This is a genomic window from Lichenicoccus roseus, assembly GCF_005844085.1.
In the GTDB taxonomy this organism is placed as follows: domain Bacteria; phylum Pseudomonadota; class Alphaproteobacteria; order Acetobacterales; family Acetobacteraceae; genus Lichenicoccus; species Lichenicoccus roseus.
The window spans coordinates 226,426-282,997 of the sequence record NZ_VCDI01000005.1; the positions used below are offsets into that span (position 1 = coordinate 226,426).

Consider the following 56,572-nt stretch of genomic DNA (forward strand, 5'->3'; position numbering starts at 1 on the left):
GTGGACTGGTCGTGACGGACCAGATGCCGCCGCTGACGATGGCACTACCGACGCTGGTATTGCCGTCACGCAGCGTGACCACGTCGCCGCTGATGCCGGTGCCGGTGATGACCGGCGTGGTGACGCTGGTGACGTTGTCGCCCTGGACGCCGGTGTCGCTGAGTGACGACAGGGTCAGGGCCAGGGGAGCCGGGGGGATCGTGGTGTCGATGGTCAGCGTCTGGGTTGCCGCGCTCGGCGCCGGGTTGCCGGCGGGATCGGTGGCGCTGACGGAGACGGTGTTGGTGCCGTTGGTGTTCAGCGCCAGGTGGCCGCTGGTCGGCGCGGCGCTGGCTAGGTCGACGCTCCAGCCGCTGCTGGTGGCAATGGTGCTGTAGGTGGCGCCGGCGACGGTGACGCTGACGGTGTCGCCGGTCTCGGCGGTGCCGGCGAGCAGCGGCGCGGCCACGTTGGTCAGCGCGGCCGAGGTGATCGCCGGGACCACCGGCGCCGTGGTGTCGATGGTCAGCGTCTGGATTGCGACCGGCGAGTGGTTGCCGGCGGGATCGGTGCTGGTGACGGAGACGGTGTTGGCGCCGTTGATGTTCAGCAACAGGGTGCCGCTGGCAGGCAGGGTGGCAAGGTCGACGCTCCAGATGCCACCACTGTTGATGGCGCTGTAGGTGGCGCCGGCGATGGTGACGCTGACGGTGTCGCCGGCCTCGGCGGTGCCGGTGAGCACCGGAGCAGGCGCGTTGGTCAGCGCATGCGAGGTGATCGTCGGCACCACCGGCGCCGTGGTGTCGATGGTCAGGATCTGGGTTGCCCCGGCCGATGCGGGGTTGCCGGCGGGATCGGTGGCGCTGACCGAGACCGCGTTGGTGCCGTTGACGTTCAGCGCCAGGGTGCCGCTGGCCGGCAAGGCGCTGGCGAGATTGACGCTCCAGGTGCCGCTGGCGGCGATGGTGCTGTAGATGGCGCCGCCGACGGTGACGCTCACGGTGTCGCCGGTCTCGGCGGTGCCGGTGAGCGTCGGCGCGGCCACTTTGGCCAGGATGGCCGAGGTGATCGCCGGAACCACCGGCGCCGTGGTGTCGATGGTCAGGATCTGGGTTGCCCCGGCCGCTGCGGGGTTGCCGGCGGGATCGGTGGCGCTGACCGAGACCGCGTTGGTGCCGTTGACGTTCAACGCCAGGGGTCCGCTGGCCGGCAAGGCGTTGGCGAGATTGACGCTCCAGGCGCCGCTGGTGGCGATGGTGCTGTAGGTGGCGCCGGCGATGGTGACGGTGACGGTGTCGCCGGTCTCGGCGGTGCCGGTGAGCACCGGCGCGGGCGCGTCGGTCAGCGCGGCCGAGGTGATCGTCGGGACCACCGGCGCCGTGGTGTCGATGACCAGCGTCTGCGTCGCGATCGACGAGAGATTGCCGGCGGGATCGGTGCTGGTGACGGAGACCAGGTTGGTGCCGTTGGCGACCAGCGCCAGGGTGCCGCTGGTCGGCACCGCACTGGCGAGGTTGACGCTCCAGGTATTGGTGCTGGTGATAAAGCTGTAGGTGGCGCCTGCAACGATGACGCTGACGGTGTCGCCGACCTCGGCGGTGCCGGTGAGCACCGGCGCGGGCGCGTCGGTCAGCGCGGCCGAGGTGATCGTCGGGATGACCGGCGCGGTGGTGTCGATGGTCAGCGTCTGCGTCGCAATCGACGAGAGATTGCCGGCGGGATCGGTGCTGGTGACGGAGACCAGGTTGGTGCCGTTGCCGACCAGCGCCAGGGTGCCGCTGGTCGGCACCGCACTGGCGAGGTTGACGCTCCAGGTATTGGTGCTGGTGATAAAGCTGTAGGTGGCGCCGGCAACGATGACGCTGACGGTGTCGCCGGCCTCGGCGGTGCCGGTGAGCACCGGTGCGGGCGCGTCGCTCAGCGCGGCCGAGGTGATCGTCGGGACCACCGGCGCGGTGGTGTCGATCACCAGCGTCTGGGTCGCGATCGGCGAGATGTTGCCGGCGGTATCGGAGCTGATGACGGAGACGCTGTTGGCGCCGTTCTCGGCAAGCGCCAGGGTGCCGCTGGCCACGTGGGCGCTGCCGAGGTCAATGCTCCAGCTGCCGCTCGTGGCGGTGGTGCTGTAGGTGGCGCCGGCAACGACGACGGTGACGGTGTCGCCGGCCTCGGCGGTGCCGGTGAGCACCGGCGCAGGCGCGTCGGTCAGCGCGGCCGAGGTGATCGTCGGGATGACCGGCGCGGTGGTGTCGATAACCAGCGTCTGGGTCGCGATCGACGAGAGATTGCCGGCGGGATCGGTGCTGGTGACGGAGACCAGGTTGGTGCCGTTGGCGACCAGCGCCAGGGTGCCGCTGGTCGGCACCGCACTGGCGAGGTTGACGCTCCAGGTATTGGTGCTGGTGATAAAGCTGTAGGTGGCGCCTGCGACGACGACGCTGACGGTGTCGCCGGCCTCGGCGGTGCCGGCGAGCAGCGGCGCGGCCACGTTGGTCAGCGCGGCCGAGGTGATCGTCGGGATGACCGGCGCGGTGGTGTCGATGACCAGCGTCTGCGTTGCATTTGGCGAATGGTTGCCGGCGGGATCGGTGCTGGTGACGGAGACGCTGTTGGCGCCGTTGATGTTCAGCAACAAGGTGCCGCTGGCAGGCGGGGTGGCGAGGTCGACGCTCCACAGGCCGCCATTGGTGATGGCGCTGTAGGTCGCGCCGGCGACGATGACGGTGACGGTGTCGCCGGCCTCGGCGGTGCCGGTGAGCACCGGCGCGGGCACGTCGGTCAGCGCGGCCGAGGTGATCGCCGGGACCACCGGCGCCGTGGTGTCGATCACAAGCGTCTGGGTTGCCGCGGTCGCCGAGGGGTTGCCGGCGGGATCGATGGCGCTGACGGAGACGGTGTTGGCGCCGTTCTCGGCAAGCACCAGGGTGCCGCTGACCGGGTGGGCGCTGCCGAGGTCAATGCTCCAGCTGCCGTTCGTGGCGGTGGTGCTGTAGGTGGCACCGGCGACGGTGACGCTGACGGTGTCGCCGGTCTCGGCGGTGCCGGTGAGCACCGGCGCGACGACGTTGGTCAGCGCATGCGAGGTTATCACCGGGACCGCCGGTGCCGTGGTGTCGATCACCAGCGTCTGGGTCGCCGCGGTCAGCGAGGGGTTGCCGGCGGGATCGGTGGCGCTGACGGAGACGGTGTTGGCGCCGTTGGTGTTCAGTATCACCGGGAGGCCGCTGACCGGCGTGACGGTGGCGAGGTCGACGCTCCAGAGGCCGCCGGTGGCGACGGCGCTGTAGGTAACGCCGTCGACGGTGACGCTGACGGTATCGTCGGTCTCGGCGGTACCGGTGAGCACCGGCGCGGCGATGTGGGTCAGCCCGGCCGAGGTGATCGCCGGGACCGCCGGCGCCGTGGTGTCGATAACCAGCGTCTGGGTTGCCGCGGTCGCAGAGGGGTTGCCGGCGGGATCGTTGGCGCTGACAGAGACGGTGTTGGCGCCGTTGGTGTTCAGTATCACCGGGAGGCCGCTGACCGGCGTGGCGGTGGCGAGGTCGACGCTCCAGAAGCCGCCGGTGGCTACGGCGCTGTAGGTGACGCCGTCGACGGTGACGCTGACGGTGTCGTCGGTCTCGGCGGTGCCGGTGAGCACCGGCGCGGGCGCGTTGGTCAGCGCATGCGAGGTGATCACCGGGACCGCCGGTGCCGTGGTGTCGACGGTCACCGTCAGCGCTGCGGATGCGGGCGACACATTGCCGGCATAGTCGGTCTGGATCGTTGTCAGGCTGTGCAGGCCTTCCGCAAGGAGGCTGCTCGTGATCGACCACGTGTTGTCCGAAGCAACCGCGATGCTGCCGACGCCGACGCTTCCGTCAAGCAGCGTGACCACGTCGCCATAAAGGCCGGTTCCGGTGATGGTCGGGCGCGTGACGTTGGTGATGTTGTCGCTGCTCGAGACGCCGCTGTCGCTGCCCACGCTCAGCACCGGCGCCGATGCGGCCACCGGGATGGTGGTGTCGACGACCAGCGTCAGCGCTCCGGAAGCCACCGAGACATTGCCGGCGATCTCGGTCTGGGTGTCGGTTAGCGTGTGCGTGCCGGGGGTCAGGACGCTGCTGGTGATCGCCCAGGCGCTGTTCACCACCGTGGCGGTGCCGAGGACGGCACTACCTTCATAAAGCGTGACCAGGTCGCCGCTGACACCGCTGCCGCCGATGACCGGCGTGGTGAGGTTGGTGGTGCTGTCACCGGTCACGCCGGTGTCGCTGGCAACCGCCAGCACCGGTGTCGACGCGGCCACCGGGATCGTGGTGTCGATGGTCAGGTTCAGCGCAGGCGAAGCCGTGGAAATATTGCCGGCGACGTCCTTCTCGGTCGCGGTCAGGACGTGAGGGCCGGCCCCGAGGGTGGAGGTAATGGCGGACCAGGTGCCGCCGGCGCCCACCAAGGCAAGCCCCACCGTCGTCGCGCCGTCGCGCAGCGTCACGGTGTCGCCCGCAAGACCGGTGCCGGTGATGAGCGGTCTGGTGACGTTGGTGATGCCGTCGATGTTCGAGAAGCCGCTGTCGCTGGCGGGGCTCAGGGTCGGGGCGCGCGGCGCCAGGGTCGAGGTCACGATGGTCAAAGCGAGCGATGGCGAGGCCTGCGAGACATTGCCGGCAACGTCGGTCTCGGTCGCGGACAGCGTGTTCACGCCGGCGGCCAGGGTGCTGGTGGTGATCGACCACGTGCCGCCGCCGCTGACCGTGGCGGAGCCGACGCTGTTGCCAAGGTCATGCAGCGTGACGACGTCGCCGATGACACCGGTGCCGGTGATGACCGGCGTGGTGATCCTGGTGATGTGGTCGAGCTTGGTTCCGCTGTCGCTGTTCGGCGCCAGGGTCAGGAGGCCGGGGGCCGCGGTGGATGTGACGATGTCCAGGACCAGCGGGGTCGTCGAGGCGGTGGAGACGTTGCCGGCGGCATCCGTCTCGGTGGCTGTCAGCGTGTGCAAGCCGGCGGCCAGGGTGGTGGTCATGATCGACCACGCACCGGCGGTGACCAGGCCGGAGCCGACGGCGTTGCTGCCGCCGTCATACAGCGTGACTACGTCGCCGGTGTCGCCGGTGCCGTTGATGACTGGGGTGGCGACGTTGGTGATGCGGTCGGTGCTGGAGATGCCGCTGTCGCTCAAAGGATCCAGCGCCAGGCCAGCCGGCGGCAGGGCAACGCTCTCGATGGTCACCACCAGAGGTGCGGACGCCACCGAGACATTGGTGGCGGGGTCGGTCTGGGTGGCGGTCAGCGTGTGCGCGCCTACCCCCAGCGCGGCGCTGGTAATCGACCAGGCGCCGCCCACCACGGTTGCGTTGCCGAGATTGTTGATGCCGTCGAGCAGCGTGACCACGTCGCCGGTGACGCCGGTTCCGGTGATGACCGGCGTGGTGACGTTGGTGATGTCGTCGCTGTCCGAGATGCCGCTGTCGCTTGTGGCTGCCAGCGTCAGGCCGGCCGGCGGTGGGGCCAGGGTCTCGACGGTCAATGCGAAAGGTGCCGATGCGGCCGAGACATTGCCGGCGACATCGGTCTGGGTGGCGGTCAGCGAGTATACGCCAGCCAGCAGGGCGGTGCTGGTGACCGACCAATGGCCGGGGCCGTCGACCGTGGCGCTGCCGACCGCGGTGCCCGCATCATACAGCGTGACCAGATCGCCGAAGATACCGTTGCCGTCGATGCGCGGCGTGGTGACGTTGGTGATGCCGTCGCCATGCGCGCCGCTATCGTCCGTGACAAACAACGACAGGCCGGAGGGAGCCGCCGGGGCCACAGTGTCGATGGTCACCACGAGCGGTGTGGCGGACGCGAGCGAGAGATTGCCGGCGACGTCGGTCTCGTTGGCGATCAGTGTATGCGGGCCGTCTCCCAGCGCCGTGGTCATGATCGTCCAGGCGCCGTTGGCCACCGTGGCGGAGCCGATGGAGGCGCCGAGCCCGTCATGCAGCGTGACCACGTCGCCCGTGACACCGGTGCCGGTGATGACCGGCGTGGTGATGTTGGTGATGTCGTCGCTGCTCGAGAAGCCGCTGTCGCTCGTGGAGGCCAGCGTCAGGCCTGCTGGCGGCGCCTGGATCGCGGTGTCGATGGTCAGCGAGAGCGCCCCGGACGCGAGCGAGACATCGCCGGCGGTGCTGGTCTCGGTGCTGGTCAGGGAGTGCACGCCGTCTGTCAGGTGCGCGCTGGTGATCGCCCAGGTGCCGAGGTTGGTGACGGTGGAGCTGCCAAGCAGGGTGCTGGTCGCGTCGTACAGCCTGACCACGTCGCCGGACACACCGGTGCCGGTGATCAGCGGGGTGGCCACCTTGGTGATGTTGTCGCTGTTCGAGCTGCCGCTGTCGCTGCCCGCATCCAGGACCGGGGTCGACGTGGTCGCCGGGATGTCGGTGTCGATGGTCAACCCGAGTGCCGTGGACACCACCGAGGTGTTGCCGGCGGCGTCGGTCTCGGTGGCGGTCAGGGTGTGCGGGCCGGGCGCCAGAGTGCTGGTCATGATCGACCACGCGCCACCGGTGACCGCGCCGGACCCGACGATGCCGGCAACGGCGTCATAGAGCGTGACCACGTCGCCGGTGGCGCCGCTGCCGTTGATGAACGGCGTGGTGTTGTCGGTGATGTCGTCTCCGGCCGCGCCGGTGTCGCTCCCGGGGGCCAGGATCAGGCCGGTCGGTGCCGTGGTCGAGGTCTCGATGATCAGCGCGAACGCTGCGGACACCGGCGAGATATTGCCTGCGACGTCGGTCTCGGTGGTGGTCAGGGAGTACGTGCCGGCTGCGAGCGGCGTACCGGGCGTGATTCCCCAGGTGCCGCCGGCGGTGACCGTGCCGCTGCCGACAAGAACGTTGCCCGTGTCGTACAGCCTGACCACGTCGCCGACGACACCGGTGCCGGTGATGAGCGGTTGCGTGACGCTGGTGATGCCGTCGCCGTGCGAGGTGCCGGTGTCGCTGTGCGAGTCCAGGAGCGGCGTCGAGGTGGGCAGCGGGAGCGTGTTCTCGATGTTCACCGTGAGTGTTGTGGACACCGCTGAGGAGTTGCCGGCGGCGTCGGTCTCGGTGGCGGTCAGGGTGTGCGCGCCGGGCGTCAGGGTACTGCTCGTGATCGACCACGCGCCGGCGGTGACCAGGGCGCTGCCGAGACTGGTGCTTCCCTCGTACAGCGTGACCACGTCGCCGTTGGCGCCGGTGCCGGTGATGACCGGGATGGTGACGTTGGTGATGTCGTCGAGTTTGGTGCCGCTGTCGCTGTCGGGGTACAGCGTCAGGCCATCCGGCGCCGTGGTCGAGGTCTCGATGGTCACTACCAGCGGTGTGACGGACACCGGCGAGATGTTGTTGGCGGCGTCGGTCTCGGTTGCGGTCAGGGTGTGCTGGCCGTCTGCTAGGCTGGCGCTGGTGATCGACCACGCGCCGGCAGTGACCAGGGCGCTGCCGAGACTTGTGGTTCCCTCGAACAGCGTGACCACGTCGCCATTGGCGCCGGTGCCGGTGATGACCGGGGTGGTGATGTTGGTGATGCGGTCGCTGTGCGAGGTGCCGCTGTCGCTCGCGGTCGCCAGCGTCAGGCCGGCGGGCGGCGGGGTCGAGGTCTCGATGGTCAGTGCGAGCGGCCCGGACGCGACCGAGACATTGCCGGCGATTTCGGTCTCGGTGCTGGTCAGCGTGTGCAAGCCGATCCCGAGGGGCGTGCCGGGCGTGATCCCCCAGGTGCCGCCGGCGGTGACCGTGGCGCTGCCAAGAACGGTGCCGCCGTCATTCAGCGTAACCAGGTCGCCTATGATGCCGGTGCCGGTGATCAGCGGGCTGGCATGATTGGTGGTGTTGGCACCTGGCGCGCCACTGTCGCTGGCATGGTCCAGGACCGGCGTCGACGTTGCCGCCGGCATGGTGGAGTCGATGGTCAGGGTAAGGCCCGTGGACACGACCGAGACATTGCCGGCGACGTCGGTCTCGGTGCTGGTCAGCGTATGCGTGGCCGCCGCCAGGCTGGTGGTCGTGATCGCCCAGGCGCCGGCCGCCACGGTGGCGCTGCCGACGATGGTGGCGCCGTCACGCAGCGTGACCACGTCGCCGTCGACACCGGTGCCGCTGATGGTTGGCGTGGTGACCTTGGTGATGTCGTCGCTGTTCGAGAAGCCGGTGTCGCTCGCCTGCGCCAGGGCCAGTGCGCCGGGAGCCGCGGTCGAGGTGACGATGTGCAGGTTCAGCGCGGGCGAGGTGGCGGAGGCGTCGCCGGCGACATCGGTATCGACGGCGGTCAGCACGTGCAGGCCATCGCTGAGGCCGCTCAGCGGCAGCGCCCACGTGCCGCTCTGATCCACCAGGGCGACGCCCACCACGTTGCCGTCGTCCGACAACGCGATGCTGTCGCCGATGCCACCGGTGCCGGTGATGACCGGGTCGGTGACGTTGGTGATGCTGTCGAGCTTGACGCCGCTGTCGCTCGCCGGCGCCAGCACCAGGACGCCCGGCGTCGGCGCCACGGTCTCGATGGTCACCGCGAGGGGCGTCGAGAGTGCCGAGACGCTATAGGCGGCATCTGTCTGGGTGGCGGTGAGGTTGTACGCCGCGTCGGCCAGGGGAAGCGCGGGCCTCACCGACCAGGTGCCATCGCCGAGGACGGTCGTGCTGCCGAGCACGGTCGAGCCGTTGTACAGCGTGATGGTGTCGCCGACATCGCCGGTCCCGGTCACCAGCGGCCGGTTCAGGTCGGTGATATCGCTGCCGCCGGAACTGTCGCTATCCGGGTCCAGGATCACCGAGCCGGGTGCTGCCGGAATGATGCTGGTGCTGATCGTCTCGGTGGCGGTGCCGCCGAAGCCATCGGTCACCGCGACCACGAAGCTGTCGGCGGCGGTCTGGCCGGCAATCGCGGTGTAGCCCACCAGTCCGGTCGCGGACACCGTGGCGGTCCCGTGGGCTGCCTGCGTCGCGATGCTCCAGGTGGCGGGGTCGCTATCGGAGTCGCTCGAATAGAGCTGCTGGTTCAGCGTCGTGCGGGTACCCTCGGTCCACTGGATCGTTTCGGTGTTCGCGACCAGTTGCTGGGACAGGCCGGGCAAATTACCGACGGTTGGCGGCGCATCCACGACCAGCGTGGTCGTCGGGCCAGGGAGAGAGACATTGCCGGCGAGATCGGTCGCGGCAAGGGTCACGCTGTGCGGGCCGTGCGACAGCGCCGTCGGCTCGATGAAACTCCAGACGCCGCCGGTGACGGTTGCGGCGTGGCTGACGCCATCGGTGGTGACCACGACCGTCATGCCGGCGGGCGAGAAGTCACTCACGGTGCCGCTGATCGTGGGCGTCGTGCCGGACGTGCCACCAGCGGCGTCGCCGACCGTGATGGGCCCGATTGCGCCGATCGCCACCGTGGGATCCGTGGTGTCGATGGTCACGTTCGTCGCGGCAGACGCGCTTGAGGTCACGCCACCAAACGTTGCTTTCGCTGTAACGACGTAGGCGCCCTGGACAAGAGAGGTCACAATGGACCAGGCACCCCCGCTATCGGCGGAGCCGCTGGCGAGCACGGTGCTGCCAACATACAGGGTCACCAGAGCATTGGCGGTCGCGGTTCCGGTGAAGGTCGCCGTCGTGTTTCTGGTGACGCCGTCGCTGCTGGAACTGCCGCTATCCGAGGCGGCCGCCAGCAGGGGTTGCGACACCGTGACCGCTGTCACATCGACCGTCGCGTTTGCCGTGAAATTCAGGGTGGGATCGGTCGGCATTCCGCCGAACTCGACGACGTAACCGGGTAGATTCGCGCCGTCGGGAAGGTCGTTCCATGAGCCGTCCTGGTAGTACTCTGCATAGGACTCCCCGGTGCTGTCGTTCGGCTCCCCGGGGTTGAAGCTCTCGTAATTGCCGTTCACATCTACGCCCCCACCGCCTGCGCTGGGCCACGGCCTGTCGGAGCCTGCACCCGCTGTCTCCTGGAAGAAGTAACTGCCGGGCAGGCCGTCGGTCCCTACCGTCAGGCCTTCTGGCCCCGTGACCCAGTGCCAGTGGCCGATCGCCAGGCTGCTCGTGTCTGTGCTGTTGGTGGGGGACAGGGGTGCGTCGGAAGCGCCCATCCAGCCCGTGCTGGTCAATTTCATCTGGATGAAGCTGTTCTCGCTGGCCGAGGTCACGGTGGCGAGATAGCCCTGCATGCCGTACAGGGTCTGCTGCGACGCCGCCACTTCCGCATCGTCCCAGGTCAGTCCAGCGCTCGGAATGTACTCGTAGAAATGGCCGTTGGCGCTATCGTACAGGCCGCTGCCCGCCACGAAGCTGATCGAGCGGGGCGTGGTCACCGCGCTGGTCGTCCCGAAGGTCACGCCTTGAAGGAACGACTGGTATTGGGCCGTCGTACCGTTGCCGGTGACGGTCAGAACACCAGTGCTGGTGCTGAAACTGCCGGTCAGGCTGCCTGCGTTGGTGTAGCCCAGCACGTCGCCCGCCTGGAAATTCTGCACCACCACCGACGCCGCGGTCATGGTGCCCCCTGCCAGGGTAAGTCCCGGATCGACCACCTGTGCCGATCCGGCGATGACAATATCCGTAGCACTAGCCGGTGCATTCAGAGTGAGCGTCGGGGCGGCGTCGGCGCCATTGCTGTTGCTGAACGTAATATGCGTACTCAACGAAGTCGTGACGCCCCCGGTCTCGGTCGCCGTGATGGTCACGGCATCGGTGCCACCAGGCGTGGGGCCGGCGCCGCCGATGCCGTCGCTGTAGGTGACCATGCGGGCCAGGCCCTGCACCGCCGCGTCAGTGACAAGCGCGCTGGTGAAGCTGATCAGGAAGTCGTCGGTGCCCGCGCCGCTGACAGAGCCGATCGGGTCGGCGGTGGTGCCGTTGCCTAGAGAGACCGTGCCCCCGGAAGATACCGACAAGGCGCCCGCGACAACGGAAGCCGTTCCCGTCCGGGCAATGTCGAGGGCGTCGCTGGCGGTGTTGTCGGTGGTACGGAACTCCAGCGAGCCCCCGGTGTAGTTGCCGCTCTCGGTGTAGACGCCAGCCTCGGTCACGGCGATGATGGTGTCGACAGCTACCGGGCTACCGGAAATATCGTAGTTGACCGTGTAGTTGACGGCGTAGTTGCCGCCGGCGGGCTCCGGGGTGATGGTGACCGGCGACAGCAGCACGCCGTCATACGCGGTGACCGCGATGGCGGAGGTGGCGACCGGCGCGGTGGAGGCTTCGAGGTTCCAGTTGCCGCCCAGCGACGCGCTTCCGGTGAGGTCGGTCGAGGCGGCCACCACGTCGCCGGTGATGGCGGACAAACCGTTGATGAAGTGTTGCCCGGTGCTGCCCTGTGCGGTGTCGCAGCCGTACAGCAGGATGTCGCCCTGCGGCTTCAACGCGGCGCTTATTTCGGCGAGACTGGCGCTCTGCGAGGCGAGCGTCGCGTCATCCAGGGTTTCGGTGCCGAGCGTCACCGCGCCGGTCGTGCCGTGGCTCATGATGTGGACCGCATCGAGGCCGGTGATGTTGTTCGCGGCGAGAAAACTGGCGATTTCCTGCACGCCGTTGCCGTGGCCGTTGAACAGCACCACTTCCGCGCCCGGACGCTGCGCTGCCGCTTCGAGTGCGAGAGTGGCTGCATCCGCGACACTCGAGTCGACGAAGACGATTTCCCTCTTGCCGCCATCCTTCGCCGGGTCGAGCGGTGCGACCATCGTGGCATCGGAGTAGGCGTTCAGGTCGGTGTCGATCGCAGTCATCGGAAGATCTCCGTCAGGGCGTTAGGCGGAAGGGCGGATTATCGTGTGACAGAACGTTCCCTGACCGGATCGGCGACGTTCAGCAGCATGCCGACGGTTCTGGGTGAGCCCCGATGACGTTTCCTGCCGCGCACGGGCAGGAAGATCGGGTCTGGCGGCAAGGCACGGCGTCCCGGACCGGGCACGGTCTCCCCGGAGGACGTTGCATTTATCGATTGAGATGACTTTCCCGTCTTGTGACGGCTACCAAGTCATTGCGCGCTGCGCGTTCCGAACGGGTCCGCCGCAGCGCCGGTCTATCGTTTATGTTCCGGACACGCAACTTTTATCAGGAGGCCGTATTGACTCCATCTAAAGGTGCGTTTCCGTATTTTATAGGTGTGGGATGGATCAATGGGATTCCTCTCCGTAACCGCCGAGGTCGTGAAGATCCATCGGATCATGCGACAGGCATCGACAGAGTGCCAGTCAGCAGGATGCTCGATCGCCTTCGGTAAACAAGAACGACCACCCGCCTGTCCTCGGGCTGGAGACCTGAACAACACGCAATGTCGCGATGTCGTCGCCGCGGCGGCGCGATCGGTCGATGAACGATGGCCGAGGGATCGCCGGCCGGGCGCGGGCCCGGGTCGGAGACCTTGCGGGATCGCCGGCCGTCGCCTAGCTGCACGGCGTGGTGGGTCAGGAAGCGGATGATGAGCGCAACGGTGGCGTTGGATGCGGGCGGACTGGTCGGCAGCGCCATGGCCGCCTGCGTGCCGGCCACCTGATCCCGTGGCCCCGGACATGGACAAGCAAGCAGAGGATCGTCGTGATTTCGTGGAGGCGCTGGCACGCGGGCTGGACATCCTGGTGGTGTGCGCGAATGCCCCGAACGGTATCCGCCTGGCTGATGTCGCCAGGCAGACCGGCACGACGCGGGCCAGCGCGCGGCGGTCACTGCTGACCCTGGCGGCGAAAGGTTTCCTGGTTGCCGACGAGGGCGGCTTCCGCCTGACCCCGAAGGTGCTGACGCTGGCCGCACCCTTGCTGTCGGCGCCGTTGCCGCGGCTGGCGCAGCCGATCCTGGACCAGCTCAGCGCCAGGTTCGGCGAGAGCTTTTCGCTCGCGGCGCTGGCGGGACAGGACATCGTGTACCTGGCGCGCTCGGAGGCGCGGCGCATTATCGCGCTCGACCTCACCGTGGGATCGCGCCTGCCGGCCTGGTGCACCTCGATGGGACGGGTCCTGATCGCCGGGCTGCCGCCGCATGAGCGCGAGGCGCTGCTGCCGGACACGCTGGTTTTACGGACGCCGAGGACGATCACCGACCGACGGTCGCTGCTTGCCGTGCTGGAGCAGGTCGGGCGCGACGGCTACTGCCTGCTCGACGAGGAGCTGGAACAGGGCCTGAGGTCGCTCGCGGTGCCGGTCCGGCATCCGGATGGGCGGGTCGCGGCGGCGTTGAACGTCAGCACGCAGACGGCGCGGACCGATCGCGACACGCTTCTGCAGCAGGTGCTGCCGGCACTGGACGAAGCAGCCCGGTCGATCGCGCCAGCCATCCCGGGTCAGCGTTCGTGACTTGATCACCGGCCGACCAGGACCGATAATGTGCGCCTTGCGACGGTTTGTTCGCTAGGCGCACAAACTTGGGAGGAATGGATGATCGACAAGCGTGTGGGCGATCTCGCGGCGGCGCTGGAAGGCGTCGGCGACGGCGCAACGGTCATGGTTGGCGGCTTCGGCTCGGTCGGGCAGCCGAACGCCCTGATCGAGGCGCTCATCGAGCAGGGCGCGCGCGACCTCACCATCGTCGCCAACAATGCAGGCGCCGGACGCGTGGGGCTGGCGCGGTTGATGGAAGCCGGCCGGGTCCGCAAGATCATCTGCTCGTTCCCGCGTTCGGCGGGCTCGGTGGTATTCGAGGAGCTGTTCAAGGCCGGCAGGCTGGAGCTGGAGATCGTGCCGCAAGGCACGCTGGCCGAACGCATACGCGCCGCCGGCGCCGGCATACCGGCCTTCTTCACCGCGACCGGGTACGGAACCAGGCTCGGCGAGAACAAGGAGGTTCGCGAGTTTCGCGGCCGGCACTACATTCTCGAGGAGTCGCTGCCCGCCGACGTGGCGCTGGTCGAGGCATGGCGCGCCGATCGCTGGGGCAACTGCGTGTATCGCAAGAGTGGCCGTAACTTCAACGCCATCATGGCGACGGCGGCCGCACTGACCATCGTGCAGACACAGCATGTCGCAGCACTCGGCGAGATCGATCCGGAGGCGGTCGTCACTCCGGGGATATTCGTCGACCGGGTGGTCCATGTTCCCTATGGCGATCCGCAGGGGTGAGAGACGCATGATGACGGACCATCAGATCCTGAACCGCGCGCAGATGGCCGCACGGGTCGCGCAGGACATTCCTGGCGGCTGGTACTGCAATCTCGGCATCGGCATCCCGACGCTGATCGCCGATCATATCCCGGCCAGCCGCGAGGTCGTGCTGCATTCGGAGAACGGCATCCTCGGCATGGGACCGGCGCCGGAGCCGGACCAGATCGATCCGTGGCTGATCAACGCCGGCAAGCAGCATGTCACGTTGCATCCCGGCGGCTCGTTCTTCCACCATGCCGACAGCTTCGCGATGATACGCGGCGGCCATATCGACCTCTGCGTGCTGGGCGCCTTCGAGGTTGCGGAGAATGGCGACCTCGCGAACTGGGCAACCTCGGCGGCCGATGCGGCGCCTGCCGTCGGCGGCGCGATGGATCTCGCGGTCGGCGCCAAGCGCATCTGGGTGGTGACCGAGCATGTCACCAAGGACGGCAAGTCGAAGCTGGTGGAGCGCTGCTCCTACCCGCTGACGGCACTCGGCGCGGTCAGCCGGATCTATACCAACCTCGCGGTGGTGGACGTGACGCCGCAGGGTTTCGTGGTGCGCGAGATGGTCCCCGGGCTGACGTTCGAGGCGCTGCAGGACCGCACCGCCGCACGCCTGCATCTGCCGGAGAACCGCAATGGCTGACGCCTTCATCTGCGATTTCACCCGCACGCCGATCGGCCGCTACAACGGCGCGCTGCGCGACGTCCGCGCCGACGATCTCGCGGCGCATCCGCTCCGGGTGCTGCGCGAGCGCAACGCGCAGGTCGACTGGGATGCGGTCGACGACTGCTATCTCGGCTGCGCCAACCAGGCCGGCGAGGATAATCGCGATGTGGCCCGCATGGCGGTGCTGCTCGCGGGCTACCCGGTGGGGACGCCCGGCTCGACGGTCAACCGGCTCTGCGGCTCCGGGCTGGACGCGGTGGGCACCGCCGCGCGCATGCTGCGTACCGGCGACGCCGAGCTGGTGCTGGCCGGCGGGGTCGAGAGCATGACCCGCGCGCCGTTCGTGATGGGCAAGGCGACCGAGGCATTCAGCCGACAGGCCGAACTGCAGGACACCACGCTAGGCTGGCGCTTCGTCAATCCGGCGATGCGGGCGGCCTGGGGCGTCGACACCATGCCCGAGACCGGCGACAACGTGGCCGAGCAGTACGAAGTCTCGCGCGAGGACCAGGATCGTTTCGCCTATCGCTCTCAGCAGCGTGCGAAGGCGGCACAGGAAAGCGGTTTTTTCGCGCGCGAGATCACGCCGGTCACCATCAGGTCGAGGAAGAGCGAAGTCGTCGTCGGCGTCGACGAGCATCCTCGCCCGGACACCACCCTCGAAGGGCTGGCGAAGCTGCGCGCGCCGTTCCGGCCGGAGGGTGGCACCGTCACCGCCGGCAACGCGTCGGGCCTGAACGACGGTTCCGCCGCGCTGATCCTCGCCACCGAGGCCGGCGCCCGTCGCCACGGGCTCACGCCGCGTGCGCGCGTGGTGGCGATGGCGACCGCCGGTGTCGAGCCGCGGGTGATGGGGATCGGTCCGGTGCCGGCGGTGCGGCGGCTGCTGGCACGCACCGGTCTTGCACTCCCGGACATCGAACTGATCGAGCTGAACGAGGCATTCGCCAGCCAGTCGCTCGCCGTGCTGCGACAGCTCGGCCTGCCGGACGACGCCGCCCACGTCAATCCGCATGGCGGCGCGATCGCGCTCGGGCACCCGCTCGGCATGTCCGGCGCCCGCCTCGCCCTGACGTCGGTGAACGCGCTGGAGACCCTGGGACTGAAGCGCGCGATTGCCACGATGTGCATCGGCGTCGGCCAGGGGATCGCGGCGCTTATCGAGCGCGTGTGACCGGATCGTCCAGCAGAAAGGCGCGGAAGCGACGCGCCACTTCGTGCGGCGCCACCGTCGGCCGGCCGAGCGCCTTGATCGAGCCGGGCGCGATGCGGGCATGCACCAGTACCGGCCCCTCGAAATCCAGGGCCGCGCGCATCGCCTGATCGAAGCCGGATGCATCGTCGACCGACCAGGCGGCCGCGTAGCCGCACGCCAGCGCCACGCCGGCGAAGTCGACACTGGCCGATACCGTCGACTGGCCGCCGGTGCTGTCATGCACGCCGTTGTCGAGCAGCACGTGCAGCAGGTTCGGCGGATGCTGCGCGCCGATGGTTGCGAGCGTGCCAAGCTTCATCAGCGCCGCGCCGTCGCCATCCAGCACCACCACCCGCCGCTCGGGCCGCGTCATCGCCACCCCGAGCGCCATGCCTGAGGCACCGCCCATCGAGCCGACCTGATACAGATGCTGCGCCCGGTCATCGAGAGTGAACAGTTCGCGGCCGCTCTTGCCGGTGGTGGCGATCACCGCCGCCTGCCCGGGCAGCAACGCAAGCATCCGCTCCAGCAGGGCAATGCGCGGAGGCCGGTCGCCATACGCGCGCAGATCGTAGTGCAGGCCGCGCTGACGCTGCGGGCGCGACGGTTCCGACAGCGTCTCGTCGGCGACGCTGCCCTGCTCCATCACCAGGGCAAACGGCAGGCTGTCGCTCTCGAACCGAGCCTGCGCCGCCGCCAGGGCCGGCGCGATGGCGTCGTCACGCGCCGGGAACGGCAGGCTCGGCACCTCGCACAGGCTTAGCAGGTCCTGGGTGATCCGGCCCATCAGCGCGTGTTGCGGCTCATCCGGAATGCCGGGCTGGCCGCGCCAGGTCACCACCATCAGCAGCGGAATGCGGAACGGGTGGTTCAACGAGGTGAGCGGGTTGACCGCGTTGCCGAGCCCGGAGTTCTGGCAGATCACCACCCCGCCGCGCCCACCAAGCCAGGCCCCGGCGGCAATCGCCACCGCCTCGCCCTCGCTGGCGGCACCGACATAGTCCAGCCCCGCGCCTGCCGAGCTCGCGACCCGGTTGATCAACGGCGTCAGGAACGAGCACGGCACACCGGACCAGAAATCCAGGCCGCGCGCCGCTGAGGCGTTGATGAAGGCAGACGCTTCAAGCATGCCATCTCCTTGTCGGCACCAAAAGCTGCTTGCAGACGCCTGCTGCTGGATGAGAGCGGCCCTCCAGGGCCGCGGCCGGCGTGCCATTCCGAGCACCGGAGCGGAGCGGCCGTCTGGCCGTGAGCACCGGAGAGCAGGAATGGCGCGTCGGATCGCCAGCAGCGGGCGTCTGCAAGCAGCTTTCAGGAGAAGTTGCGGGCGTCGGCCAGGTCCGTGATCGTGTCCACATCGAGCCAGTGGCCGGTGATGTAGTGCACCGCGACCGGGTGGCGCTCGTTCAGCCGGGACAGCAGCGCCGGCAGGTCGGCGGTGGCGGCGATACCTTCCGCCTGCATCGACGCCATCTCCTCACGCACCCACTCGGCACCGCGGGCGCTGAGGCGAAGCAGCCCGATCCACTCGCCGGATGGGGTCTCGCGTGCGCGTTCGCCCATGCTCACCAGTCGGGCCGGCTGGTCGTCGAGATAGCTTGCCGAGAACGCCTTGTCGGCGGCGACGAGGTCGCGTGGGTTCGGCTCGTGCCGGCTGCCACCGCCCGGCGCGCGCTGGCGCAGGGCATCGACGGCGATGACGATGTCGGCCTCGACCGCGAGCAGCGCATCCAGGATGTAGCGCCGGAACAGCACGTCGCCGTAGACGATGACGCTCTCGCCGTGCAGGCGCTCGACGGCGCACAGCAGGGAGGCGACCTCGCCGGTGGTCGCATGGTCGTCGTTGTCGAGCATGACAAGCTCGCCGACCCCGAGGCGGGCCGGTTCGATGGCCTGCTTGCAATAGCCGCGCACCACCGCGACGTCGCGCACCCCGGCCCGGCCCAGCACGCCCAGCAGATGCGAAAGCAGCGGGCGGCCGCGCAGGTCGACCATGCATTTCGGCTTGTCCGCGGTGTAGGCGCCGAGTTCTGCCCCATGCGAGGCAGCGAGCACGATGCCGCGCACCGGGCGGACCGCCGGACCCACCGGCCGCGCCGGCACCGAGGCCGCCGGCAGGTAGCGCTCGCCCGCTGCTTCAAGCTCATCGTTGTCGGTGAGCGCGAAGATGTCCTTTACCGACACCACCTCCGCCTCGACCCCGGCCAGGCTCTGCTCGCGATGGATGCGTGACGCGGTCTCGCGCATTGCGGTGATCGAGGCGCGCACCAGATGGTTCGCCCAGATGATCGTCGAGACGCCGGCGTTGCGGAACACCTCGGTCGGGGTGGAGTAGTACATCGTCGGCACGATCACCACCGGGCAACGTCCGCCCCAGCGTTCCATGAAGGCGAGGATCTCGCCGGCATGGCGTTTCTTCGAATGCATCAAAATCGCATCTGCGCCGGCGGCGTGATAGGCCTCGGCGCGGCGAAGCGCCTCCTCCATGGAGTGCCCGGAGATCAGCGCCTCGACGCGCGCCACCAGCACGAAATCATCGTCCGGCTGGGCGTCCTTGCCGGCGCGTATGCGTCCGCAGAACTCCTCCATGTCGGCCAGCGGCTGCGCCTCGCCGATGAAGGAATTGGTCTTCGGGAACAGCTTGTCCTCGATGCAGACGCCGGCGATGCCGCGCTCGGTCAGCTTGCGCACCAGCCGGCGCACGTTGTTGAAGTTGCCGTAGCCGGTATCGCCGTCGAGCAGGATCGGCAGGCTGCTGGCATCGGCCATGTATTCGGCCTGCTCCAGCACCTGCGTCCACGACGCCTCGTTGTTGTCGCGCAGGCCGAGGGCGGCGGACATCGACAGGCCCGACCCCCAGATGCCGGCGAAGCCCGCCTCCTCGACAAGCTTGGCGGACAGGCCTGAATGCGCCTCCATCAGGAAGCCGAGCTCCGGCCCCTCGATCAGGTCGCGCAGGCGGCGGAAGCGGCTGGGGGTGGTAGACGGCCTGTGCGGAGGCGCGGCGGTCGTTGCGGCCTCCATGCCATCGGGAGACCAAGCCGCGGCCCGCTTGTCCACCGCGCCGCTTGTCGAATTGCTCAATTGCGATCTACCTGTCATCAACCCGGTTACAGAACTGCATCAAAAGCGACACTTCGGCTACAGATAAATGACCGATGACCACTTGCCCGGGCCCGGGTTCCGGACCCTCATCCTCGCCGCCGGGCGTGGCCGGCGCCTTGGTGGCGGCGACGCGCAGATGCCGAAGGTGCTGCTCGAGTTCGGCGGCGAGACGCTGCTGGCTCGGCATCTGCGGCTGCTGGCGGCGGTGGGGGCGGACCGGGTCAGCATCGTGGTCGGCTATCGCGGGGCGGCCATCGCAGCCGAGCTCGAGCGGATCGGCTGGCGGGACCGCGTGGATCTGATCGAGAACCTCGAATGGCGGCAGGGCAGCGTGGTATCGCTCGACCGCGGAGCCTCGATTCTCGATGGCGAGGCGCCGGTGGTGCTGATGGATGGCGACGTGATCTACGACCACCGGCTGCTGCAGCGCCTGCTCGGCGGGCGGCACCCCGGCACCCTGTTGCTCGACCGCGAGATCGAGCCGGGCGACGAACCGGTGAAGATATGCGTGGCGGGCGGGCAACGTATCGTGGACTTCGCCAAGCGCCCGGCGGTGGCGTCCGAATGGCACGGCGAGTCGGTCGGGTTCTTCTGCTTTGCCCCTGCGCTCGCGCGGCGGCTGGGGGAGGCCGTCCGCGCGGTGGTCCAGGCCGGGGATACCATGACGGAGTACGAGGAGCCGATCCGCGCCCTGATCCGGGCAGATACGGACGGCACCCTGTTCGGCTTCGAGGACGTGACCGGACTGCCCTGGACGGAGATCGATTTCATGGAAGATGTCGCAAAGGCCAACGCCCTGCTGCCGAGCCTTGCCGCATGAACATCGTTCTCACCGCGCCGGCCGACCGGCTGCCGAACGACGCCGAGATCGCCACCATGCGCGAGACCGGCACACTCGTGGTGCCGGGCTTCTTTGGCCCCGGGCAGACCGCGTCGCTGGTCGGGTGGACCGGCGAGATCGCCAGCCGTCCCGAGGTCGTCGGCGGCCAGATGGTCTATCACGAGGACAGCCTGATCGAGCCCGGCCGCCGGGTGGTGCAGCGTATCGAGGATTTCTGCAGCCACCATCCGCAGATGGACCAGGCGGCGCGCAACGGCGCGCTCACGCGTTGGCTCGACCTGCTGATGGGCGGTGCCACGGTGCTGTTCAAGGACAAGATCAACTTCAAGTACCCGGGTGGCGACGGCTTCAAGGCGCACCAGGACCAGGCCGCCGGCTGGAGCCGCTATGCGCCGCTTTTCGTCACCGCCCTGGTGACCATCGATGCGGCGACGATCGAGAACGGCTGCCTGGAGATCGCCACCGCGCCCCGTGCCCGCGGACTGCTGGGCGAGGAGTGGGCGCCGCTCGCCGAGGACGAGCTGGGGCTGGTGGCGGTGCCGACACAGCCCGGCGACGTGATCTTCTTCGACAGCTACGTTGCCCACGCCAGCAAGCCCAACCTCACCGCCGCGCCGCGCCGGGTGCTGTACCTGACCTACAACCTTGCCGAGGCCGGCGACCACCGTGCCCGCTACTTCGCCGAGAAGCGTGCAGCCTTCCCGCCCGATATCGAGCGGGCGCCGGGATCGAGCTACGTGTTCAGGGTCTAGAAGCGGGTGGTGGCGGCAAGGAAGAACGAGCGCCCGGCCTGGGTCCAGTACAGCGGCGTTCCTCCGAGGGTGTAGCCGGCAAGGCCGTCGATCCTGCGGCTGCCGAGCAGGTTGAAGGCCTGCGCACGCAGCTGGATCGGCGACGCGGCGCGCGGCAGCAGCGTGTAGCCGGTAGAGAGATCGAGCTGGTTGTACGGCGCGATCCATTGCGTACCGCCGGTGTCGCCATACAAGCCGCCGACCCAGCGATCGATGGCGGATGCATCGAGTGCGCCGCGCCGGAGCAGCAGCCCGGCCGAGATCGTCGCCTGCGGTGTGTCCGGCGCCGGACCGCTGACATCATCCAGGCCGCCGGACTGGTGCGCCTGGTTCAGCGATCCGCTGCCGTAGAGGCTCAGCCCGAGGCCCATCGTCCAGGTGCCTTCCGCCTCGACGCCGCGATAGGTGACGCGGCCGGAATCGTAATCCAGGCTCTCGCCCGCGACCGTCCGGACGCCGACCGCATGGTCCAGCACGATGTCGTAGAGATCGGCGGACAGCAGCAGCGCATGCGAGCGCCAGGCGGTGCCGAGCTGGAAGTTCCAGGTCGTCTCCGGTACGACCGCCGCCCGGCCAGGCTGGCTGACGTCGTAATCCTGCAGTGGCGGGGCGAGGAAACCCCTTGCGGCCTGGATGTAGGCGTCCCATTGCGGCCGAAGCCGGAGCCGGGCGGTGACGCTCGGCAGCGCGGCGCCGACGCTGGCTGAAAACCGCTCCGGCCGGCGCGTGCCCTCCATCACGGCGGCATCGACATCGCGCCGGAACCAGGCACCCTTTACGCCGGCCGACAGCGTCAGCCACGGCGACCCGTGCCAGTCCAGCTGCGCATAAGGCTGCACGGTGAGCAGGTTCTCGTCCTGCTGGCGATCGGTCGCGGCACTTCCGGCGACACCCTTCACGGGTGCGAGCGCCGGGTTCGGCACGCCCAGGGTCGCATCCGTCTCCACCAGGCTGCGTGCGTTGGCCTGGCGCTCGATCCAGAGGCCCGCCTCGCCGGTAAGGTCGGCCGGCAGGGAATGGCCGGCGCGCACGATGTCGCCCCAGGCCCGCAGCCCGTTGCGGCCGTACTGGCCGGGCACGTCGTCCAGACTGCGAGCGGTGCCGTTCGGCGTGCTGCCGTTGGGATCGAGGCCCTGCTCAAAATGCCGGTCCAGCCCGTAGGTATAGAGGGTGTCGGATAGGGTGATGCCGGAGGTAGTCCGGCTCAGCCGGGCGTAGGACAGGTCGGTGTGGTAGACCGAGCTGTTGTAGCCCTCGAACGCCTGCGAGGCCGGGTTGCGGTTGAGCGCTGCCGACGGACCGGACGCGGCGATCTGGGCGAGGGTCGCCCCCGGCGGCTCGTTCTGCACCGTGCGGCTGAGGTTGGAGAGCAGGGTCAGCGTCCAGTTCGGCCCAAGCTCCAGTGCCGCCTTGCCGAACAAGGTGCCGCGCCGCTGCGCCGCATCGTCGAGCGCGCCGTCGCTGCGCGCGGTTTCGGCATCGAGCAGGACGGCGCCCCCGCCGGGCAGCGCGCCGGCGCCGGAGTTCAGCAGCACGCCACCGGCCACCGTGCCGAACGACCCGCCGGCTGCTGTCGGGGAGACCGAGCCGCTGGCGGCCGGCCCGATCGAGCGAAGCGCCACGGTTCCGCCGAAGGTCGCGTCGCCGACGGTGGTGGCGTCGCCGGGTCCGCGATCGACCGTGACGCTGCCGAGGTCGCGCAGGACGAAGTAGGCCGAGCTGTGATGGGTGAAATCGTCGCTGTCGGCGAACGGGATGCTGTCGAAGGTCACGTTGTACTGGCCGTCCTGGAAGCCACGGATCGACAGCGTCTGCGCCTCGCCCAGGCCCGGACCGTTCGGCGCCACGTCGATGACCGAAGGGGTCAGCCGGATGGCGTCGTCGTAGTTGCCGGTGGGCGCCACCGCCCGGTCGAGCGTGGCGCGGCCGACGATCGAGCTCGGCTCCGAGGCGCCAGGATCCTGCTGCGTCAGCGCCTCGGCCGCCGCGCCGGAGTCCGGGCCGGCGGTGACGGTGATCGTCTCGTCGGAGGCAGCGGCAGGCGTCGGGGCGAGGAGCGGGACGAGGATGCCGGCCGCAAGCAGTGTCGTGACGAAGCAAGGACGGACAGGCATCGCCACGATCTATCGTGACGCGTCCACCCTGCCTCGTGACACTTGGATGAAGCCGGGATCCTGCTCAGGCGGTCATCGGGTTGGCTGCAGCCGGCGCCTTGCCTTCGTCGGCGGCGCGCCAGAGATACCAGGCCGCGGCCGAGCGGTATGGGCTCCAGGCCTGGGTCGCCTCCGCCAGCTCGCGCGGCTTCGGCTGCCGGTCCAGGCCGCGTATCAGGCGGAAGCCCTCGCGCACGCCGAAATCGTCCACCGGCATGATGTCCTGCCGTCCGAGGCTGAAGATCAGCAGCATCTCCACGGTCCAGCGCCCGATGCCACGCAGCGCCACCAGCCGCTCGATCAAAGCCGCGTCGGTCATCCGCGCCGCCCTGGCCCGCGTCGGCACCAGGCCCGACAGCGCCGCCTCGGCTACGCCGTGCATGGCGGCGACCTTGCTGCCGGAGAAGCCGCATGCACGCAGTGCCGCAAGATCCATCGCCAGCAACTGTGCCGGCGACGGGAATGCGCCATGCACGGCGATCATCCGGCCCAGGATCGCCTCGGCGGCGCGACCGTGCAGCTGCTGATGCGCGACCGCCCGCACCAGAGACTCATAGGGCTGCCGGGCACGGTCGACGCGCAGCCCGCACCGTCCGATGCGCCTGATCAGGATCGCAAGGTCGGGATCGGCGCTGCTCAGATGACGCCGGAGCCGGTCGCGCTGGGCCGGTCGCGCTGGCTCGAGCAGCGGCGCATCGGCCGTACGCAGGGCCTGCTCGAGGTCGTCGTGCCGGGAAGTGGGGTCGGCGCGTGTCACAGGATGTATCCGAACAGAGTGCCGGTAGCGAAGCAATGGCGGCGATGGCAGAATGAGGCCGGGGTCCAGGGTGGACCAGGGCTTCGCCGCGGGCGAACAGGCGGAGACCTCCGGCATTTCGATGATCCAGCCCGGCAGCATGGCGGAGTCTGAGCGGAGCACCGGAGCAGGAAGCACGGGCGGAGCCGGAGGCATTGATCGGCCGGCCGGCACGCTTCGGCCGGAGGCACGTGGCGCCGCGCCCGTGGTCGCCGGGCTGGCGCGACCGGGCTTCATCGGCGAGCGCATCGCCGGCGCCGGCCTGGACGAGGCAGGGCTGCCGCTGGTCCGTCGCGGCCGCCGCCTGCATGACGGCTTCGGCCGCCGCGTCGCCGGGTCCGGCATGGCGCATCTGGTGGTGCTGGTGCTGATGGGCCTGTCCTTCGCGCAGCCCCCCGGCGGCGGCAAGCCGGAGGAGCAGCAGCCGGTCGACATGGTCTACGAGCGCGCCGGCAGCGCCGGCATGACCGGGCCGACGGCGCCGACGCCCACGCAGTCCCCGCCGCCGCCCTCCTCCGCAGCCCCGAGCCCGCAGCCGCCGGCCCCGACGCCGCCGATGCCGGACGTGGCGCCGCCGCCCGACGAGACCCCGCCGCTGCCGGACCTGCAGCTGCCCGAGCCGTTGCCGCAGCCGATGCCCCAGCCGGCGCCGGACAGCCACAGCCAGTCGCACGCCACCACCGCCCGGCCGCAGAGCCGCAGCACCTCGCCGTTCTCGCATCCGATGGACCTGTCGTTCGCGCCGCCGACGCGCGCATTCCAGCGCCACAGCGGCAGGCGGGCCGGCTCGGGCGCGCCGATCGACATGTCGCTCGGGCCGCTGGTGCAGAACGGCCGGTTGAACACGCCCTATGCCTCGACCAGCAGCATCAAGGGCGTCAGCGACGACTACGCCGACGAGATCGGCGACTGGATCCGGCGGCACATGTACTACCCGGAGGAAGCTGCGCAGAAAGGCGAGGACGGGCCGTCGCACGTGCATGTGGTGCTCGACCGCCAGGGGAAGGTCAGCTCGGTCAGCCTGGTTTCGTCTTCCGGCTCGTACCTGCTCGATGCAGCCACTACGGGCATGTTCCGCAACGCCAAGCTACCGCCGGTGCCGCCGGACATGAGCGGCGACCACTTCGACGTGGATCTCACGATCGACTACATCCTGATCAGGCATTGATCCCGGTGCCGTAGCAGCGAGAGGTCGCATGGCGCATCCGGTCCAGGCCCAGATCGGGTCCGGCTTCACCGAATACGACAATGCCGACGCGGCGGTGGCGCGGCTGTGCGAGATCTACGACGAGAGCTGCGCCGTGCTGCGTGCCGCGTTCGCCGCCCGGGGCAACGGCGCCGACGCCAGCGGCGCAGTGTACCCCTATCTCGCCATAGAGGTGGACAGCGCGTCCCTGGTCACCGAGCACCGGGCGCCGTACGGCGTGCTGCTGGAGCCCGGCTTCTACGGCACCACGCTGACCCGCCCGGCGCTGTTCCGGAGCTACCTGCGCGAGCAGATCGGCCTGCTGCTGCGGCACTACCGCCGCCCGGTGCTGGTCGGCCGCTCGAAGCGACCGATTCCGCTGCCCTACGTGATCGAGGAGAGCGTCACCGACATCACCGAGGACGAGTTGCGCCGTCTCGGCGAGCAGTTCAGCCTGCCTGACCTCGCGAGCACCGACGACCGTATCGCCAACTGCCAGCTGCAGCCGGATCCAGCCCAGCCGCGGCCACTGAGCCTGTTCACTGCCGAGCGTGTCGACTACTCGCTGGCGCGGCTGCACCACTATACCGGCACCGACCCGGCGGATTTCCAGCGCTTCGTGCTGCTCACCAACTACCAGCGCTACATCGACGAGTTCCGCACCCTCGGCGGCGCCGCCGGGCAGGAGGGCAACGAGTACGAACGCTTCGTCGAGCCGCATGGCGACCCGCAGATGCCGGCCTATCACATGGTCCGCGCCGACGGCGACGGCATCACGCTGATCAATATCGGCGTGGGTCCCTCGAACGCGAAGACCATCACCGACCATGTGGCGGTGCTGCGGCCACATTGCTGGCTGATGCTGGGGCATTGCGCCGGCCTGCGCCGCACCCAGCGCCTGGGCGACTACGTGCTCGCGCACGGCTATGTCCGCGACGACCATGTGCTCGACGACGACCTGCCGCCCTGGGTGCCGGTGCCACCGATCGCCGAGGTTCAGGTGGCGCTGCAGGAAGCCACGACACTGGTCACCGGGCTGCGCGACGCGGAGCTGAAGACGCGGCTGCGCACCGGCACGGTGATGACCACCGACAACCGCAACTGGGAGCTGCGCTTCGGCGCGCTGCTCGGGCAGATCAACATGACCCGCTCGATCGCGGTCGACATGGAAAGTGCCACCATCGCCGCAAACGGCTTTCGCTTCCGGGTCCCGTACGGGACGTTGCTGTGCGTGTCGGACAAGCCGCTGCATGGCGAATTGAAGCTGCGCGGCATGGCGCGCGCGTTCTACCGCGAGCGCATCAGCCAGCACCTGCATGTCGGGATCGAGACCATGCGACGGCTGCGCGCGCAGGGGGTGGACCGGCTGCATTCGCGGAAGCTGAGGGGCTTCGACGAACCGCCGTTCCGGTGATGCTATGCTTGCGCTGGAGGGCAACCATTGCGCCTTGCGCCATCGCCCACGAGCCGGTGCAACCCCTCGAACGCGTCTCGGACAGCATCCGGACACTGCCCCAGGTGAGCAATCCGCGGCACCTGCCCGGAACTGCTCACGCGCCACATCTTTTCGGTCTCGTAGGCTTTTCCATCGGGAACGGCAGCGGCGATAGTCTCGGCAAAGAAGCGGAAAGCCTTTTTATGCGGTCCGATCCACCATGGGAGCTGGACCGTGCCGTTCGGCAGCAGACCGATCGGGCTGATTGTTCCCGACCACGTCTCGATCTTTAGAAGCAGCACCTGGGTCAAACTCCAGGTCAGGCCAATACCGGCGGATGCCGCCGCGACATGAAGCAAAACATCGAGCCCAGCATGATCGGCAGCGTCAAGCGATGCGGTGAAGCGATCGAATGACGTTGAACCTCTTGTGGATCCTGGCCGCCGCGATATTCGGTCTGCGCTTTCGTCGACCGGTATCGCTGAAGCGGTCTTGGCCCAGACTCTCACTCGAGCCGGTCGAAGCGGAAGAACACGACGCAGCCCATCCCATTCATCGACCTTCGGTGGACGAAGTCTTGGGTCGTTGAGGCCGAACTGCTCGAGGAAGTAAGACCCCTTTCCATAGTTGCATGGCTGACACGAGGTCACGACATTATCCGCATCGCTTGCACCACCGTGGGCGTGAGGGACAACATGGTCGAGCACACCCCTCAAGGTGTAGAAGGCTGCGTTCAACTCGACATCCCGGTCTCCCCAAGCGACAGCACCGGGTAGAAGTCCCGACATCACGCTCTGCGCTTCCGGATGGACGACCCGGCAGCCGCAATAGCGGCAGCGGCAGCCGTCGCGGCTGAAGATATCGGATCCGATCGTTTTGGAAGGCTGCCGGGGTCCGCGTGCGGCAGCGGGAACCGGCGGCGGCAGATCGGGAACATCGCGATAACAATGAATGTCCGCAGTCGTCTTTGACTGGATGCTCCGCGTGTAGGCGCGAAGCGATGGCATATCCGCGGATCGGAGAAATACGCGAGCCTGGACGTCGTTACCCGCCAGCAGGCTGTCCGCTGCCAGGGCGAGGAGATCCGCAGCTGCGGCAAGGTCAGCTATCGGTGTTCGAAACGCGTCCCGTGATGCACGAAATCTACCGTCCATGGCGACCGTCCCGCTTCAGCGTTTCATTGCTGCTTCGGAACTAGAGCAAGTCGAGTTGGCCTTGCAACTCCCGGCGTGAAACATGACAGACTCGCGGTCCAGTTCGACATCGAGCAGGCCCCGCACATGCGCGACATCGCGCGCACGACAGCTGACGTGAATGGCATATCTGGCCTCCGTCACGCTAGGGCCGGGAAGCCGATGCCCGACACGACATCGGGCGATGATCCGCGTCGCCCCCTCGGCGGCAAGCTGCCGATAACCAAGTGCGGAGGACGCCGCCGCACAGACCGCCACAAGTGTTTTGATTGCAGTCCCGCCGACCTTTGCCGCCACCGGCGCTCCAAGCGGATCAGCATGCCAAGCAGAAACGAAGTCGCTAGCCGACCACGCCTAGGAGAGAACCGGAGCCACCTCAGGCAGCGTCCGGCCAGGTCTCCGAAAGCCTGCCGCCGGTGCGCACCGGCGCCACCCGCGTCGCGTGTCCGGTGCGGTCATCGGTCTCGACGAACAGGCCGCACAGTGTCGCCTCGCCCTCGGCCGGTCCAAGCCGCTCGGTCGGCATCTTGCGCACGAAGCGCGCCACCGCCGGCTCCTTCGCCATGCCGATCACGCTGTCATAGTCGCCGCACATGCCGGCATCGCTCTGGAACGCGGTGCCGCCGGCCAGGATGCGATGGTCGGACGTCGGCGTGTGGGTATGGGTGCCGACCACCAACGACACCCGGCCGTCGAAATGATGCCCGAACGCCATCTTCTCGCTGGTGGCCTCGGCATGGAAATCGACCACGATGGCGCCGACCGTCACGCCGAGACGGTGCCGCGATAGCAGTTCGGCCACCGCGCGGAACGGGTCGTCGAGCGCGTCCATGAACAGCCGGCCCATGGCGTTGATCACCATCGCGCGGCGGCCATCGGTCAGCGTGATCATGACGCTGCCCGCCCCCGGCGTGCCGGGCGGGAAGTTGATCGGCCGGACGATGCGCGGCGCCTGGCTGATATGGCCGATCAGCTCCTTGCGGTCCCAGGCGTGGTTACCGAGCGTGATGACGTCGGTGCCGGCGGCGAACAGGCTGTCCGCCATTGCCGGCGCCAGACCGAAGCCGTGGCTGGCATTCTCGGCATTCACGATGGCGAGGTCGATCCGGAGCCGCGCGCGCAGCTTGGGCAGCCGCGCCTCGACCAGCTCGCGACCGGCGCGGCCGACCACGTCGCCGAGAAACAGGATACGCAATGCGCCTCACCCCTCCGGTTGCAGCCGCACCGGACCCTGCTCGGTCACGATCATCGGCAGCCTGATGTCATACGGCCCATGCGGGACTGCCTCGACCTGCTGGCTGGACAGGGCGTAGCCGACCGCACGGGCCCCCGGCAGTGCGGCCAGGGTGCGGTCGTAGTAGCCGCCGCCATAGCCGAGCCGCCAGCCCTGGCGATCGAAGGCGAGCATCGGCACGAACACGAGATCGGGGGGATCGGACGGCGGAGCGGCCGGATGCTCGGTGCGATGCCGGCCGGATTGCATGGCACAGCCCGGCGACCAGGGACGGAAGCGCAACGGCTCGCCCCGCTTCATGGTCTCGGGTAGCAGGATCACGTGTCCCTGCTCGTGCAGCTCGTGCCAGAGGGGACGGAGGTCCGGCTCACCCGGCAACGGCCACACCCCGCCGATGCGCGTGGCGGGCGCCGGGTCGACGTGGTCGCGCAACGCCTGGATCAGTGCCGCGTCGGCGAGCGGGAAAGACACCCGACTCGCGAGCACACGAAGCCGCAACTCCCGCTTTCGGATCTCAAGCGTCATGGAGACAGGCAGGTGCGGAGCCGCCTCGGCCGTTGGACTGTCAGCCTCCCAGAACCCGCATGTGCAGGTGGGCGCCGGGTAACATGGCCAAGAGCCATGACAGAGCCAGCTCCCGAGGAAGTGCTTATCGGCCCGGGGGTTGAATTGCCTGACGCACCAGGCAGCCCCGCATCCTCAAGCTAGTCATGCTCAAGCGAAGCTGCAATGGCTTCCGCACGCTCCGCCAGGCTGGCGAGCTGACGTTCGCGCCATTCCGCCTGCGCGCGCACCGCCTCGGCTTCCTCGATCATCGCCGCAGTGCCCGGCGGCATGCGGTCGGCGGCCATGTCGTGCAGCTCGTCGGCCATCAGCAATGCCACCAGCGCGAGCAGCCGCGCCTCTCCGCTCTGGCCGCCGAGCGACTTGATGCGCTCGACACGCCGGTCGACCTGCGCCGCCATCTGCTGCAGATGCTGCTCCTGGCCGTCCTCGCAGCCCACGACATAGGCGTAGCCATTGATCCTGATCGTGACCTGCGCCATCGCCGCCTCCAGCCCTGCTCCCGCCGCGCCTCAGGTCGCCCAGCCCGGATGGGCCGACCCTTGCTGCTGCGGTTCGCCGGCAGGATGCTCCCCGGTGGCGGATTCGCCCAGGACGTCGCGCAGCCGCAGGATCAGCGCGTCCAGGTTGGCGGCCAATACGGGAACGTCGACCGCGGACGTCGCGACCGCTTCCTGCAGGGCGGCGCCGGCACGTTCGGCCTCCTGCCTGGACTGCGCGGCATGGGCCTCGACATCGCGCAACGCCCGCTCGCCGCTGGCCAGCGCCTCGGCGGCCAGCGCCTCGCGACGCTCCACCGCAACCGCGATCCGGCTCAGGGCAGAGGCCAGCCGCTCCGCCGGATCCTGCTCCGATTCCACGCCCCGGCCGTCCTGGTACTGCGACAATACGACCATCCTTCGAAGCGCCGATATCGTTGCACAGATCGCGCGCACGAATTCCTTCGTCAAGAAGCAAGGCGGGCGTCAAGAAGCAACGCTGGCGTCAACGAGCAAGAGGGCGAGCATGAACCAGCCACGCATCCCGACCGGGACACCCGGGCGCGCGGTCGTGATCCATGGCCGCGACCAGGCGCTGGCGGCGCTCGAAGCGGCCCGCCTCCTGCCGGCTCGCCTCGTGCTGCTGTCGGCGGAAAACGCAGCCTGTTTCCTTGGACCGCTCTGGTGGGCGGCGCTGATGGACAGCCTGCAGCGCGAGATGCTCGATGCCGCAGCGACCGACCTGCTGGATTGCGGCAGCTCGGCCGGGCGTTGCATGGAGGCCCTGCGGGTCGGCCTGCGTCATCTGGTGCTGTCGCCCGCCTGCCCGCAGTTCGAGGCGGTCCGACACCGGGCGGAGGCGCTGGGCGCTCACCTCGTGACGCGCCGGCCGATCAGCTTCGACCTGGCCGGTGATCGGCACGACCTGCTGCGACGCTGGCTCCAGGCGGATCCGGACGCAGCGGCCGAACCGGGCGCCCGAAGCGTGCTTTAAGGCGGGCTGCCTGCAATACGGACGATCCATGACCGAACGCTCGACCTTCCTGGACACCCCGCAACTCGAACCCGGCGTGACCCGGATCTGGCTGATCCGCCATGCGCTGGTGGAGCAGAACGCCCGGCTGATGCTGTATGGCACGATGGATGTGGCGCTCTGCCCGGACAGCCTCGCCGCCCAGACAAGCATGTACCAGGGCCTTGCCGCCCGGCTGCCGCGGACCACGGCCTGGTACGTGACGCCGCTCAGCCGCACCCAGCGGACCGCCCAGGCGATCCAGCAGGCCGGCTACCCGGTGACCGACCTTGCGATCGAGCCAGGGTTGCTGGAGCAGGACCTCGGCGAGTGGCAGGGGCTGCCACATGCCGAACTGCCGGAGCGGCTGCAATCGCCCGCCCACGTGTTCTGGCCGCTGGCCGCCGACGAGGTGCCGCCCGGCGGCGAGAGCATGGTGCAGGTCTGCGCCCGGGTCGGCGAGGCGTTGGAGCGCATCGCCGACGCGCATGACGGGCAGGACATCGTGGTGGTCAGCCATGGCGGCGCGATCCGGGCCGCGGTCGCTCATGCACTCGGTGTCGAGGCGGAGACCGCGCTGCGCCTGTCGGTGCAGAACCTGTCGGTGACGATCATCGAGCGCCATCCGGCCTCGTGGCGGGTGGTCGCGGTCAACGAGATGCCGGGGGTCTGACATCGACGGAGCGATTCAGGAACCGGGCGGATCGGGACTGTCCGGCTACGGGGTCGCCTTCAAAACGACCACCGCTGCACCCGGGTTCACCTACCGCGCCATCAGCACGGTCACCTGGGCGTTTTCCAGCACATGGCGGGTCACGCCGCCGAGGATCAGCTGGCGCAGCCGGGAGTGCGAATAGGCGCCCATGCTCAGCATGTCGGCACCGAACTTCGTGGCGGCGGCAAGCAGCCCGGCGCCGACATCCTTGTCGATGGCACGGAAGGATTGCAGCGTCGCCCGGATGCCGTGCAGGGAGAGATAGCCCAGCAACGCCGCGGCATCCGGACCGCGTCGCTGGTAGTCCTCGGAATGAAGCACCTGCACCTCGTCGGCCTGCTTCGCCCACGGCAGGATCGACATTATCGCGGAGGCGCTCTCGCCGGTGCCGTTCCAGGCGATGCAGAGCCGGCGCCCGACCTGCTTCGGCGTGAGCTTGGGCGCTATCACCACCGGACGGCCGCTGTCGAACAGCACCGCATGCAGCGCCTCGGAGGAGGATACCTCCTCGCCGGAATCCGCATGCGGCACCACCGTCAGGTCGGACAGCCTCGCCGCGTAGGCCACCACCTCGTGCTCGCGGCCGGTGACCGAACGAAAGCTGGCGCTCGGGCCGGACATCAGGTGGGTCAGCGGGTCGGGCTCCGGCGGACCGCCGCGCACCTCGATTCCGGCGGCGCCGACCAGCCGGTCGAACACCTCGCGCACCACCAGCGATCGCCGCGCCGACTCTCTCTCGGCCGCGGTCATCATCTCCTCGACCATCGCGCCGGACAGGCCCTCGCCGGCCAGCGGAGCGACCTCGCGGCTGTCGCTGCGCACATGCAGCGCCGCCACGTGGGCACCGGAGCGCTTCGCCAGGATCAGCGCGGTCGCCAGCGCCGCCTCCCCGTTCGGCGTCCCGTTCAGGGGCAGCAAGATCTTGCGCAGCAGGTCGCTCACCGGCGATTTCCCCGTCTCATCCCAGCCGGTTCTAGCCCACCTGAATGCAGCTGGAAATCACGGATAGAGCCGGGTGGTCTGCCAGCTGGTCTCGCTCTCGCGGCGGTAGGTCATGCGGTCGTGCAGGCGATGCGGCATGTCCTGCCAGAACTCGATCAGGTCCGGCAGCACCCGGTAGCCGGACCAGTGCGACGGCCGCGGCACCTCCCCGTCGAGATAGCGCTCCTGCACCTCGGCGAGCCGTGCCTGCAGCTCGGCGCGATCGGCAAGCGGCCGGGACTGTTCGGATGCGATCGCGCCGAGGCGGGACCCGCGCGACCGGCTGGCGAAGTAGGCGTCCGCCTCCGCCTCGGTGACATCCTCGATCGGTCCCTCGACGCGGACCTGGCGGCGCAGGCTCTTCCAGTGGAACAGCAGGCTGGCATGGCGGTTGGCCGACAGCTCCTCGCCCTTGCGGCTCTGCTTGTTGGTGTAGAACACGAAACCGCGCGTATCGAGGCCCTTGAGTAGCACCATGCGCACCGACGGCAGCCCCTGCCGGGTTGCGGTCGCCAGCGCCATCGCGTTGGGATCGTTCGGCTCGGACGCCTCCGCCTCGGCAAGCCAGCGCTGGAACAGCCCGATCGGGTCGGTTTCGCGCTGCAGTGTATCGTCAGCCATGGTCATCCCCTCCCGGACGCTGCGTGCATGCCGCCTGCTTGATGGCCCAATACTTGTCCATGGCAAGCGTGTGTGTCAGGACGACACGCGAGCGACCATACGCTCGAACCTGGCCCACACGCTCATCAGGACAAGGCTGCATGCCCGACGGCGCCCCAAATACCCCCGTACGCGGCACCCTCATGCAGGGCAAGCGCGGCCTCATCATGGGCGTTGCCAACGACCGCTCGATCGCCTGGGGCATCGCCGCCGCCTGTGCCGCGCAGGGCGCGGAACTCGCCTTCACCTTCCAGGGCGAGGCGCTGGAGAAGCGCGTGCGGCCGCTGGCGGAGGGCGTCGGCGCCACGCTGGTGCTGCCCTGCGACGTGTCGGACGATGCTGCGATGGACGAGACCTTCGCCATCATCGAGCGCGAATGGGGCCGCATCGACTTCCTCGTCCATGCCATCGGCTGGGCCGACAAGACCTACCTGCGTGGCCGCTATGCCGACACCCCGCGCGAGGCCTTCCTGCAGGCGCTCGACATCTCGTGCTACTCCTTCACGGCGGTGAGCCGGCGGGCGGCGGCGCTGATGGACCGCGGCGGCTCGCTGCTGACCCTGACCTATCTCGGCGCCGAGCGGGTGATGCCGCACTACAACGTCATGGGTGTCGCCAAGGCGGCGCTGGAAGCCTCGGTGCGCTATCTCGCCGCCGATTTCGGCACCAGGGGCATCCGCGTGAATGCAATCAGCGCCGGGCCGATCAAGACGCTGGCGGCGAGCGGCATCGGCGACTTCCGCTACATCCTGAAATGGAACCAGCTCAACGCCCCGCTCGAGCGCAACGTCTCGATCGAGGAGGTCGGCGGCGCTGGCCTGTATCTGCTGTCGGACCTGTCGAGCGGCGTCACCGGCGAGGTGCATCACGTCGATTCCGGCTATCACACCGTCGGGATGAAGAACCCCAAGGCGCCTGATATCGCTGCCGTTTCCGAGTAGTATGCGGCCTCAACCGACTAGGAGCGGGCGGGCGTGTCGCACAACAGCTTCGGCCACCTGTTCAGGGTCACCACCTGGGGCGAGAGCCACGGGCCGGCGATCGGCTGCGTGGTGGATGGCTGCCCGCCGCGCATCGCGCTGACGGAAGCCGACATCCAGCCCTGGCTCGACCGCCGCCGGCCCGGCCAGTCCAAATTCACCACCCAGCGGCAGGAGCCGGACACCGTGCGCATCCTGTCCGGGATGTTCGAGGGCCACACCACCGGTACCCCGATCTCGCTGATGATCGATAACGTCGACCAGCGCTCGCGCGACTACGCCGCGGTGGCCGACCGCTACCGGCCCGGCCATGCCGACCTCACCTACGACCTGAAATACGGCATACGCGACCCGCGCGGCGGCGGGCGCTCCTCGGCGCGCGAGACCGCCATGCGGGTGGCGGCGGGCGCAGTGGCGCGGCTGGTGCTCGGCGCTTCGGTCAGCATACGCGGCGCGTTGGTGCAGATCGGCCCGCACGCCGTCGACCGGACGCGCTGGGACTGGCAGGAGGTCGCCCGCAACCCGTTCTTCTGCCCCGACCCCGGCAGCGTTCCGGTCTGGGAGGAGTATCTCGGCGCGGTGCGCAAGCGCGGCTCCTCGGTGGGCGCGATCGTCGAGCTGCAGGCCGAGGGCGTGCCGGCGGGGCTGGGCGCGCCAATCTACGCCAAGCTGGATGCGGAGCTGGCAGCCGCCCTGATGAGCATCAATGCAGTGAAGGCGGTCGAGATCGGCGCCGGCTTCTCGGCTGCCGAGTTCAGCGGCGAGCAGAATGCCGATCCGATGCGGCTGCAGGACGGCAGGCTGGTGTTCGGCTCCAACAACGCCGGCGGCATCCTCGGCGGCATCTCCACCGGCCAGCCGATCGTCGCGCGCTTCGCGGTCAAGCCGACCAGCTCGATCCTGACCCCGGTGCAGTCGGTGACGCGCTCCGGCCACGAGGTCGATGTCGCCACCCAGGGCCGGCACGATCCCTGCGTCGGCATACGCGCGGTGCCGGTCGGCGAGGCCATGCTGGCCTGCGTGCTGGCCGACCACCTGCTGCGGCACCGGGCCCAGAACCCGGCGCAAGAGCCGGCCCAGGGTCCACCGCGGGATCCGGCGCAGTATCCGGCGCACGCGGACAGCTGATCCGGATGCCGAGTTGCTGAAGCGCCTCCTGCGAAACCGGCTCGTGCAGGCCGCCTCGGCCTGGGTGATCGGGCTCTACCTCGACCTTGCGCTGCGCACCACGCGCTGGCGGCTCCAGGTCGACGACGAGACCTGGGCGGTGCTGACCGGACGCGACGGCCGCACCGCGGTGGTGGTGTTCTGGCACGAATACCTGCCGATGGTGACGGCGCTCTGGCTGCGGGCGCGACGGGAGAACCCGCGCCTGGCGCTGCATGTGATGATCAGCCGGCATCGCGACGGCAGGCTGATCGCCGACGTGATCCGGCGCTGGGGCATTGCCACCGTCACCGGCTCTTCCGCCCGGGCGGGCAAATCGGACAAGGGCGGGGCGGCGGCACTGCGCAACCTGCTGGGGCTGTTGCGCAGCGGCGCCATCGTGACGATCACGCCGGACGGGCCGCGCGGGCCGCGCCGGGTGGTGCAACCCGGCAGCGCCAGGCTGGCGGCCCTGGCCGGCGTCCCGGTGGTGCCGATCGCGGTCTCCTGCCGCCCGAGCCGCCGCCTTGATTCGTGGGACCGGATGATGCTGCCGCTGCCATTCGGGCGAGGCAGCATACGCTGCGGCAGGCCGATCGCGGTGCCACGGCAGGGCTGGGAGGCGGCCTCCGCGCTGATCGGTCCTGCCCTCGACGCGCTCGACCGCGACGATCCGGGCCCCGCCAGATGACAGGCGACCACGTGCCGCCTCGACCGATGGCGGCCTGGGTGTGGTGGCTCGCCGGCACCCTCGCGGAACCGCCGCTGCGGCTGCTGCTGCGTCGGCGGCTGGCCCGCGGCAAGGAGCATCCGGACCGCCTCGGCGAACGTCGCGGGCGTGCGACACTGGCACGGCCGCCGGGTCGCCTGCTCTGGCTGCATGCCGCCAGCGTCGGCGAGACGGTCTCGGTACTGCCGCTGCTGGAAGCGCTGTGCCGGGTCGATCCGGCGCTGCATGTGCTGATGACGACCGGTTCGCTGACCTCGCAGCGCCTGCTGGCGCAACGCCTGCCCGGCCTCGGTGACCAGGGCCTTGGCGGGCGCGTGCTGCACCAGTTCGTGCCGCTCGACGTGCCGCGCTGGCTGCACCGGTTCCTGCGCCACTGGCAGCCGCAGGCGGTGGCGCTGGTCGAGAGCGAGCTCTGGCCCAACCTCATCCTCGCGGTGCGAAAGCGCGAGGTGCCGCTGGTGCTGATCAACGCGCGCATGTCCGAGCGCAGCGACCGCGCCTGGCGGCGGCTGCCTTCGCTGTCCGGCGCCCTGCTGCGACGCTTCACCTGGATCACCGCGCGCAGCGAGGAGGACGCGTCCCGGCTGCGTGCCCTCGGGGCGCCGGAGGTGGACACGCCGGGCGACCTCAAGCACGCGGCGCCGGTCTTGCCGGTGGACGAAGCCGAGCTCGAGCGCGTCCGTTACGCCGTCGCCGGGCGGCCGGTGCTGCTGGCCGCCTGCACGCACGAGGGCGAGGAGGCCGTCGTGGCCCAGGCGCACGCCCGGCTGCGCAGCCGCCACCCCGGCCTGCTTACCATCGTCGCGCCGCGGCATCCCGAGCGTGGCGCCGGGATCGCCGCCGCGCTGGGCGGCGCGCCGCGACGGGCCCTGGAACAGCTGCCGGCACCGGCGCACGAGTTCTGGATCTGCGACACGCTCGGCGAGCTTGGCCTGCTGTATCGCCTGTGCGGCATTGCCTTCCTCGGCAACAGCCTGCCGCAGGCCCGGGCGCATGGCGGTGGCGGCGGCCATAATCCATTCGAGCCGGCGCGGCTCGGCTGCCTGGTCGCCACCGGGCCGCTCACCTCCAACTTCAATGCGGCGTTCCAGGCGCTGGATGGCGTGGAGGCGGTCACCGTGACGGCCGGCGCCGACGCGATCGCCGATTGGGCGGATGCCATGCTGCGCGATCCGCTGCTGCGGACGCAGCGGGCCGAGGCGGCCCGGTCGATCGCCACGCAGGCTTCCGGCCTGCCGGACCAGCTGGCCGGGCGGCTGCTCGCCCTGATGGATGACCGCGGCTGATGAGCCGGTTCGATTTGCGGCCGCCGGCCTTCTGGTTCGCCGGGCAGCCCGGACTGGCCGCGTGCCTGCTCTGGCCGGCGGCTCGGGTGACGGCGGCGATCACCCGACGCCGGATCGCGCGGCCCGGCTGGCGTGCCCCGGTGCCGGTCATCTGCTGCGGCAACCTGAGCGCCGGCGGGACCGGCAAGACCACGCTGGCGCTCGACCTGCTGGCCCGGCTGAAGGCGCGTGGCGTCGCGGTGCATGCCCTCACACGCGGCTATCGCGGTACCGCCTCGGGCGTGCTGCGCGTCGATCCGGAGCGGCACGACGCCACCCTGGTCGGCGACGAGCCGCTGCTGCTGGCGGCGGTGGCGCCCACCTGGGTCGGGGCCGACCGCGCCGCTTCCGCCCGCGCCGCCATCGCGGCCGGTGCAGGCTGCCTGCTGATGGATGACGGCATGCAGAACCCGACGCTGGTGCAGGATTGCACCCTCGTGGTCATCGACGGCGCCACCGGCTTCGGCAACGGCCGCGTGCTGCCGGCCGGTCCGCTGCGCGAGCCGGTGGAGGCCGGGACGGCGCGGGCGCGGGCTGCCGTGCTGATCGGGCCGGACCGGCGCGGCGCCGCCACCGGGCTGCCGCCCGGCCTGCCGGTGCTGCGCGCCGGGCTTGCGATGGCGCCCGAGGCTGCGGCGCTACGCGGGACCAGGCTGCTGGCCTTCGCCGGCATCGGCCGACCGGGCAAGTTCTTCGACGCCCTGCGCGCACTCGATCTCGAACTGGTCGCAGCGCATGGATTTCCCAACCACCATCCTTATCGCCCGGCCGAGCTGGCCCGGCTTCGCAACCAGGCGCATGCCCTCGGCGCGCGACTGGTGACCACGCCGAAGGACGCCGTGCGCCTGCCTGCCGCTTTCCGCCGGGACGTCACGGCGCTCGGCGTCGGCCTGCTATGGGCGGACCCCGCCGTCGTCGAGACCCTGCTGGACGAAGTGCTGGAAGCGACCGGAACGGTGCCGAGGACCGGGAAGCCGAGGCGATGAGCGACAGCATCGGGCCGACCCGGATCATGCGGCTGGAGGCTGGCGCCGCGCGTGCGGCGCTGGCCGTGCTGCGGCGCCTCGGACCGGTGCGGGCGTCCAACCTGGGTGGCGCGCTCTGCCGGGCCTTCGGCCCGATGCTGCCGGTGTCGCGGGTAGCCGATGCCAACCTGCGCCTCGCGATGCCGGAGCTGGATCGCGTCGCAAGACGCCGCATCGTGCGCGGGGTGTGGGAAAACCTCGGCCGCACCATCGGCGAGTTCCCGCACATCGCCGGGCTCCGCAAGGACACCCCGTCCGGACCGGGCTGGGAGATCGTCGGCGAGGACATCCTGCTGGCCCAGGCGGCGCGCGGCGGCCCGGCCATCTTCGCCTCCGGCCACATCGGCAACTGGGAGGTGCTGCCACCGGCGGTCGCGCATTTCGGCATCCGGTTCTCCTCGATGTATCGAGCCGCCGCCAATCCCCTGGTGGATGCGATGGTGCGCGACCTGCGCGACCAGGCGATGGGCACCGACATCCCATTGTTCGCCAAGGGTGCGCGCGGGGCCCGCTCGGCGCTCGCTCATGTTGCACGCGGCGGCTATCTCGGGCTGCTGGTGGACCAGAAGATGAACGACGGCATCGAGGCACGTTTCTTCGGGCTGCCGGCGATGACCGCACCGGCGCTGGCCGCGATCGCGCTGCGCTACCGGGCGCCGGTGATCCCCGGACACGTCGAGCGCATCGGCCCGGCACGGTTCCGGCTGGTCTGCGAGCCGCCGCTGACGCTCCCCGACACCGGCGACCGGCATCGTGACCAGGCGACCCTCACACAGGCGATGAACGACATGCTGGAGCGGTGGATCAGGGAGCGGCCGGAGAGCTGGCTGTGGCTGCACCGGCGCTGGCCGAAGACGCTCAAGCCACCAGCCTGATGCCACCGGCTGACAACAACCGAACTGTTAAGACACAGATCGAACACGCTGCCACAGCGCAAAACCCAAGCCAGAGTCACGATGATTGAAGCGAATCGCAAGAACGAGGCGATTTCGTAACAGACCCTGGCCAAAATGTCACAGGCCTGGCGGGTCTGCGGCAGCAGTTTCGGCGCGCCGCAGAATCCCTTTGGCAGCGGCGTTACGGACCAATTACCTTGCCCTCACAAAGTTGCGAGGGACAAAATGACCAGACCTGCAGCACAGCTCGAACTGCCCGCAAACTCCAACGTCGTGTCCCTGCGGCTGTCCTTCCTGCCGCGTCACCGGGAGTATCTGCTGCGCTGGCTGCAGGCCGGAGCCTCCTACGGGCTATGCGACGTCGATGTCTCGCCGCGGGCCACCTCTACGCAGGATCCGGTCGTCCTCGAGCATGTGCTGGTCTGGGTGCGCGAGAACGCCGACCCGGCGTACATGATCCGTCCGGAAGGCATGCGCTGGCTGGTGATCGACCACGTCCGCAACCACAAGCTCGGCAGCTTCTCGAGCTTCGAGGCCGCCCTCTACTGCATCCGGCCGGTCCTGTCCTGCGGAGCCATCGCCGCCGCCTGATACCCGGAACACCTGCTGCTGGCGGTCCGAACCGCCATTCGAGGTCCGAACGGGCCGCCCTCGTCCAGCATCAGGCCTTCCAACCTTCACCGCATAATCTAGCTCGTCGTGTTGCCCAGCGAGCCCGGGGCGGGCTGGATGATGCTGGCGCCGCCGCCGGGCTGGATCTGGAAGATCGCGAGGCCGCGCTGGACGTGGCCGTCAGGCTGCAGGGCGAACAGGCCGTCCACACCCGCAAAACCGTCCGGACGGGTCAGCATGTCGACGCCGTAACCGCCGCGCTGCGACAGGTTGCGGGCCAGAGCCGCCGCGTCGTAGGGGATGTCTGCGAGCGGGCGGGGCGGCTGGCCGAACTTGTTCTGGTAGAGGGCGACGAAGCCTCTTCGGCTGCCTGGGTCGGGGCCGGCGAACCAGGCGCCTTCGAGGGCGTGCAGCTTGCTGGCGAACGCCTCCCAGAGCAGCGGGCCCATGATGCGGACCTGCGACGGCGATACGTCATAGTAGGCCAGCGTCGAGATCACCTCCTGCAGGCCGACGCCGGTGTCCCCGAGCAGCAGGGCATCGAACGGCGGCGGCGGAATCGGGGCCTGGCTCAGGCCCTGCGCGGTGTCGCGCACCGCCGGGTCCTGGCTGGCCTTGGCGTCCTTGACCTTCTCCTCGATGGCGCCTCGCCGGTCGGCAAAATCCGACAGCGAGCGCATCGCCGTGTTCACGCTCTCCATGCTCTCGCCATGCATCGAGATCACCGGAGCCGGCAGGCCGGCATCCTGGCAGGCACGGCGCAACCCGTCCGCCATCGCCCGGCCCAGCGCGTTGTCTGGCAGCAGGGCGGCGATACGGCTGCGATTGTCCGCCCTGGCCGCCGCCACCAGCCGCCGTACCTGCTGCTCCGGCGTGACGCCCATCACCCAGACACCCGGCTGCGCCTGCGCCACGTCGCTGGTGAAGGACAGCATCGGCACGCTGGCGGCCAGCGCCACCGGAGCCGCCTGCGCCGTCTCGGTCGACGTCAGCGGCCCGATCAGGATGCCATCGCCCGCGGTGATGGCCGCCTGCGCCGCACGGACGCCGCCACCGGGAGCATCGCCGGTGTCCTGCGCATCGAGCCCCGGCGCGCCCGGGGCGTCGAGGGCAAGCTGGGCGGATTTCAGCATGGCCTGGCCGAGCGGCGCATTCACGCCGGTCAGCGGTAGCAGCAGCCCGACCCGGTTGCTGCGCGGGGCGGCATTCTGGTCGGGTGCCAGTCCACCCTGCTGCGCCGGCGGCATGACCGATCCCTCGCCGGTGAAGATCGCCATCGGCCCGGTGGTGCAGGCGGCAAGACCGGTGGCGGAGGCCAGCGCCAGCATGCGGACGGCGGGCGGGACTGGACGGGGCATCCCCCTACGCGCGAGGAACAGCCATGTCCGACGAACCATCCGCGACTCTCCCATCATCCACGCCCGACGAGGCCGAGCCGGTGGTCCTCGATCAGCACCCGTCAGGACCCTTGCCAGACGGTCTTGTGCTCGTATCGACACCGATCGGCAACCTCGCTGACCTGAGTTTCCGTGCCCTCGCCATCCTGCGGCAGGCCGACCTGGTGCTGTGCGAGGATACCCGCGTGACCAGCAGGCTGTTCGCGGCACACGGTATCCAGACCCGGCTGGAAGCGCTGCACGAACACAATGAACGCCAGCGGGTGCCACATCTCATCGACCTGCTGCGGCAGGGCCGGCGGCTGGCGCTGGTCTCGGATGCCGGCACCCCGCTGCTGTCGGACCCAGGCTATCGGCTGGCTCGCGCTGCGATCGCCGAGCATCTCCCCGTAAGCGCCGCGCCCGGTCCGAATGCCGCCCTGATGGCGCTGACGCTGTCCGGGCTGCCGCCGCATCCGTTCCTGTTCGTGGGGTTTCCGCCGCCACGCGAGGCCGCCCGCCGGGACAGCTTCTCGACGCTGCGGGCAGCCGAGCAGGCAGGGTTGTCCGCCACGCTGATCTGGCACGAGGCCCCGCATCGCCTCGCGGACATGCTGCACGATCTCGCTCATGTCTTCGGGGCGGATCGTGAAGCCGTGGTGGCGCGGGAGCTGACCAAGCGGTTCGAGGAAGTCAGGCGTGGCCAAGTGGCCGAGCTTGCGGCCTTCTATGCAGGCGAACCGGCACGCGGCGAGATCACGGTATTGGTCGGGCCACCGCATGGCGGAACGACGGGGGCCGACCGGCTCGACGAGGATCTGCTGCAGGCGCTGCGGGAGCACTCCGTGAAGGACGCGGCCGCCCTTGTCGCCGGCGCCACCAATCTTCCGAAACGCGTTGTCTATGCCCGCGCGCTCGAGTTGAGCCGCACAAACAAATAGGGCGGCGACCAACGGCCGCCGCCCTATCGCAGGCGTTGTTTCTTCGACTACTTCTTCAGGCTGTCGGCGGCGTCACGGAGGGTATCCTTGCCCTTGCCGACGCCTTCCTGGACCTTGCCGCCAACGCGCTCGGCCTTGCCTTCGGTCTCCAGCTGGTCGTTGCCGGTGATCTTGCCGACGCCTTCCTTGATGGCGCCCTTGACCTGGTGGCCGACGCCCGTGGTGCGATCCTTGTCCATGGTTCTTTTCCTCGGATGGTTAGACCGGAAAACAACGTGGCTTGCCCGGCAAGGTTGCACCTGTCACTCCGCGGCGGAGGCCCGCACCGACCGGACGCGAAGGTCATCCGGGAGCATGTCGCCGCGCATGCGCGAACGCACCGCGCGCCCGAACGCCACGAAGATCGCCCGCGACAGTGGATCCGTCTCGAAATCGTATTCCGGGTGCCACTGCACGCCGATCGCCAGCCCCGGTGTCGCCATGACCCGCACCGCCTCCACCACACCGTCCGGGGCCAACGCCTCGATATCGAGCGAGGCAGCCAGTCGGTCGATGCCCTGGTTGTGCAGAGAATTCACCCTGGCCCGCCGGCCACCGCCGGAGAGCCGGTGCAGCAGGCCGCCTTCCGTCAGGTCGACATCGTGGGCCTTGCCCTGGCGGATCGCGACGTCCGGATGGTCCTGGTTGGAGTGATGCAGCCGCCCGGGGAGATCCTGCAGGCGCTGATGCAGCGAGCCGCCGAGCGCCACGTTCAGCTCCTGGAAGCCGCGGCAGATCGCCACCACCGGCAGGCCGGCAGCGATCGCGGCACGTGCCAGCGGCAGCGTGACGGCATCGCGCATCTGGTCCTCGGGAGTGCCCGCCAGGTGCGGATCGCCGCCGTAGCGGCACGGCGACACGTTGGACTGGCTACCGGTCAGGATCAGCCCGTCCAGGCGGCTGACCAGTGTCTCGACGTCGACCGCCTCACCGTTGGCCGGGATGAGCACCGGCACGCCCAGCACGACGCGATCGGTCACCGTCACGTAGGTGTCCGACGCGGCATGGTTGCCGATATCGAACGGCCCGAAAGTCTTGCGGCAGGTGGTAATCCCGATCAACGGCTTCATGACGTGGATCATGGCCAAGGATCATGGCGAATTGAAGGGCTTCCTGCACTCCGACGGTATCCTTTGGCGCCCGGCCTAGCCCCGGCTGGTCGCCGGAAGCGCAGAGACGGTCTTCGGCTGCGCGCTCCACTGCGCCGGGAACAGCTGCTGCAGCGCCTGCACCTTCGGCATGTCGTTCGCCTCGATGTAGCCGGCGTCCGGGTTCAGCACGAGATAGTCCTGGTGATACGCCTCGGCCGGGAAGAAGCCGTGCAGCGCATCGACGCGGGTGGCGATCGGCGCCTGGAAGGCGTGTGCCTGATCGAGCTGGGCGATGTAGGCCTTGGCGACGTGCGCCTGCTCCGGGGAAGAGACCCAGATCTCGGAACGATACTGGGTGCCCTCGTCCGGACCCTGGCCGTCCTTGCGCGTCGGGTCGAGCGTCACGGAAAAGAAGATGCGCAGCAGTTGGCCCAGCGAGACCTGGGCCGGGTCGTACGTCACCTTAACGGATTCCGCATGCCCGGTGCTGCCGGTGCTGACGGTCTCGTACTGCGCGGTGTCCGGGGCGCCGCCGGTGTAGCCGGACAGTGCCTGGGTCACGCCCTTGACGTGCTCGAACACGCCCTGGACACCCCAGAAGCAGCCGCCGGACAGCACTATGCTTTCCAGCCTGGGCGCCGTTGCGGCCGGCTGGTCGATTGCCGGCGCCGGCACCAGGTGCGGCGTCTCGTCGGCATGCAGGCGGGGAGCCGCGAGGATCAGGCCGACCGGCAGCAGGGCCGCCAGAAGAGCGGTGCGAAAAGAAAGCTTCATGTCTGCTTCTCCGTTCCCTTGGCTTGCGGCGTCGAGCCCGCCGGGATGAACCGCAGCGCGACGCCGTTCATGCAGTATCGAAGGCCGGTCGGGCGCGGGCCATCATCGAAGACGTGGCCGAGATGGCTGTCGCATCGGGCGCAGCGGATTTCGGTACGTTGCATGCCGAGGCTGCCGTCGCTGACCTGCGCCACGCCATGCGGCAGCGGTTCGAAGAACGACGGCCAGCCGGTGCCGCTGTCGAACTTGGTGCTGGCGGCGAACAGTTGGTTGTCGCAGGCAGCGCAGTCGTAGCGGCCGGCCGCGAACAGGTGATCGAGCGGGCTGCTGAACGGCATCTCGGTGTCGGCGCGGCGCAGCACCTCGTACTGCTGCGGGGACAGCATGGCGCGCCACTCGCCGTCGGTGTGCGACACCGTGCCGGCACCCGGCAACGACGCCGCGGTTGCCGGCCAGGAGAAGCCGAAGGAGCCGGCTGCGTACACTGCGCCGAGGCCGATGCCGCCAGCCAGCAGGGTTCTGCGTGTTGTCATGATCATCTTCCGAAGGGCCTACTGAACTACGTCCGCCGCCGGCACCCGGATGCTTGCGGCCTGGATGCGTGCTGCCACTGCCGACATTTCGTGCCGGCCACCGCGCAGGTTACCAGTTCAGGCAGGCGCTTTCACCAAATCCTGCTCCAGTTTCATGCGGCGCCGAGCCGGCGGCGGAACAACGCCAGCATCCAACCCATGGCCTCGCCGAACAGCGCCGGATCGTAGCGGGGTCCTTCGTCGCGCAGGAACGCATGCGCGGCGTTGACCTCGTGCCACTCGTAGGTCGCGCCGGCCTCCTCCAGGCGCGCCCGGATGCGCTCGCGCCCGGCGAATGGCACATGCGGGTCCTGCCGGCCCCAGACGAACAGCGTCTCGGCACGCAACTCATCCATGCGCGACAGGCTGTCGTCGGAGCGCCCCTCGCCAAGGGAGGCGGAATGGATGTCGGTGGCGTAGAAGCAGGCGGCGGCGGCGACGCGGGGATCGAGCGCCGCGCGGTAGGCGAGGTGTCCGCCGAGGCAGACGCCGACGCTGCCAAGCTGGCCGCTCACGTCAGGATGCGCCGCCAGGAAATCGAAACCGGCCTTGGCGTCGGCGTCATAGGCCGCCACCGGCTTTGCGAACTTGAGACTGTTGCCGCGATCGGTGCCGGCCTGGTCGTACTGCAGGACGGTCCCGGCGGGCTCGTACTCGTGATACACCTCGGGGACCGCAACGACATACCCGTGCCCGGCGACATAGGCGGCAAGACGCCTGATCGGCGCGGTGACCTGGTAGATCTCGGAGAACAGCAGCAGTCCGGGAAAGCGGCCGGGGATTGCCGGGCGGAACAGGTGCAACCGCATCGGACCGGATGCGGTGGCGATGTCCGCGGTCTCGTCGCTCCGGATGATCATTCCGCCCCTGCCCGCAAAAGGTCTGCGTACTCTGTCCGCGATGGGGTCGGGGAGCAATCCCGTGCGGCGGGCCGGAAGCGGGATCGCTGGCCGAGCGGAAAGCCGGATACCCTAAGGACACCCGGCGTTCCCGAACTGGCCTAGAGGCGGCGGGACTCAGCCGGACTGGCTGTTGCCCTGGCTGCTGTCGCCATCGCCATCATCATCGCCGGGCGCCTGCGATCCACCACCGGTACCCGGCGAGATCGCGACGAACGCATCCTGCCCGTCGCGCAGGATGCGCAGCGCAACCGTCTGGTCCTGCTTGAGGGCGCCGCGCACCGCCTTCACCGCGTCCGACGGATTGCTCACCAGGTGGCTGCCGACGCCGGTGATGATATCGCCGGGCCGGATGCCGGCCTGGTCGGCGGGGGAGTTCGGCTGCACGCCATGCACCACGGCGCCATGCACGCTGTCATCGACGCCGAGCTGCTGCCGCAGCTCCGGGGTGAGGGCCGCGAGCGCCACGCCGATCGAGCCCTGGTTGCCGGGCTGCCCGTTATCGTTGCCGGCCGGACTGCTGCCATCCTTGCCCAGATTGCCGACATGCACGTCCACCGTCTGGCTGTTGCCGTCGCGCAGGTAGGTCAGCTTGGCGTCGCTGTCCGGCGAGACGTCGGCAACCTTGATGGCGAGGTCGCGCGGCGTTGCGATCTTCTCGCCGTTGATGCTGGTGATCACGTCACCCGGCTTGATGCCGGCTTTCTCGGCCGGCGAGGCACTGGTGACGTTGGCGACCAGGGCGCCGCTCGGCGGCGTTCCCAGCGACGCCGGCAGGTTGAGCCCCTTGGCGATCTGCGGCGTCACCGCCTGAGCCTGCACCCCGAGATACCCGCGGGTGACATGGCCGGTCTTCTGCAGCTGGGCGATCACGCTGCGCACCACGTCGGACGGGATCGCGAAGCCGATGCCGATCGAGCCGCCGGACGGCGACAGGATCGCGGTGTTCACCCCGACCACCTTGCCGTCCTGGGTGAACAGCGGGCCGCCGGAGTTGCCGCGGTTGATCGGTGCGTCGATCTGCAGGAACGAGTCATACGGCCCGTCGCCGATGTCGCGGCCGCGCGCCGATACGATGCCGGCGGTGACCGAGCCGCCCAGGCCGTACGGGTTGCCGACCGCGATCACCCACTGGCCGGGCTCGACATCGTCGGAATCCCCGAGCTGGATGAAGGGCAGCTTGCCGGTCGGCTTGACCCGCAACAAGGCGAGGTCGGTGCGGGGGTCGCGGCCGACGATCTTGGCGGGCAGCACGGTGCCGTCATCCAGCGTCACGCTGACCGAAGTGGCGCCCTTCACCACGTGGTTGTTGGTCACCACGTAGCCGTCCGGCGAGATGATGAAGCCCGATCCGCGTGCCTCGACGGTGCGATGCGGGTTGCCGTGCGGCATCTGGAACGGGAACGGGAACGGGAACGGCATCTGCTGGCCACCACCACCCTGGCCGCCACCGCCACCGCCATCGCCTTCGTCATCGACCGCATCGGCCTTGAGCTGCGAGGTGATCGAGACCACCGCCGGCTTGACCTGCTTCACCAGTCCGGAGAAGTCCGGCAGCCGCTGCGACGGACCCTGCGGCTGGATCGCACCGGGATGGGCCGCCAGCGCGGACGCTCCCTGGGCATGCGCCGTGCCGGTCTCGAAGCGACCGGCGGCCACCCCGGTGAGCATGGTGCCGGCCAGCAGGACGGCAAGCGCGGGCCGTGCGAAGCGCCTGTTCGGGGAGCCGCGCTCAGAAGTCGGAAGGCGGGGCGATGAGGATGACATGGGCGTCCTGATGTTTAGGGTCGCGCGGACCCTGTGCCGGGGATTGACTGCGGTCCGAACATGGGACTCCGCAACACTCCCCACCACTACGCAGCAATGAAAGCTTGGTTAGCCGGGAGCGGCCGGAGAGCCCCGGCGGACTGCGAAGAAGTCCCGCAGCAAGGCGGCGCTCTCCTGTTCTCGCACGCCGCCGATGACCATCGGGCGGTGCAGGCAGCCGGGCTGGCGGAACAGGGCGGCCCCATGCTGAACCGCGCCGCCCTTCGGGTCGTAGGCGCCGAAGATCAGGCGGGCGATGCGGAAATGCGAGCAGGCGCCGGCGCACATCGCGCATGGCTCCAGCGTCGCCACCAGGGTGCAGCCGGTCAACCGGGAACTGCCGAGTCGCGCTGCTGCCGCCCGCATGGCGATCAGCTCGGCATGGCCGGAGGCGTCGTGCGCCGCCTCCACCGCATTGCCGGCGCGAGCGAGCTCGCTGCCGTCCGGCGCCAGCACCAGCGCGCCCACCGGCACCTCGCCGCGCGACGCCGCTTCGCGCGCCTCCGAAAGAGCGATCTCCATCGGGGAGGGATCGGACATGCCGGGTTCCGCTGCTGCCGGTTCCTTTGCCACACGACTTCCTCTAGCAAGACGCCATGAAGCAAGGCGGCCACACCATGCGACCGGTCATCGGCGTCACCCTCGACAGCGAGCAGCCGGCGGCCGACGGTTCCGCGGGCTATTCCCGCTATCCCTGGTATGCCCTGCGCGCCAACTACATGGACAGTCTGGCGCAAGCCGGTGGCCTGCCGATGGCGCTGCCGCACGACGCCGCGCTGGCCGATGCCATGCTCGACCATATCGACGCCCTGGTGGTCACCGGCGGCGCCTTCGACGTCGATCCGGCGCTGTATGGCGGCGGCGCGCTGCACGAGACGGTGGTGCTGAAGGCAGGCCGCACCGCCGCCGAGCTGGCGCTGGTGCGCGGGGCGCTGGCGCGCGACATGCCGGTGCTGGGCATCTGCGGCGGCCAGCAGCTGCTGGCGGTGGCGCTCGGTGGATCGCTGATCCAGCACCTGCCGGAGGAGGTGCCGGACGGGCTGCGGCACGAACAGCCCAACCCGCGTCACGAGGCCGGCCATGGCATCGTCATCACGCCGGACACGCTGCTGCACCGGATCGTCGGCAGCGGGACGATGCGCATCAACTCCGCGCATCACCAGGCGGTGCGCGATCCCGGAACGGCGCAGGTGAGCGCGCGGGCGGAGGACGGCGTCATCGAGGCGATCGAGAGCGCCTCTTACCGATTCTGCCTCGGCGTGCAGTGGCACCCGGAGTTCCTGATCGATCCCGGCGACCTGCTGGTGCTGGCGGCGCTGGTCGAGGCAGCACGCGCATGAGCGAACCGGACGACGATGACATCGGGGACGCACGCGGCGAGGATGCACGCGGCGAGGATGCAGGCGGGGCGGGGCGGGGCGAACGCATCGCCAAGTGGCTGGCGCGGGCCGGTGTCGCCAGCCGGCGCGACGCGGAGAAACTGCTGCCGGCCGGCCGGGTGAAGATGAACAACGCGGTGGTCAGCCACCCGGCGAGCTTCGTGCAACCGGGCGACATCGTGCAGGTCGATGGCCGCGTCATCGACGCCCCCGACCGTGCGCGGCTGTGGCGCTACCACAAGCCGGACGGGCTGGTGACGACGCACCGCGATCCGGAAGGCCGTCCGACGGTGTTCGCCTCGCTGCCGCCCGGACTGCCGCGCGTGGTCAGCGTCGGGCGCCTCGACCTCAGCAGCGAGGGCCTGCTGCTGCTGACCAACGACGGCTCGCTGGCGCGCCGGCTCGAACTGCCGTCGAACGGCTGGATCCGGCGCTACCGGGTCCGCGTGTTCGGCATGGTCGACGAGCGCCGACTGGCCGATCTTGCCGACGGCTGCGAGATCGAAGGCGTGCGCTACGGCCCGATCGAGGCCGGCCTGGACAGCCGCAAGGGCGACAATGCCTGGATCACCGTCGCCCTGCGCGAAGGCCGCAACCGCGAGGTCCGCCGGGTCATGCTCAACCTCAACCTGCATGTCTCGCGGCTGATCCGGACCGCCTACGGCCCGTTCCAGCTCGGCACGCTGGCCAGGCGCGAGCTGGAGGAGGTTCAGGGCAAGGTGCTGCGCGAGCAGGTGCCCGGGCTGGCGCCTTCACCCCGGCACTAGACGCCTTCCGGATGCGTATCGTCGCCGGCGCCTGGCGAGGGCGCATGCTGGAAGCGCCGCGCGGAAGTGCCACCCGGCCGACCGCCGACCGGGTGCGGCAGGCGCTGTTCGACATGCTGGCCCATGCGCGGTGGGCGGAACCGCTCGATGGCTGCCATGTGCTCGATGCGTTCGCCGGCAGCGGCGCTCTCGGGCTGGAGGCGCTGTCGCGCGGGGCCGCGCATGCCTCGTTCTTCGAGACCGATCGCGGCGCCCTTGCGGCCCTGCGCGCCAACATCGCGACCCTCGGTGCGGCGGCGCGCAGCAGCGTGCTCGCGCGTGACGCCACCACGCCGCCGCCGCCGCCGCCGGGTCACGTGCAATGCAGGCTGGTGCTGCTCGATCCGCCCTATGGCCGCGACCTGATCACGCGCAGCCTGCCGGCGCTGATCCGGACCGGCTGGGCCGCATCGGATGCGCTCATCGTCGCGGAGTGTGCACGGCACGATACCGTACCGACGAATACGCTCCTGGCAGAGCGGCAGCACGGGGTAGCCAAGCTCTCGATCTGGCGTGCCACCCTGGACTCTTCGTCATAACATCACACTCAAGGCTCCAGGCCCGAAGGATAATCCCGCCCAGAAAAACACCTGGGGACCGTCGAGATGAACCTGTTCCGCAAGACCTTGCTGGCCAGCGCTGCCTGCGCTGCCCTTGCTGCGGCAGCGCAGGCAGATGCCGCAACGCCCGCCACGTCCTCCGGCTACAAGCATGTGCTGCTGATCAGCGTCGACGGCATGCACGCTGTCGATCTCGCCAACTGGATCCAGGCACACCCGACCGGCAACTTCGCGGCGCTGGCCGGCACCGGCATCGTGTATCCGAACGCCTTCACGACCGCACCGTCGGACAGCTATCCCGGCATGCTGGCGCAGGTCACCGGGGCGACGCCGAAGACCGGCGGCCTGTTCTACGACGACAGCTACGACCGTCGCGAATATCCCTCGGTCAACAGCTACCTGAGCCAGGGCAAGACCGATCCCGGCTGCACCGGCGGCGCCGGCACCGAAGTCACCAACTTCGAAGAGCTGGACAAGACCTATGATTTCGCCACCGCGCTGGTCACCGACTATACCGCTGGCGGAACGCTCGGGAAGGTCTACACCCAGCTCGATCCGAACAACATGCAGCGGCACCTGGTCGGCGGGAAATGCGTCCCGGTCTATCCGCATCAATATGTACGGACCAACACGATCTTCGAGATCATCAAGGCCGCCGGTCTCTACACCGCCTGGTCCGACAAGCACCCGGCCTACGAGGATCTGAGCGGCCCGTCCGGCAAGGGCCTCGACGAGCTGTTCGCGCCGGAGATCAATGCGCAGGATACAATCGACCAGGGGGCCGCCACCGGCGACGACTACACCACCAGCTACACGGGCGTGCGCACCTATGACAGCCTGAAGGTGCAGGCAGTGCTGAACTGGATCGACGGGCTGAACAGCACCGGCACCGCAAAACTGGCCGGCGCACCGGCGATCTTCGGCATGAATTTCCAGGCGGTCAGCGTGGGCCAGAAGCTCGCCCGCGCGGGAGACGCCGACGTCCAGACGCCGACCCTGACCGGCGGCTACCTGGACAGCAACGCGACCCCCGGCACCGCGCTCACCGTGCAGCTGCAATTCGTCGATGATGCACTCGGCAGGTTCCGGCAGGAGCTGACCAGGCAGGGACTGGACAAGTCCACCCTGGTCATCGTCAGCGCCAAGCATGGCCAGTCGCCGATCGATTTGAAGGATCGCGTCGCGATCAGCGATGCGCCGTTCCAGGCGGTTCCGGGCTATGGCAGCCACGGCTTCGAGATCTGCGACGACGAAGGCCTCGTCTGGCTCGACCCATCGCTGCAGAAGGCAAACTATTCCGCCGCGAAGTCCTATCTGCTGGCGCATTCCGCGCAGCTGCATATCGCCGAACTGCTGGACCGGACCTCGCTGACCGCGCTCTACGGCGACCCGTTCAAGAACAGCCGGGTGCCCGACTTCATCGCAGTCACCGACCACGGCGTGATCTGCACCGGCGGCAGCAAGCTTGCCGAGCATGGCGGCTTCTCGGACGACGACCGCAATGTCGCGCTGCTGCTGTCCGCCCCGGACATCAAGCCTCAGATCGTGGAGGCGCTGACCAACACGACGCAGATCGCACCGACCATCCTTGCGGCCCTTGGCCTCGATCCGAACAAGCTCGAGGCCGTCCGTGCCGAGGGGACGCAGGTGCTGTCGCGCTGATCAGCGATCCTCCGGCCCAGCCGCGTATCCTCGGCCAGGAACCGGTTCAGCCGCCGATCTTCCTGAACTTCAGGACGAAATTATCGGCTTCCCCGATCGCCTGGTATTTCGCGCGATCGACCTGCCCCATCGCCAGCACCGGGGGCAGCGTCCAGACGCCTTTCGGCCAGTCCGCGGTGTCGCGCGGATTGGCGTCGACCTCGGAACTGCCGACCAGCTTGAACCCGGCCTTCTCGATCAGGGCCGTCGCATAATCCTGCCGCACATAGCCGCTTTCGGCCTGCGGATCCTGCGGCGTGCGGGTGTTGCCGCGATGCTCCTCGATGCCGAGCACGCCGCCGGGCTTCAGGGCACGATGGATTGCCGCGAGCAGTTTCGGGGCGTCGCCGGCGGCCATCCAGTTGTGCAGGTTGCGGAAGGTCAGCACGAAGTCGGCGCTGCCGGGCGGCGCCAGCTCGGGATGATGCGCGCCGAACACGGTCGGCTTCACCCGGCCGTAGATTTCCGGATGCTGGTCGAGCATCTGCCGGAATGCCGGCGACATCGCGAAATGCGCCTCGTCCTTGTCCCCGTCCGGACCGCCGAAGGCCGCGTAGTAGGTGCCGTGCGCGTAAAGCGCCGGCGCCAGGATCTGCGTCCAGTAGCCGCCGCCCGGCCAGATCTCCACCACCGTCGAGCGCGGCCGCACGCCGAAGAAGGCGAGTTCCTGCACCGGATGGCGTGCGGCATCGCGCGCCTTGAACTTGTCGGTGCGTGTCGGTGCGTCCACCGCGTGCTGCAGGAAGCTGTCCGATTGCGGGGCGGCGACCGCCTGATGGGTAAGACAGGCGACCGCGCAGGCCGCCATCAGGATGTATTTCCGCATCATCGCCGTCTCCGCCATCGATCGGATTTCTATACGCGCCCGGCAGGGTGGAGGCCACCGACCGCCCCTATGCCGCCTCGCCGGCGACCCAGCCGCTCGCCCAGGCCCACTGGAAATTATAGCCGCCGAGCCAGCCGGTGACGTCGACCGCCTCGCCGATGGCGAACAGGCCGGGCACCGTGGTGGACTCCATGGTGCGCGACGACAGGCCGGTGGTGTCGATGCCGCCGCCGGTCACCTCCGCCTTGGCATAGCCCTCGGTGCCGCTCGGGGTCAGCCGCCACCCGCCGAGCAGGTCGCCGAGCTGACGCAGCGGACGGTCGGGGATGTTGCCGATCTCCTGCGACGGCAAGTGGCGCTCGGCGAGCGCCTGCGCCAGCCGCGTCGGCAGCAGCTCGCCGAGCACCGTGCGCGCCTCGGCCCGCGGACGCGCCCGCTTGCGTTCCAGCAGCAGGCGGGTGGCGTCCGGCAGCAGTTCGAGAGCGATCGGCTCGCCCTCGCGCCAATAGGACGAGATCTGCAGGATGGCCGGGCCGGACAGGCCGCGATGGGTGAACAGCAGCGCCTCCTTGAAGCGGGTGCGGCCGTACGTCGCCGCCACCGGCAGCGCAACGCCGCTGAGCGCGTGCATGACCGCCCCGTCCTCGCCGCCGAAGGTCAGCGGCACCAGCGCCGGGCGGATCGGCGTCAGGGCGAGGTCGAACCGCGCCGCCACCTCGTGCGCGAACCCGGTGGCGCCCATCTTCGGGATCGACAGGCCGCCGGTGGCCAGCACCAGCGAACTTGCGGTCACGCTGCCGGTAGCGGTCTCGATGCGGAACCGGTCGCTGCGGCCGATATCGGTGACCGGGCAGTTGCAGCGCAGCGTGACGCCCGCCGCCTCGCACTCGGCCAGCAGCATCGCCACCACCTGCCGCGCCGAGCCGTCGCAGAACAGCTGCCCGAGTGTCTTCTCGTGCCAGGCGATGCCGTGCCGCTGCAGCAGGGCGATGAAATCCTCCGGGCGGTAGCGGGCCAGCGCCGAGCGGGCGAAATGCCGGTTGCCGGAGAGGAAATTCTCCGCCCGCACCTCCCGGTTGGTGAAGTTGCAGCGCCCGCCGCCGGAGATCAGGATCTTTTTCCCAGGGCTGTCGGCATGGTCGAGCACCAGGACCCTGCGTCCACGCCGGCCGGCACTGATCGCGCACATCAACCCGGCGGCGCCGGCGCCGATGATCACGACGTCGAAGGCTTCCATCATCGTCCCAAGCTGCCAGTATCCCGCCCCGACATCATCCCCCGGTCGGCCGGGCCCGGAGACATCATGACACCGCACGATATCCTGCCGCGCGATTTCCGCCATGCCAGCCTGCTCGGGCGGCTGTTCGATCCATCCCTCGGCGGTCCATGCCTGGTGCAGCTCCGTGGCGACGTGCTGGTCGATGTCACCGAGGCCGGCCCCACGGTGTCCGACCTGCTGGAGCACGCCGATCCGGCGGCCCGGATCGCCGCCGTCCAGGCCGTGCGGTCTTATCCGCTGGCCGAGGTGATCGCCGACAGCCTGGCCCGGCGCGCCGACCGGCCGCATCTGCTGGCGCCGTGCGACCTGCAGGCGGTGAAGGCCTGCGGCGTGACCTTCGCGCGCTCCATGCTGGAACGCGTCATCGAGGAGCGCGCCAAGGGCGACTATCGCGAGGCGGCCGCCATACGCGAGAAGGTGAGTGCGGCCATCGGCGGGGCGCTGGGCGAGGTCAAGGCGGGCTCAACGGAAGCGGCTCGGGTCAAGCAGGTGCTGATCGAGGGCGGCTACTGGTCGCAGTATCTCGAGGTCGGCATCGGTCCGGACGCGGAAGTGTTCACCAAGGCGCCGGTGCTGTCCTCGGTCGGGTTCGGCGCCGAGATCGGCGTGCTGCGCGCCTCGTCGTGGAACAACCCGGAACCGGAAGTGGTGCTGGCCGTGAATTCCCGCGGTGAGGTGCGCGGGGCGACGCTGGGCAACGACGTCAACCTGCGCGACATCGAGGGCCGCAGCGCGCTGCTGCTCGGCAAGGCGAAGGACAACAATGCGTCCTGCGCGATCGGCCCGTTCATCCGGCTGTTCGATGCGGCCTTCGGCATCGACGACGTGCGCCGGCTGGAGCTGGAGCTGACGGTGACCGGGCGCGACGATGGCTATGCCCTGAACGGCAGCAGCTCGATGCGCGAGATTAGCCGCGATCCGCTCGACCTAGTTTCGCAGTCATTGGGCCGGCATCACCAGTATCCAGACGGCATGGTGCTGTTCCTCGGCACCCTGTTCGCGCCGACGCAGGACCGCGACCATCCCGGACAGGGCTTCACCCACAAGCAGGGCGACCGCGTCGAGATCGCGGCACATACACTCGGGCGGTTGGTCAATGTGGTTACCTACAGCGACGAGGCGCCGATATGGGATTTCGGCATCGGCGCGTTGATGCGCAACCTTGCAACGCGGGGGTTGCTACAGGATCAAGCGTAGCGACGGCTCAGACGTACAGCGCCGCCATCTGCCGCCAGGCGGCGGCGCGATGGGCGCGGCCGTCCCAGCAGTGCAGCTGGTGTCCGACGCCCTTCTCGCCCAGCAGGCGACTGAAGTGGCGGTTGTTGTCGAGGAACGGGTCCTCCTTGCCGATGGTCAGGACGATGTCGAGCCGGCGCAGATGCTCCAGCCGCCATCCGCAGGCAAGGCCGGGCAGGAAGTGCGTCGGCGTGTGGAAATAGATGTCCTCGGCATAGTAGCCGCCGAACAGATCGTCGAAATGCTCGACCCGCATCGTCAGGTCGTAACGTCCGGAAAACGCGACCAGCTTGCGGAACAGATGCGGATGCCGGAAGGCGAGGCTGGCTGCCTGGAAGGCGCCAAGGCTGCATCCCATCGCGATGGTGCAGTCGTTCCAGTTCAGCCGCGCCATCAGCGGCATCACCTCGTTGAGGATATACTCCTCGTAGGCGACATGGCGTCGTATGCGGTCGGACGGATGGCTGGCGTCGTTATAGAAGGTCTCCCGCGCCAGGCCCTCGATGCACCAGAGTTGCAGGTGCCCGGCCTCGATCTTGTCCGCGAGGCTCGCGACCACGCCGAGCTTCTCGTATTCCCAGAAATGCCCGTCCCTCGTCGGGAACATCAGCACCTTCGCTCCGGCATGGCCGAAGACCAGCAGCTCCATGTCCCGATGCAGTCGGGGACTGTGCCAGCGATGATAGTCGCGCCTCATCTCACCCGGAATAGATGCCTGACCCGCTCCGACAGCAGCGCCTGCTGCTCCGTCATTCCAGGGTAGTCGAAGTGGCCGGCATCGAGCGTAAAGGTTTCATGATGCCTGGCGCCCGAAGCCGCATTGGCCACCGAGAACTGGCAAGGCGGCGCCACGGCCGGATCGAAACGGGCCACCGCGAACAGCATTTGTATCTCGATCCTGGTCGCCGCCGTCGCGGAGTCGAACAGGCGCAGCATCTCCCGCACCTCGGGATGGGTCTTCCGGTAGGCCTGCACCGACGCCCCGCTGCCGACGGTCGGCAGGCTCAGCCAGACCGGCATGTTGCCGAAGGTCGGCACCACCAGGTGGCCGCAATCGATACGGCGGTCGAATGCGATCCCTATTGCCCCGATGCCGCCACCGAAGCTGATGCCGCTATAGCCGATGCGGCCGTCGAGGCCAGGATGCAGCCCGGCCAGCACCGAGACCGCGACCCAGAGATCCTCGACGCAGCCGCCGAGGATGTAGCGGTCGGGATCGTCGATATCGTGCAGGACGTGCCAGTACGGCTCGCTTGAGATCGCTGCGCAGGCGCTGCGCGAGATGCCCCGGAAGCAGGGAAACAGCACCGCCGTGTCCTCGACCGGGATGTCGAAATCCGGCTGCTCGCGGCCACCATAGCCATGCCCGACCACCAGGCCACGCTTCACCACACCCGATCGCGGCAGCAGCAGCCAGCCGCCGATCAAAAAGCCGCCGGTCGAGCGGAAGGCGATGTCGTGCACCTGCCAGTCCGGATGGGTGGATGCGCTCGTAGTCAGCACCGGC

General features: G+C 69.2%; 48 protein-coding genes and 1 other RNA gene (2 of these 49 running past the window's edge). 23 read left to right on the top strand and 26 right to left on the bottom strand.

The features are described 5' to 3' along the window. Positions 1-11,704, bottom strand: the 5' portion of a protein-coding gene (locus tag FE263_RS15170) for an Ig-like domain-containing protein (protein ID WP_138326873.1). 13,352 nt of this gene lie to the left of the window's left edge; only the first 11,704 of its 25,056 coding nucleotides appear in the window; it begins with the start codon at positions 11,702-11,704; its stop codon lies off the left edge, out of view. A gap of 439 nt (positions 11,705-12,143) precedes the next feature. Beyond that, positions 12,144-12,449, bottom strand: coding sequence for a hypothetical protein (locus FE263_RS15175; RefSeq protein ID WP_138326874.1), 306 nt, complete (start codon positions 12,447-12,449; stop codon positions 12,144-12,146). Between the two features lie 41 nt (positions 12,450-12,490). Between FE263_RS15175 and FE263_RS15180 the strand changes: the two genes are divergently transcribed. The 4 genes from FE263_RS15180 (at position 12,491) to pcaF (ending at position 15,900) form a co-directional block, all read left to right on the top strand. Beyond that, entirely contained in the window at positions 12,491-13,267 is a 777-nt protein-coding gene (locus FE263_RS15180) for an IclR family transcriptional regulator domain-containing protein (RefSeq protein WP_138326875.1), read from the top strand. 81 nt (positions 13,268-13,348) lie between these two features. Further along, the gene (locus FE263_RS15185; protein WP_138326876.1) at positions 13,349-14,029 is read left to right on the top strand and encodes a 3-oxoacid CoA-transferase subunit A; all 681 of its coding nucleotides are present in this window, start codon (positions 13,349-13,351) and stop codon (positions 14,027-14,029) included. Between the two features lie 7 nt (positions 14,030-14,036). After that, the gene (locus FE263_RS15190; RefSeq protein ID WP_276611205.1) at positions 14,037-14,702 is read left to right on the top strand and encodes a 3-oxoacid CoA-transferase subunit B; all 666 of its coding nucleotides are present in this window, start codon (positions 14,037-14,039) and stop codon (positions 14,700-14,702) included. Further along, entirely contained in the window at positions 14,695-15,900 is a 1,206-nt protein-coding gene (gene pcaF / locus FE263_RS15195; protein WP_138326877.1) for a 3-oxoadipyl-CoA thiolase, read from the top strand. Before FE263_RS15190 ends, pcaF begins: the two co-directional genes overlap by 8 nt. On the opposite strand, the gene aepY is transcribed toward pcaF, so the two are convergent. Beyond that, on the bottom strand, positions 15,884-17,050 hold the full coding sequence (gene aepY / locus FE263_RS15200) for a phosphonopyruvate decarboxylase (RefSeq protein WP_138326878.1): 1,167 nt from the start codon (positions 17,048-17,050) through the stop codon (positions 15,884-15,886). The genes pcaF and aepY overlap by 17 nt on opposite strands. 182 nt (positions 17,051-17,232) lie before the next feature. After that, the gene (gene aepX / locus FE263_RS15205; protein ID WP_240759690.1) at positions 17,233-19,005 is read right to left on the bottom strand and encodes a phosphoenolpyruvate mutase; all 1,773 of its coding nucleotides are present in this window, start codon (positions 19,003-19,005) and stop codon (positions 17,233-17,235) included. Between the two features lie 67 nt (positions 19,006-19,072). Between aepX and FE263_RS15210 the strand changes: the two genes are divergently transcribed. Together FE263_RS15210 and FE263_RS15215 are read left to right on the top strand one after the other, a co-directional pair. Next, a complete protein-coding gene (locus FE263_RS15210; protein ID WP_138326879.1) occupies positions 19,073-19,846 on the top strand; it encodes a phosphocholine cytidylyltransferase family protein in 774 nt (257 codons plus the stop codon). Beyond that, on the top strand, positions 19,843-20,619 hold the full coding sequence (locus tag FE263_RS15215; RefSeq protein ID WP_138326880.1) for a phytanoyl-CoA dioxygenase family protein: 777 nt from the start codon (positions 19,843-19,845) through the stop codon (positions 20,617-20,619). The genes FE263_RS15210 and FE263_RS15215 overlap by 4 nt, the downstream gene beginning before the upstream one ends. On the opposite strand, the gene FE263_RS15220 is transcribed toward FE263_RS15215, so the two are convergent. Beyond that, positions 20,616-22,772, bottom strand: a complete 2,157-nt coding sequence (locus tag FE263_RS15220; RefSeq protein WP_138326881.1) for a TonB-dependent receptor — start codon at positions 22,770-22,772, stop codon at positions 20,616-20,618. The two genes, FE263_RS15215 and FE263_RS15220, sit on opposite strands and share 4 nt — an antisense overlap. A gap of 64 nt (positions 22,773-22,836) precedes the next feature. Then, on the bottom strand, positions 22,837-23,499 hold the full coding sequence (locus FE263_RS15225; RefSeq protein WP_240759745.1) for a DNA-3-methyladenine glycosylase family protein: 663 nt from the start codon (positions 23,497-23,499) through the stop codon (positions 22,837-22,839). Positions 23,500-23,620: 121 nt separating this feature from the next. Here FE263_RS15225 and FE263_RS22815 point away from each other — a divergent pair, with 121 nt between their 5' ends. Further along, positions 23,621-24,775, top strand: a complete 1,155-nt coding sequence (locus FE263_RS22815) for a TonB family protein (RefSeq protein WP_276611207.1) — start codon at positions 23,621-23,623, stop codon at positions 24,773-24,775. Between the two features lie 28 nt (positions 24,776-24,803). After that, positions 24,804-26,207, top strand: a complete 1,404-nt coding sequence (locus tag FE263_RS15235) for an AMP nucleosidase (protein ID WP_138326883.1) — start codon at positions 24,804-24,806, stop codon at positions 26,205-26,207. 2 nt (positions 26,208-26,209) lie between these two features. On the opposite strand, the gene FE263_RS15240 is transcribed toward FE263_RS15235, so the two are convergent. The 6 genes from FE263_RS15240 to FE263_RS15265 form a co-directional block, all read right to left on the bottom strand. Next, positions 26,210-27,382 carry an HNH endonuclease gene (locus FE263_RS15240; RefSeq protein ID WP_138326884.1) on the bottom strand — a complete coding sequence of 391 codons (1,173 nt, stop codon included), beginning with the start codon at positions 27,380-27,382 and terminating at the stop codon, positions 26,210-26,212. A 415-nt stretch (positions 27,383-27,797) separates the two neighbouring features. Then, the gene (locus tag FE263_RS15245; RefSeq protein ID WP_138326885.1) at positions 27,798-28,616 is read right to left on the bottom strand and encodes a TIGR00282 family metallophosphoesterase; all 819 of its coding nucleotides are present in this window, start codon (positions 28,614-28,616) and stop codon (positions 27,798-27,800) included. 6 nt (positions 28,617-28,622) lie between these two features. Beyond that, the gene (locus FE263_RS15250) at positions 28,623-29,180 is read right to left on the bottom strand and encodes a 5-formyltetrahydrofolate cyclo-ligase (protein WP_138326886.1); all 558 of its coding nucleotides are present in this window, start codon (positions 29,178-29,180) and stop codon (positions 28,623-28,625) included. Between the two features lie 13 nt (positions 29,181-29,193). Next, positions 29,194-29,350, bottom strand: a non-coding RNA gene (gene ssrS, locus FE263_RS15255) — 6S RNA. 9 nt (positions 29,351-29,359) lie between these two features. Beyond that, positions 29,360-29,701 (bottom strand): cell division protein ZapA, encoded by a 342-nt coding sequence (locus FE263_RS15260; RefSeq protein ID WP_138326887.1) that lies wholly within the window; start codon positions 29,699-29,701, stop codon positions 29,360-29,362. Positions 29,702-29,731: 30 nt separating this feature from the next. Further along, positions 29,732-30,079 (bottom strand): hypothetical protein, encoded by a 348-nt coding sequence (locus FE263_RS15265; RefSeq protein ID WP_138326888.1) that lies wholly within the window; start codon positions 30,077-30,079, stop codon positions 29,732-29,734. 145 nt (positions 30,080-30,224) lie between these two features. Here FE263_RS15265 and FE263_RS15270 point away from each other — a divergent pair, with 145 nt between their 5' ends. Then, positions 30,225-30,692, top strand: coding sequence for a hypothetical protein (locus tag FE263_RS15270; RefSeq protein ID WP_138326889.1), 468 nt, complete (start codon positions 30,225-30,227; stop codon positions 30,690-30,692). Between the two features lie 28 nt (positions 30,693-30,720). Next, entirely contained in the window at positions 30,721-31,383 is a 663-nt protein-coding gene (locus FE263_RS15275; RefSeq protein ID WP_138326890.1) for a histidine phosphatase family protein, read from the top strand. A 90-nt stretch (positions 31,384-31,473) separates the two neighbouring features. Here the strand turns inward: FE263_RS15275 and FE263_RS15280 are convergent, their stop codons facing one another. Both FE263_RS15280 and pdxH read right to left on the bottom strand, forming a co-directional pair. Then, a complete protein-coding gene (locus tag FE263_RS15280; protein ID WP_138326891.1) occupies positions 31,474-32,367 on the bottom strand; it encodes a universal stress protein in 894 nt (297 codons plus the stop codon). Between the two features lie 57 nt (positions 32,368-32,424). Further along, on the bottom strand, positions 32,425-33,027 hold the full coding sequence (gene pdxH / locus FE263_RS15285; RefSeq protein ID WP_138326892.1) for a pyridoxamine 5'-phosphate oxidase: 603 nt from the start codon (positions 33,025-33,027) through the stop codon (positions 32,425-32,427). Positions 33,028-33,167: 140 nt separating this feature from the next. Between pdxH and fabI the strand changes: the two genes are divergently transcribed. The 7 genes from fabI (at position 33,168) to FE263_RS15320 (ending at position 39,759) form a co-directional block, all read left to right on the top strand. Then, the gene (gene fabI, locus FE263_RS15290; protein ID WP_138326893.1) at positions 33,168-34,007 is read left to right on the top strand and encodes an enoyl-ACP reductase FabI; all 840 of its coding nucleotides are present in this window, start codon (positions 33,168-33,170) and stop codon (positions 34,005-34,007) included. Positions 34,008-34,040: 33 nt separating this feature from the next. After that, positions 34,041-35,174: a chorismate synthase gene (aroC, locus tag FE263_RS15295; protein WP_138326894.1), complete on the top strand. Its 1,134-nt coding sequence runs from the start codon at positions 34,041-34,043 to the stop codon at positions 35,172-35,174. Between the two features lie 13 nt (positions 35,175-35,187). Then, entirely contained in the window at positions 35,188-35,883 is a 696-nt protein-coding gene (locus FE263_RS15300; RefSeq protein WP_138326895.1) for a lysophospholipid acyltransferase family protein, read from the top strand. Beyond that, entirely contained in the window at positions 35,880-37,208 is a 1,329-nt protein-coding gene (locus FE263_RS15305) for a 3-deoxy-D-manno-octulosonic acid transferase (RefSeq protein WP_240759700.1), read from the top strand. The genes FE263_RS15300 and FE263_RS15305 overlap by 4 nt, the downstream gene beginning before the upstream one ends. 14 nt (positions 37,209-37,222) lie before the next feature. Continuing rightward, positions 37,223-38,233, top strand: coding sequence for a tetraacyldisaccharide 4'-kinase (lpxK, locus tag FE263_RS15310; protein WP_408886202.1), 1,011 nt, complete (start codon positions 37,223-37,225; stop codon positions 38,231-38,233). Beyond that, positions 38,230-39,147, top strand: a complete 918-nt coding sequence (locus tag FE263_RS15315) for a lysophospholipid acyltransferase family protein (protein ID WP_138326897.1) — start codon at positions 38,230-38,232, stop codon at positions 39,145-39,147. Before lpxK ends, FE263_RS15315 begins: the two co-directional genes overlap by 4 nt. A gap of 246 nt (positions 39,148-39,393) precedes the next feature. Further along, entirely contained in the window at positions 39,394-39,759 is a 366-nt protein-coding gene (locus FE263_RS15320; RefSeq protein ID WP_138326898.1) for a hypothetical protein, read from the top strand. A 98-nt stretch (positions 39,760-39,857) separates the two neighbouring features. Here FE263_RS15320 and FE263_RS15325 read toward each other — a convergent pair whose 3' ends face one another. Beyond that, complete coding sequence (locus FE263_RS15325) at positions 39,858-41,138, bottom strand: penicillin-binding protein activator (RefSeq protein ID WP_240759702.1); 1,281 nt, start codon at positions 41,136-41,138, stop codon at positions 39,858-39,860. Positions 41,139-41,161: 23 nt separating this feature from the next. On the opposite strand from FE263_RS15325, the gene rsmI reads away from it, so the two are divergent. Then, entirely contained in the window at positions 41,162-42,097 is a 936-nt protein-coding gene (rsmI, locus tag FE263_RS15330; RefSeq protein ID WP_138326899.1) for a 16S rRNA (cytidine(1402)-2'-O)-methyltransferase, read from the top strand. 47 nt (positions 42,098-42,144) lie between these two features. Here rsmI and FE263_RS15335 read toward each other — a convergent pair whose 3' ends face one another. The 7 genes from FE263_RS15335 to FE263_RS15365 all read right to left on the bottom strand — a co-directional run bounded on the left by FE263_RS15335 (position 42,145) and on the right by FE263_RS15365 (position 47,818). Continuing rightward, positions 42,145-42,336, bottom strand: a complete 192-nt coding sequence (locus FE263_RS15335) for a CsbD family protein (protein ID WP_138326900.1) — start codon at positions 42,334-42,336, stop codon at positions 42,145-42,147. Between the two features lie 63 nt (positions 42,337-42,399). Then, the gene (locus FE263_RS15340; protein WP_138326901.1) at positions 42,400-43,206 is read right to left on the bottom strand and encodes a gamma-glutamyl-gamma-aminobutyrate hydrolase family protein; all 807 of its coding nucleotides are present in this window, start codon (positions 43,204-43,206) and stop codon (positions 42,400-42,402) included. Positions 43,207-43,281: 75 nt separating this feature from the next. Continuing rightward, a complete protein-coding gene (gene msrA, locus FE263_RS15345) occupies positions 43,282-44,001 on the bottom strand; it encodes a peptide-methionine (S)-S-oxide reductase MsrA (protein ID WP_138326902.1) in 720 nt (239 codons plus the stop codon). Then, the gene (gene msrB / locus FE263_RS15350; RefSeq protein WP_171034128.1) at positions 43,998-44,534 is read right to left on the bottom strand and encodes a peptide-methionine (R)-S-oxide reductase MsrB; all 537 of its coding nucleotides are present in this window, start codon (positions 44,532-44,534) and stop codon (positions 43,998-44,000) included. Before msrB ends, msrA begins: the two co-directional genes overlap by 4 nt. Positions 44,535-44,686: 152 nt before the next feature. Beyond that, the gene (locus FE263_RS15355) at positions 44,687-45,433 is read right to left on the bottom strand and encodes a dienelactone hydrolase family protein (protein WP_138326903.1); all 747 of its coding nucleotides are present in this window, start codon (positions 45,431-45,433) and stop codon (positions 44,687-44,689) included. 156 nt (positions 45,434-45,589) lie between these two features. Next, complete coding sequence (locus tag FE263_RS15360; protein WP_138326904.1) at positions 45,590-47,239, bottom strand: Do family serine endopeptidase; 1,650 nt, start codon at positions 47,237-47,239, stop codon at positions 45,590-45,592. Between the two features lie 108 nt (positions 47,240-47,347). Next, positions 47,348-47,818 carry a nucleoside deaminase gene (locus FE263_RS15365; protein ID WP_138326905.1) on the bottom strand — a complete coding sequence of 157 codons (471 nt, stop codon included), beginning with the start codon at positions 47,816-47,818 and terminating at the stop codon, positions 47,348-47,350. A 56-nt stretch (positions 47,819-47,874) separates the two neighbouring features. Between FE263_RS15365 and FE263_RS15370 the strand changes: the two genes are divergently transcribed. The 4 genes from FE263_RS15370 to FE263_RS15385 all read left to right on the top strand — a co-directional run bounded on the left by FE263_RS15370 (position 47,875) and on the right by FE263_RS15385 (position 51,685). Further along, a complete protein-coding gene (locus FE263_RS15370; RefSeq protein ID WP_240759704.1) occupies positions 47,875-48,618 on the top strand; it encodes a gamma-glutamyl-gamma-aminobutyrate hydrolase family protein in 744 nt (247 codons plus the stop codon). Beyond that, a complete protein-coding gene (locus FE263_RS15375; RefSeq protein WP_138326906.1) occupies positions 48,615-49,424 on the top strand; it encodes a pseudouridine synthase in 810 nt (269 codons plus the stop codon). The genes FE263_RS15370 and FE263_RS15375 overlap by 4 nt, the downstream gene beginning before the upstream one ends. Positions 49,425-49,435: 11 nt before the next feature. Beyond that, positions 49,436-50,002, top strand: a complete 567-nt coding sequence (rsmD, locus tag FE263_RS15380) for a 16S rRNA (guanine(966)-N(2))-methyltransferase RsmD (protein WP_138326907.1) — start codon at positions 49,436-49,438, stop codon at positions 50,000-50,002. Between the two features lie 66 nt (positions 50,003-50,068). After that, the gene (locus FE263_RS15385; RefSeq protein ID WP_138326908.1) at positions 50,069-51,685 is read left to right on the top strand and encodes an alkaline phosphatase family protein; all 1,617 of its coding nucleotides are present in this window, start codon (positions 50,069-50,071) and stop codon (positions 51,683-51,685) included. A gap of 46 nt (positions 51,686-51,731) precedes the next feature. Here the strand turns inward: FE263_RS15385 and FE263_RS15390 are convergent, their stop codons facing one another. Together FE263_RS15390 and FE263_RS15395 are read right to left on the bottom strand one after the other, a co-directional pair. Beyond that, a complete protein-coding gene (locus FE263_RS15390; protein WP_240759706.1) occupies positions 51,732-52,553 on the bottom strand; it encodes a class I SAM-dependent methyltransferase in 822 nt (273 codons plus the stop codon). A 64-nt stretch (positions 52,554-52,617) separates the two neighbouring features. Beyond that, the gene (locus tag FE263_RS15395) at positions 52,618-53,787 is read right to left on the bottom strand and encodes a BaiN/RdsA family NAD(P)/FAD-dependent oxidoreductase (protein WP_138327006.1); all 1,170 of its coding nucleotides are present in this window, start codon (positions 53,785-53,787) and stop codon (positions 52,618-52,620) included. Between the two features lie 66 nt (positions 53,788-53,853). On the opposite strand from FE263_RS15395, the gene FE263_RS15400 reads away from it, so the two are divergent. After that, positions 53,854-55,026 carry a fumarylacetoacetate hydrolase family protein gene (locus tag FE263_RS15400; RefSeq protein ID WP_138326909.1) on the top strand — a complete coding sequence of 391 codons (1,173 nt, stop codon included), beginning with the start codon at positions 53,854-53,856 and terminating at the stop codon, positions 55,024-55,026. A 7-nt stretch (positions 55,027-55,033) separates the two neighbouring features. Here FE263_RS15400 and FE263_RS15405 read toward each other — a convergent pair whose 3' ends face one another. Beyond that, the gene (locus FE263_RS15405; RefSeq protein ID WP_205880397.1) at positions 55,034-55,714 is read right to left on the bottom strand and encodes an esterase family protein; all 681 of its coding nucleotides are present in this window, start codon (positions 55,712-55,714) and stop codon (positions 55,034-55,036) included. Positions 55,715-55,758: 44 nt separating this feature from the next. Further along, positions 55,759-56,572, bottom strand: the 3' portion of a protein-coding gene (locus tag FE263_RS15410; protein WP_138326911.1) for an acetylxylan esterase. Its footprint extends 152 nt past the window's final position; the window shows 814 of its 966 coding nt (coding positions 153-966); its start codon lies off the right edge, out of view; it ends in the stop codon at positions 55,759-55,761.

What these genes read in the sequence shown, in the direction of transcription:
- FE263_RS15175 (WP_138326874.1), bottom strand. Translation starts at nt 12,449, where the DNA reads ATGGCGCTGCCGACCAGTCCGCCCGCATCCAACGCCACCGTTGCGCTC.
- FE263_RS15180 (WP_138326875.1), top strand. Translation starts at nt 12,491, where the DNA reads ATGGACAAGCAAGCAGAGGATCGTCGTGATTTCGTGGAGGCGCTGGCA.
- FE263_RS15185 (WP_138326876.1), top strand. Translation starts at nt 13,349, where the DNA reads ATGATCGACAAGCGTGTGGGCGATCTCGCGGCGGCGCTGGAAGGCGTC.
- FE263_RS15190 (WP_276611205.1), top strand. Translation starts at nt 14,037, where the DNA reads ATGATGACGGACCATCAGATCCTGAACCGCGCGCAGATGGCCGCACGG.
- pcaF (WP_138326877.1), top strand. Translation starts at nt 14,695, where the DNA reads ATGGCTGACGCCTTCATCTGCGATTTCACCCGCACGCCGATCGGCCGC.
- aepY (WP_138326878.1), bottom strand. Translation starts at nt 17,050, where the DNA reads ATGCTTGAAGCGTCTGCCTTCATCAACGCCTCAGCGGCGCGCGGCCTG.
- FE263_RS15210 (WP_138326879.1), top strand. Translation starts at nt 19,073, where the DNA reads ATGACCGATGACCACTTGCCCGGGCCCGGGTTCCGGACCCTCATCCTC.
- FE263_RS15215 (WP_138326880.1), top strand. Translation starts at nt 19,843, where the DNA reads ATGAACATCGTTCTCACCGCGCCGGCCGACCGGCTGCCGAACGACGCC.
- FE263_RS15220 (WP_138326881.1), bottom strand. Translation starts at nt 22,772, where the DNA reads ATGCCTGTCCGTCCTTGCTTCGTCACGACACTGCTTGCGGCCGGCATC.
- FE263_RS22815 (WP_276611207.1), top strand. Translation starts at nt 23,621, where the DNA reads ATGAGGCCGGGGTCCAGGGTGGACCAGGGCTTCGCCGCGGGCGAACAG.
- FE263_RS15235 (WP_138326883.1), top strand. Translation starts at nt 24,804, where the DNA reads ATGGCGCATCCGGTCCAGGCCCAGATCGGGTCCGGCTTCACCGAATAC.
- FE263_RS15240 (WP_138326884.1), bottom strand. Translation starts at nt 27,382, where the DNA reads ATGGACGGTAGATTTCGTGCATCACGGGACGCGTTTCGAACACCGATA.
- FE263_RS15250 (WP_138326886.1), bottom strand. Translation starts at nt 29,180, where the DNA reads ATGACGCTTGAGATCCGAAAGCGGGAGTTGCGGCTTCGTGTGCTCGCG.
- FE263_RS15260 (WP_138326887.1), bottom strand. Translation starts at nt 29,701, where the DNA reads ATGGCGCAGGTCACGATCAGGATCAATGGCTACGCCTATGTCGTGGGC.
- FE263_RS15270 (WP_138326889.1), top strand. Translation starts at nt 30,225, where the DNA reads ATGAACCAGCCACGCATCCCGACCGGGACACCCGGGCGCGCGGTCGTG.
- FE263_RS15275 (WP_138326890.1), top strand. Translation starts at nt 30,721, where the DNA reads ATGACCGAACGCTCGACCTTCCTGGACACCCCGCAACTCGAACCCGGC.
- pdxH (WP_138326892.1), bottom strand. Translation starts at nt 33,027, where the DNA reads ATGGCTGACGATACACTGCAGCGCGAAACCGACCCGATCGGGCTGTTC.
- fabI (WP_138326893.1), top strand. Translation starts at nt 33,168, where the DNA reads ATGCCCGACGGCGCCCCAAATACCCCCGTACGCGGCACCCTCATGCAG.
- FE263_RS15305 (WP_240759700.1), top strand. Translation starts at nt 35,880, where the DNA reads ATGACAGGCGACCACGTGCCGCCTCGACCGATGGCGGCCTGGGTGTGG.
- FE263_RS15315 (WP_138326897.1), top strand. Translation starts at nt 38,230, where the DNA reads ATGAGCGACAGCATCGGGCCGACCCGGATCATGCGGCTGGAGGCTGGC.
- FE263_RS15320 (WP_138326898.1), top strand. Translation starts at nt 39,394, where the DNA reads ATGACCAGACCTGCAGCACAGCTCGAACTGCCCGCAAACTCCAACGTC.
- FE263_RS15325 (WP_240759702.1), bottom strand. Translation starts at nt 41,138, where the DNA reads ATGCCCCGTCCAGTCCCGCCCGCCGTCCGCATGCTGGCGCTGGCCTCC.
- rsmI (WP_138326899.1), top strand. Translation starts at nt 41,162, where the DNA reads ATGTCCGACGAACCATCCGCGACTCTCCCATCATCCACGCCCGACGAG.
- FE263_RS15335 (WP_138326900.1), bottom strand. Translation starts at nt 42,336, where the DNA reads ATGGACAAGGATCGCACCACGGGCGTCGGCCACCAGGTCAAGGGCGCC.
- FE263_RS15340 (WP_138326901.1), bottom strand. Translation starts at nt 43,206, where the DNA reads ATGAAGCCGTTGATCGGGATTACCACCTGCCGCAAGACTTTCGGGCCG.
- msrA (WP_138326902.1), bottom strand. Translation starts at nt 44,001, where the DNA reads ATGAAGCTTTCTTTTCGCACCGCTCTTCTGGCGGCCCTGCTGCCGGTC.
- msrB (WP_171034128.1), bottom strand. Translation starts at nt 44,534, where the DNA reads ATGACAACACGCAGAACCCTGCTGGCTGGCGGCATCGGCCTCGGCGCA.
- FE263_RS15355 (WP_138326903.1), bottom strand. Translation starts at nt 45,433, where the DNA reads ATGATCATCCGGAGCGACGAGACCGCGGACATCGCCACCGCATCCGGT.
- FE263_RS15360 (WP_138326904.1), bottom strand. Translation starts at nt 47,239, where the DNA reads ATGTCATCCTCATCGCCCCGCCTTCCGACTTCTGAGCGCGGCTCCCCG.
- FE263_RS15365 (WP_138326905.1), bottom strand. Translation starts at nt 47,818, where the DNA reads ATGTCCGATCCCTCCCCGATGGAGATCGCTCTTTCGGAGGCGCGCGAA.
- FE263_RS15370 (WP_240759704.1), top strand. Translation starts at nt 47,875, where the DNA reads ATGAAGCAAGGCGGCCACACCATGCGACCGGTCATCGGCGTCACCCTC.
- FE263_RS15375 (WP_138326906.1), top strand. Translation starts at nt 48,615, where the DNA reads ATGAGCGAACCGGACGACGATGACATCGGGGACGCACGCGGCGAGGAT.
- rsmD (WP_138326907.1), top strand. Translation starts at nt 49,436, where the DNA reads ATGCGTATCGTCGCCGGCGCCTGGCGAGGGCGCATGCTGGAAGCGCCG.
- FE263_RS15385 (WP_138326908.1), top strand. Translation starts at nt 50,069, where the DNA reads ATGAACCTGTTCCGCAAGACCTTGCTGGCCAGCGCTGCCTGCGCTGCC.
- FE263_RS15390 (WP_240759706.1), bottom strand. Translation starts at nt 52,553, where the DNA reads ATGATGCGGAAATACATCCTGATGGCGGCCTGCGCGGTCGCCTGTCTT.
- FE263_RS15395 (WP_138327006.1), bottom strand. Translation starts at nt 53,787, where the DNA reads ATGGAAGCCTTCGACGTCGTGATCATCGGCGCCGGCGCCGCCGGGTTG.
- FE263_RS15400 (WP_138326909.1), top strand. Translation starts at nt 53,854, where the DNA reads ATGACACCGCACGATATCCTGCCGCGCGATTTCCGCCATGCCAGCCTG.
- FE263_RS15405 (WP_205880397.1), bottom strand. Translation starts at nt 55,714, where the DNA reads ATGGAGCTGCTGGTCTTCGGCCATGCCGGAGCGAAGGTGCTGATGTTC.